Source organism: Diaminobutyricibacter sp. McL0608, from assembly GCF_039613825.1.
In the GTDB taxonomy this organism is placed as follows: domain Bacteria; phylum Actinomycetota; class Actinomycetes; order Actinomycetales; family Microbacteriaceae; genus Diaminobutyricibacter.
On the sequence record NZ_CP154826.1, the window covers coordinates 1,936,524 to 1,994,194 of the forward strand.

The window sequence follows — 57,671 nt, forward strand, 5'->3', positions numbered from 1 at the left end:
TACCTGTCCGTGGGTCAGATCTACCTGCTGGACAACCCGCTGCTGCGCGCACCGTTGACACGCGACCACGTCAAACCGCGCCTGCTCGGCCATTGGGGCACTACGCCGGGGCTCAATTTCGTCTACGCACATCTCAACCGGGTCATCCGCGATCGTGCGCTGAACACCATCTACATCGCCGGACCCGGCCACGGCGGTCCGGGGATGGTCGCCAACGCCTACCTGGACGGCACCTACAGCGAGATCTACAACCGGATCGACCACACCGAAGACGGACTTCGGCGGCTGTTCCGGCAGTTCTCCTTCCCGGGCGGCATCCCCAGCCACGTGGCACCGGAGACCCCCGGTTCCATCCACGAGGGCGGAGAACTCGGCTACTCGCTGTCGCACGCGTACGGCGCGGCATTCGACAACCCCGACCTGCTGGTGGCGGCCGTCGTGGGAGACGGCGAGGCCGAGACCGGCCCGCTCGCGACGGCCTGGCATTCGAACAAGTTCCTGGACCCCGCCCAGGACGGCGTCGTGCTGCCGATCCTCCACCTCAACGGCTACAAGATCGCCAATCCGACGGTGCTGGCGCGCATTCCCGAAGAGGAGCTGTTCGAGCTCATGCGCGGCTACGGCTACACCCCGTATCTCGTGTCCGGCGGATTCGACGGCGAGGATCCCCGCGCCGTGCATGAACGGATGGCCGCAACCCTCGACGACATCCTGGACCGCATCGCAGACATCAAGGCCGCGGCCGCCGACGGCACGCTGGACGGACGGCCGGCATGGCCCATGCTCATCCTGCGCACCCCGAAGGGCTGGACCTGTCCGAAGGAGATCGACGGTCACCCGGCCGAGAACAACTGGCGCGCGCACCAGGTTCCGCTCGCCGATGCCCGCGACACCGAAGCGCACACCCGTCTCCTGCACGATTGGATGGAGTCGTACCGGCCGGGCGAACTCTTCGACGAGGCGGGCGCACCGCTGCCGGTCGTCATGGCCCTCGCGCCGGACGGCGAAATGCGGATGAGCGCCAACCCGGTCGCGAACGGCGGCCTCCTGCGGAAGGACCTGCGCCTGCCCGACTTCCGCGACTACGCGGTCGACGTCCCGTCGCCGGGTGGTTCCGTGAGCGAGGCGACGAAGGTCCTCGGCGAGTGGCTGCGCGACGTGATCCGGGACAACCCAGACAATTTTCGGATCTTCGGCCCGGACGAGACCGCATCCAATCGTCTCAGTGCCGTCTTCGAACGCACCGACAAGCAATGGAACGCGGAACTCTGGCCGATCGATGCGGACAACCATCTCGCGCGGGCCGGACGGGTGCTCGAGGTCCTCAGCGAGCATCAGTGCCAGGGCTGGCTGGAGGGGTACCTGCTCACCGGGCGGCACGGCATCATCAACTCGTACGAAGCGTTCGTGCACATCGTCGATTCGATGTTCAACCAGCACGCCAAATGGCTGAAGACATCGCGGCGGATCCCGTGGCGACGCCCGATCTCGTCACTGAACTACCTGCTCAGCTCTCACGTCTGGCGGCAGGACCACAACGGCGCCTCGCACCAGGACCCCGGCTTCATCGACCATGTGGTCAACAAGAAGGCGGACGTGGTGCGGGTGTACCTGCCGTTCGACGCCAACACGCTCCTGTCGACGTACGACCACTGCCTGCGATCGGTCGACTACGTGAACGTCGTGGTCGCGGGCAAGCAGCCTGCACCGAACTGGCTGACGATGGATGAGGCCGTCGAGCACTGCACACGCGGGATCGGCCTGTTCGACTGGGCGGGTACGGAGGTCGAAGGCGAAGAGCCGGATGTCGTCCTCGCCGCTGCGGGGGACATCCCGACTCTCGAGGTGCTCGCCGCAGCATCGATCCTCCGCGAACGTGTGCCGTCGTTGCGCGTCCGGGTCGTCAACGTCGTCGACCTGATGCGCCTGCAGACCGAGGGCGAGCATCCGCACGGCCTCAGCGACCGCGAGTACGACGCCATCTTCACCACCGACAAACCGGTCATCTTCGCGTATCACGGCTACCCCTGGCTGATCCATCGCCTGGCCTACCGTCGTGCCGGCCACGACAACCTGCACGTCCGCGGCTACATCGAGGAGGGCACCACCACCACGCCGTTCGACATGGTCATGCTCAACAACCTGGACCGGTATCACCTGGTCATCGACGTGCTCGACCGGGTTCCCGGCCTCGGAGCACGCGAGGGCGGGTTCCGGCAGGAGATGCAGGATGCGCGACTTCGGGCTCGCGCCTACACCCGCGAGTTCGGGGAGGACATCCCCGAGGTGGCCGAGTGGTCCTGGGATGGCGCGACCGATGGGACCCGGCTGGACGACACCGGCGGCGACAACGCGTAGGCCGGCATGAGCAAGGGTGCCTGTTGACCCGAACAACAGGCACCCTTACTTTCATTATTCTTGCGGAAGCTTTCGCGATTCCGTGCGCGGCGCGGCGCGCGTCGTATTCTGTATTCGCCCGGAATCCGTGCTCATCAGAGCGGGGGAGTCGTCGCCGGGTCGACCGGCGTCAGCGTGGGGATCTTCGCGGTCCGTCCGTCGCCGGAGGATCGCCCGGTGAGGCGGCGGCCGATCCAGGGGAGCACATACTCGCGGTAGTAGGCGACAGTGTTGCGCGAGCGCGGGCCTCCCGGAGCGTTCGCGACCTCCTCGACGCCCCATTCGGCCGGAACGGGGACGCGGAGCGCAGTGAGCACGTTGCTTGCGACGCGGGCGTGACCGAGGGCATTCAGGTGGAGCTTGTCGGACGACCAGTATCGAATGTCGCCGAGGCCCTCATCCGCCCAGTTGTCGACGAACGTCATGTTCGCACGCGGAAAGAGCGCACGGACCGCCGAGTCGAGTTCATCGCCGCGCTTGCGCATCACCGCTCCGAGTGGCAGATGCCTGCTGGGGTTCGCGCCGCTCAGCATGAGCATGTGGATGCCCGCCTCAGTGACCGAGTTCGCTGCTGACTCCAGCATGGTCACCACCGACTGCATCGAGACCTTCGGCCGCATGATGTCGTTCCCGCCGCCGTTCAGGCTGATCACCTGGGGGAGCTGGGCGATCGCGGGCGACAACTGCTCCGACAGGAGCGGCGCCAGCTTGCGGCCGCGGATCGCGAGGTTCGCGTACAGCACCGGTTCTGGCGAGGCGGCGGCGAGACCGACCGCCACGAAATCCGCCCATCCGCGGGTCCGGCCATCGGGAAGCTCGTCTCCGACCCCCTCGGTGAAGCTGTCGCCGATCGCGATGTAACTACTGAACATAATGTTTACGCTACCGCCCGCGGATGAGACGGATGCTCACCCGAGCAGCGCGATCCAGCTGCGCACGTGCTCGACCGTCACACCGTGGTAGCCGGCGGTCCTCGCGAATGCGTCGCGCACCGCATCGGTCTCGATCACGAGCGTCGCTTCGCCGTCGTCGGCGAATGTGAACTGGGGGCCACCCGCGACCTCAGGCGTGTCGGTCTCGACCCCGATCGTGAACGGCTTGCCGGCAGCGGATACGGCGGTGGCGGCAGGCGTCGCGAGCGCGACGATACCGTCTGGCCCAGCCGCATGATCGGCGAACGCGACAATCGCCACGCTGTCGAGGGAGGGAAGGAGCGCATTGAACACCGTGGCGTCACCGGACGGGACGGTCGTGAGCCACCAGGGCAGGTCGGCGCCGAGCGGTAGTGGGCCGGCAGCGGTCTTCGCGGCGTGCAGCAGCGCGACGTACTCGGGAGTTATGGTCGCGAAATCGGCCTGTGCCTGACCTGCCCACGGTTCGACATCCAGTTGCACCGCGTCGAAGTCCGCTGCGCCACGGGCATCGGTGATCCATTGGGCCACCAGCGCGGGATTCGACAGCCAGGAGGCGTCGCCACCGAGTGCGGAGACGCGCACGCCGACCGCATGGAGCGCATCCACCGAATCGGCCAGCCAGGTGCCGATCGCGCCCTGGTCCGCAGCCCACGGCACCGACAGGTAGACCGACGTCAGGCTGTGCGCCTGTGCGAAAGAGGCGAGTGCTGCGGGAGCCAACTCGGCCTGCCCGAGTCCACGGTTGTCGGCGGCCGGGTCGACCGAGTTTCCCCACGCCCACATGCTCGTGATGGCGGGCGTGTCAGCCGTGGCGGTCGGCTTCTCATCGGCGTGCGCCGGTGTCGCGGTCATGAACAGTGCTCCTGTTCCGGCGAGTCCCACCATCAGGGCGACGACCGCAACGCGATGGAGCCGTCGGACGGGGATCGAGGCCGTGGCCCTGGTTCGCGCCATGATTCCCTCATCACTCGGTCCGCGGACCCTCGTGAGGGTGCACGGATGCGGGTGCTGCGTTTCGGGACGTCAGCGAAAAGCGGTGCTGCAGGGCAAGACGTGTCCATCATGCCCTACTTCAGAGTCACACGACGAAAGGGTCGGAGGTGGCGGCCGTCAGCGCAGGACGGCGGCGATGGCGCTGACCTCCACGAGTGCGCCCGGCACCCCGAGTCCGGCGACTCGCGCACCCAACACCAGCGGGGGCCCGTCGGAGGCGAGTTCGCCTGCGATCGCTCCGTACGCAGCACGGAGGTCGACCCCGTCGACGAACAATACTGTCCACTGCACGACGTCATCAACCGTCGCGTCGACCGCTCGAAGCGCGGTCACGGCATTGCTGAGTGCACGTGTCGCCTGCGCTGCCACGTCGTCTTCACCGACGAGCGCGCCCGTCTCGTCGACGGCATTCTGTCCACCCACGTAGATCGTCGTCGCGCCGGGTGGAACAACGGCGACGTGGCTGAAGGCCGGGCTCACAACGAGTCCGGCAGGGCGGATGCGTTCGATAGTTGCCATGCGGCGAGTGTCGCACGATCCACCGACACGGGGGACGCGCTCAGCGTCGTCAGCCGAGCGACGGCTTGATGTCGCGGTTGATCGACTCGAGAATGCGGGCGTTGAAGTCGACGCCGAGCTGGTTGGGCACGGTGACGAGCACCGTGTCGGCCAGCTGCACGGCTTCGTCGGCGGCGAGCTCTGCGGCGATCGCGTCGGGTTCGCCGACGAAGCTGCGGCCGAAGCGCGCCAGACCGCCGTCGAGGTGGCCGACCTGGTCCTGCGACTCGACGACAGAGCGTGCGCCGAAATAGCGGCGGGTCTCGTCGTCGATGATCGGGATCACGCTCCGGCTGACCGAGACGCGGGGCTCGCGGTCGTGGCCGGCTTCGCGCCACGCATCCCGGAACATCCGGATCTGCTCCGCCTGCAGCTGGTCGAACGGCACACCGGTGTCCTCGGTGAGCAGCGTCGAACTCATCAGGTTCATGCCTTGCTCGGCCGTCCACACGGCTGTCGCCCTGGTGCCCGCGCCCCACCAGATGCGTTCCGCGAGGCCGGGGGAGCGCGGTTCGATCGCAAGCGGCTGCTCGATACCCGTCATCTGCGGGTTGGACATCACCAGTCCCGCACCCTCGATCGCCGCCCGGAACAGCTCCGTGTGGCGGCGCGCCATGTCCGCGTCCGACTCGTCATCGGCGGGCACGAACCCGAACGACTCGTAGCCGTGCATCGCCGTCTCGGGTGACCCGCGGCTCACGCCGAGCTGAAGCCGGCCGTCGCTGATCAGGTCTGCTGCAGCCGCATCCTCAGCCATGTAGAGCGGATTCTCGTAACGCATGTCGATCACCGCGGTGCCCAGCTCGATCCTGCTGGTGCGCGCGCCCATCGCGGCCAGCAGCGGGAACGGCGAGGCGAGCTGGCGCGCGAAATGGTGCACGCGCACGTAGGCGCCATCCAGTCCCAGTTCTTCAGCGGCGACGGCGAGCTCGATCGTCTGCACGAGTGCGTCGCGCGCTGTCCTCGCGACGGAGCCGGGGATGGGCTGCCAATGGCCGAAGGAGAGGAATCCGATGCGTTTCACGATGGGGGCAGCGTATTCGCTCCGCGGTGTATTCCGCACCTGGCCTGAGCGATTCGACGCCCGCACGGAGTTCACAACGACTTCGCAGCCAGGAACGGTGCTCTGCGAGCACGCGAGGCGTACCCTCGAATGAGGATCACCCGACTGGAGGACCCATGTTGACTCGTGCGTGGCTGCGCTGGCTTCCCGCCGTCGCTGTGCCTGCGGTGATCGCTGCGGGCGCAGTGATCATCCCGATGCAGGCCGGTGCCGCGGTGAACCTGCCCGCGAGGACGCCGAGCGAACTGCTCGCCCTCGTGGCGAACAGCAAAGTCGAGGCGTTCTCCGGCACCGTCGAGCAGACCTCGAACCTCGGCCTGCCGCAGTTGCCGACCACCGGGCCCGGCTCCGATTCGAGCGACGCGTCGATCCTGGATCTCGTGACCGCCTCTCACACGGCTCGCGTCTATGCCGACGGTCCGACGAAACAGCGCGTCCAGGTGATGGACTCGCTGGCCGAGCGCGACGCGATCCGCAACGGCACCGACGCCTGGCTGTACCAGTCGAAGGACAACTCCGCGACGCACATCACCGTGCCTGCCAAGAGCGCGAACGAGCCCTCCACCCAGGACGGTGTTGTGACCCCGGCGGAGATCGCCGACAAGCTGCTCGCGAAGATCGACCCGTCCACAACGGTCACCCTCGGGGACAACCAGTCGGTCGCCGGCCGTAACGCGTACGAACTCGTCCTCACACCGAAGACGTCGGCGACGCTGGTCGGGTCGGTCGCCATCGCGGTCGACGCCGAGACCGGGCTGCCGCTGCAGGTCGTCGTCGACGCCCGTGGCCAGCATGATCCCGCGTTCACCGTCGGCTTCACGTCCATCGACCTGGCGACTCCGTCCGCGAGCATGTTCACCTTCACGCCGCCCGCAGGCGCGACGGTGAAGCAGCAGGCGCTGCCGAAAGCCCCGACAGCCCCGAAGCAGGAGTCGGGCCACCCGAAGCCGACTGTCACCGGTACCGGCTGGGATGCGGTGGTCGAGCTCACCGTCGGGTCGGTGCCCGCCTCGGTCACGAGTAACCCGCTCTACGGCGAACTGACGACGCCGGTGGCCGGAGGACGTGCGCTCTCGACATCCCTCGTGTCCGTCCTGCTGACCGACGACGGCCGGGTGTTCGCTGGAGCCGTACCCGTTTCGCGCCTCGAGGCTGTGGCCGCGCAGTGACGGGCGACCGCCGGTGACAGACGACGTTTCGTTCGCCCCGGCGGCGATCGAGACGGTCGGACTGACCAAGCGCTTCGGCTCGCATACAGCGGTCGACGGGATCGGGCTGAACGTTCCGCGCGGCTCCGTGTTCGGATTCCTCGGCCCGAACGGGTCGGGCAAGACAACCACCATCCGCATGCTCCTCGGGCTGGCATCGGCGTCGGCAGGGGAGATCCGGGTTCTCGGCGAGGAGATGCCGCGTAAGGGGCTGGATGTGCTTCCGCGCGTCGGCGCTCTGGTCGAAGGTCCGGCGTTCTACCCGTTCCTCTCGGGAGCGGCCAACCTGGCGCGGCTCGATTCAGCCAACCGAAACGCACCGGCGCGCACAAGGCACGACCGCGTCGCCCAATCCCTCGAACGCGTGGGGCTGTCGCACGCCGCGCGCAAACGAGTGAAGGCCTATTCACTCGGAATGAAGCAGCGCCTCGGCATCGCCAACGCCCTCCTCACCCCGCGTGAACTGCTGGTGCTCGACGAGCCGACCAACGGCCTCGACCCGCAGGGAACGCGCGAGGTGCGAAACCTCATCCGCTCGCTCGCCGAAGGCGGTACGACCGTCTTCGTATCCAGCCATCTGCTCGCTGAGATCGACCAGATCTGCACGCACGCCGCCATCATGAGCAACGGCGCACTGGTGGCGCAGGGCACGCTCGCCGACCTGCGCAAGGCCGGAAGCCCGCGCGTCGAAGTCCGCACGCCGGACACGGCCGCTGCACGCCGCGTTCTCGCGTCCCTCGGACTCGAGGTCGACGACGGGGCGGCGGATGCTCCACCGGCCGACCCGGCCGCCTCACCCGACAATATCGTCGCCGCGACCACGGATTCGACGATCGCGCCGGAGGAGATCGCCGCGGCCCTTGTGGGTGCCGGGGTGCGCATCCGGGGTTTCAGCGTCAGCAGCGCGAGTCTCGAGGAGCGGTTCGTCGCCCTCACCGGCGAAGGGTTCGACGTTGCCGAGTGACGCCGTTGTCGCGGCCGCGCCGGACACCGCCGAGCGTACGGGCTCGGGGTGGAGCCTGCTCTGGTCGGAGATCAGCGTGCTGTTCCGGCGCTGGCGTACCTGGGCGCTCCTGGCCGCACTGGCCGGGGTGCCGATCCTCATCGCTGTCGCAGTCCGGATCAGGGACACCGGAGCGAACTCGGGGCGCGGACCCCAATTCCTCAACGAGATCACGCACAACGGGCTGTTCGTCGCCTTCACGGCCCTCGTCGTGTGCGTTCCGTTGTTCCTCCCGCTGACGATCGGCGTGGTCGCCGGCGACACCATCGCAGGTGAAGCGTCGCACGGCACGCTGCGGTACCTGCTCGTCGGGCCTGCCGGGCGCGTTCGCCTGCTCGTCGTGAAATACATCGGGGCGGCCGCGTTCTGCGTCGTGGGCACACTCGTCGTCATCGCTGCGGGCGTGCTGATCGGAGCGGCGCTGTTCCCCATCGGTCCCGTTCCACTCCTCTCGGGCGACACGGTCAGCCTGGGCGAAGCGCTGTTCCGCCTCCTGCTCGTCGCCCTTTATGTGACCGTCTCGCTGCTCGGCCTCTCGGCGATCGGACTATTCATCTCGACCCTCACCGACGTTCCTGTCGGCGCAATGGCGGCGACGATCGTGCTCTCCATCGCCTCCGAAGTCCTCGACTCACTTCCACAGGTGGACTGGCTGCACCCGTGGCTGTTCAGCCACTACTGGCTGGGGTTCGCGGACATGCTGAGGCAGCCGCTCTCGTGGGAGTCCTTCGGTCAGAATGCCCTGCTCCAGCTCGGCTACATCCTCGTGTTCGGGGCGCTCGCGTTCGGCCGGTTCACCACGAAGGACATCCTGTCCTAGTGCGGGTTCCGGTTCGCCCCTCCGCGACTACTCGTTCGCGTTCTGCTGGCGAAGCCAGACAAGGACCTCTGTCGCCACGTCGCGCCACCCGTGGTCGATGACGAGCGAGTGGCCGCGGCCGTGGAACTTCGTCAGGTCGGTGACCGCGTTCGAGTCCCGGTACTGCTTGAGTGTGGCTTCGGTCGTCACATCGGGAACCGTGTGGTCCTTCGTGCCCGACACGAGCAGCAGCGGTCCGCGGTCTTCGTTCCCGGTGTCGACCTTCGCCTGCGAGTGGACACGGAAGTTCGCGGATGCTGCCTCGAACAGCGGGCGGGCGGGCGACGGTATGGCCACCGCGTCGAACAGGTCCTTCGACTCCTCGTCGGTCAGTTCATTGCCAAAGCCGAACTTGAACTCCTTCTCGGTGAGCGACACGGCATGCTTGAGGTTGGCCGGGTTCCCGAGACCGGGAAGAGCCGACTTGAGCTGCGCGAGAGGGAGCGGAAGCACACCCTTGATCTGCGCGGGGTCGATGGCGACTCCCGCATTTCCGTAGCCCTGCCCGATCAGCTTCTCGGTGATCAGTCCGCCGAACGAGTGCCCGATGATGACAGGCGGCTCCTCGAACGCTTCGATGATCGCCGCGTAGTGCGCGGTGATGTCGTCGATGCTCTTGTCGGCCACCGCATCCGGATTCGCACGCGCCTCCTCGACGGTGTCCGGCTCGCCGGGCCAGCCCGGAGCGACCGGATCGTAGCCTTCGTTGCGGAAGAACTCGATCCAGGGGTTCCAGCTGGTGGCGTGAAGCCACAGACCGTGGATGAAGACGACGGGCTGACCTGCCATGTGCGTTGACCTTTCACCGGGCGCCGACGTGCGACGCGTATGACCAAGCAGAATGCAACAGCGTGAAAGCCGGCGATCACATGCAGCACCGACCCCGCACGGCTCAGGCTATGCCCGCATGTAGGCATGGAACAACGGTCTGTTACGTTGGGCGCATGTTTGACTGGCTCTGCGCCGCGTGCGCTGTCGAATATCCGCCCGGCGACCAGCCTCCCGCCGAATGCCCGATCTGCCTGGACGAGCGCCAGTACGTCCCATTGTCCGGCCAGGCCTGGACCTCCCTGCAGCTGCTCGCGGAGCGGGGGAGCAGGGTCGAGATCGCCGAGGCCGAGCCTGACCTCTACATTCTGAACACCACTCCGGAGACGGGAATCGGCCAGTACGCGAAGCTCGTGCGCACCAGCCAGGGCAACCTCCTGTGGGATCCGACCGGGTTCGTCGACGAGGCCGCCGCGGCACAGGTCACAGCGCTGGGCGGTGCCCGGTACATCGTGGCCAGTCACCCGCACATGTACGGCGCCCAGAGTACGTGGGCGCGGTACCTCGATGCGGAGATCCTCGTGGCCGAGGCGGATCGCGAGTGGGTGCAGCGCGACGATCCGCACATCCGGACGTTCTCCGGTGATGTCGAGCTCCTCCCCGGGGTGACGCTCCGGACGATCGGCGGCCACTTTCCCGGCAGCGCCATCGTGCACTGGGCTCCGGGGGCAGAAGGCCGCGGCGTCGTCCTCGCCGGTGACACGTTCTTCCCGGGACCCTCGGGCCGCTGGGTCACGTTCATGCGCAGCTTCCCGAACGCGATCCCGATGTCGGCCGCGGTCGTCGGCCGGGTCGCCGGCGCCGTGACCGCACACGCCTTCGATCGCGCCTACGGCAATTTCGGCAACCGCATCATGTCGGATGCTCGCGGGGCCGTCCAGCGCTCGGCGGACCGGTACATCGCGTGGGTCAGCGGGGCGAACGACCACCTCACGTGAGAAGTCCGTCGGCGACCGCGACGGTGCACCGACCCGCCGCGTCGGCCGGACCCCATACGATGTGCGGGTGGTCTTCGAACATGACGTCCGACTCTCCGATGGTCGCACTGTGCGCGTCTACGACACGGGAGCGGCGGAATCCGACGCGCTGACCGTCGTCTGGTTCCACGGCTCACCCCAGACCGGGGCACTCCTCGACCCGCTCCTCGAGGCTGCGTCGGCCAGGCGCATCCGCCTGCTCTCGTACGCGCGACCGGGCTACCGCGGCTCGACGCGAGTGCCCGGAAGGGACGTCGCCTCGGCGGCGATCGACGTCGAAGGGTTCGCCGACGCACTCGGGCTGGGCGGTTTCGCCGTGATGGGCGCATCCGGAGGGGGACCGCATGCCCTCGCGTGCGCAGCGCTCCTGCCGGGCCGGGTGCCGGCCGCAGCGACGTTCGCCACGCTCGCTCCGTTCGACGCCGGCATCGACTGGTTCGGGGGCATGGCCTCGGACGGGGCAGCGCTGCGCGCCGCGGTCGAGGGTCCGGATGCGCGGACGGCATTCGAGGAGACCGCGGAGTTCGACCCGCTGAGTTTCAACGACCGCGACTACGCCACCCTCGCCGGGTCCTGGACGTCCCTCGGGGCGGATGTCGGGATCGCGTCAGGCGACGGGCCCGAGGGCCTGATCACCGACGACCTCGCCTTCGTCCAGCCCTGGGGATTCGAGATCGCGGACATCGCAGCACCCGTCCTCCTCGCTCAGGGCGGGGATGACCGGGTGGTGCCCGCGACGCACGCAGAGTGGCTGGTCGGCACCATGGCGGATGCTGAGCTGTGGCTGCGCCCGCGTGACGGTCATATCTCGATTCTGGAGGCGGCGCCCGTCGCGTTCGACTGGCTGCTCGCGCACGCCCGCTGAGCTGACCTCATCCCGTCTGGGCCGGCGCGAGCTCGACGGTGGCGAGCACTTCGCGGCCACCCGGCGAGGAACGCGGAGCCATATCGACGAGGGCGACCTGCCGGAGCCTCAGAACCTCACCCTCGGCGGCCCGCCGCTCGCCCTTGACCGTGACGTGCGGCCGGTACGGTCCCGGCTGGAACGAGCGTTCGCTCGACGGCAATGCGAGGGGATGGAGGGCCGCGGTCAGGGCCGCGTGGAGTCCGGTGAGTCGAGCATCCTCGTCGACGAGCGTCACAGGGATATCGTGGCGCCGACCGAACAGCGCGCCGCGACCCGCCGTGACCGGGAACGCCGAGACACCGGCCGTGGTCTCTGCGATGGCGCGAGCGAGGTCGTCGATGGTGGCGTGGGTGCTGAACGGTGGGACGACTGTCACATGGAGCGGCCATTCACGGACCGCGAACCGCGTGCCGGCGTGGAGCGGCTCCAGAGGGATGACGACGACGACCCGCGACATGTGCCGATTTTAAGCTGCGAAGGTCCGAAGGCTCCTGCACTCCGTTCCCAGTTCGACCGGCCAGAGTGATGGTCTGACCGCGTGCGTGAAGAACGGGGAGCCACGAGACGATGACAGCGCCGACGGTCCACACCGGCCGGTTCGTGCCCGGCCGGATGCAGGAGTTCCGCGATTTCCTCGCGGCGCACGCCTCTGCATCCGTCGCCGTGCTCGCCGCCGTCTGCGCCATCGCGGCGTGGTGGCGCATCCCTGCGGTGGCGCGCAACACGCTCTGGGCGGAAGACGGAAGGAATTTCCTCCAGGATGCGGTCAACCACGGCCCCCTGACCTCGCTCACGATTCCGTACGCAGGCTATCTCCACACCATCCCGCGGCTGATCGCGGCCTTCACCGTCACCTTCGTTCCGGTTCCTCAATGGGCGGACGCGATGACGGCCGGCTCCTGCATCGTCGCCGGAATCCTGGCGGCAGTGGTCTTCGTCTGCACCCGGGATGTCGTCCCCTGGCTGCCGGGCCGAATGATGATCGCCGGTCTCACGGTTCTCGCGCCGCTCGCACCCCGCGAGGTGCTCGGCGACGCTGCGAATGTGCACTCGCTGGTGCTCTGGACGGTGTTGTGGATGCTCCTCTACACACCGCGGACGCGCGCGGGCTCGATCGTTCTCGGAGTCGTCGCGTTTCCGGGAGCCGCGACCGAGATCCAGTGCCTGCTGCTCCTCCCGCTCGCCCTCATCCGCTGGCGAGACCGGAGTCGGTGGCCGATGTTCGCGGGACTCGCGATCGGACTGGCGATGGAGTTGTTCGTCACTCTGTTCTGGCCGCGCCCGCCGTCCGGGCATCCACCGATCGAAACACTGTCCATCGCCTACGGCTACCTGATCAACGCCGTCACGCCGCTGGTGACTCCGCAGAACTCCATCGGACCGGTCCTGGTGAGCAGCGGACCGCTCGTCGGCATCGCCGTATTCGCCGCGGTCGCATGTGCGCTCGTCTACGTCATACTGCGGGGAACGTTCACGCAGCGCATCGCCGGCAGCGGGCTCGTCGCCGGCTCGATCGCGTTCTACACGATCGCGGTCGTCACCAATCCCAACTCGTTCTACGATTACGCGCGGTTCGACACCGACGAGCTCGCACAGGTGTGGCTCGCCCGGTACGGTGTCGTGCCGTCCATGATGCTGGCGGCGGTCGTCGTTCTCGCGATCTCGCTGGCAGTGTCGCGTGGTGTCACGGGGGCTGCGCGGGTGTCTGTCGGCGACCGCGCGACGTCGGCGACCCGTCGATGGCTCGGCGAACGTCGAAGGCTCGCGGGCGGGATCGCGCTCGGTGTCGTGGCGGCGCTGCTCCTCGTGCAGTTCATCCCCCAGGACACCCGACGCTCCTCAGGGCCGCAGTGGTCCGCTCAGGTGACCGCGGCTGCGCGAGCCTGCGAACGGCTCCCGGCCAGCTACGTCTTCCACCTGAGCGAAACCATCGACTGGCACGTCCGGTTGACCTGCCGCACTCTCGACGACTAGCCCGCGCGTACCCGCCTTAGCCGAGCGCCTTCAGATCCGCCTGCAGGGCGGCCTGATCGAAGCCCTCGAGGGACTTGCCTGCGGTGAGCATCTCCTTCGACAGGTACGCGATGCCCTCGTCCATGTAGGTCGCCAGGAAATCCGGATCCATCGGATGGAGCTTTCCCCAGGTGACGATCTGGAAGTGCGTCCCGTCGAAACCGACCAGCGGCACGTAATGACCGCCCTCGATCTTCGCGCCCGGCACAACCGACCACGGCTCCCCCTTGTTGAACTGGTCCATCGCCGAGTCCGGGAACTTGATGCCAAGGCCGACCGCGCCGAACAGGTAGCAGGCCTGCTTCACGTCATCCAGGTTTCCCACCCGGAGGGCGAGGTAGGCCGCGACCTTGTGCCGCTTGCCGTTCGCATCGATGACGCCGGTCTTGCGGCGATAGGACGCCGCAACCGACATGTCGGTTCCCTGGTCGCTGTTCGGGTCGTCGGGGTTGAATCCGGTGACCTTCGCATAATCCGAGAGGACGGACTGGTCGGTGAACGAATACGTGTGTTTCGCCTCATCGCCCCAGAGCATCGTCTCGTGAGCGGCGCCGGCCCACACGCAGTCGCCGAACTTGTCGTTGCCGAGCATCCCGATCGGTGTCGCCGCATAGAGTTCCTGGTGACCGAAGACCGGCGGGACCGGCGGGAGCTTCGTCTCGTCGAGGAATGCCGAGAAGGTGAACGAGACAGCACCTTCACGTGCGGGCAGTTTGCCCAGCTTCAAATCAGCCATTTGTCATGCTCCTTCGATTCGCGTCAGGCGGGCGCTCCGTCGCGCACACACGCGTCACGATCCCGATCGGGATTCAGCGAACACCGGTTGTTGCGGGCCTGCGTCGGCTGGGGCACCGCACCTGTTGCTCACGTCTTCGGCATCAGATGACGTCCCCATCCTGCCACTGCCAGACCGTATTCAGTGAGGAAATCTCGAAGAATGATGTTCGTGTCTACACAAGGGATCCGGGACAGTAGGATCCGAGCATGAGCGGTAAACGCGCCATCGTCGCGATCAGCGCCGACACCCGGCTCGCGTGGACCATCGGTGGGGCGCTCCTGATCGTCTCGCCGATCCTGTCCCTCGGCAGTCCGTCCATCGGCTCGCAGATACCCGGCGGGATCTTCATCGGACCGGTGTGCTTCGCTGCCGCCACAGTCCTCTTCGCCTTCGGCATCCGCGGCTCCGGAAGCGTGACCGCCCGGCGGCCGCTCGGGACGACCGCCGTGGTGTTCCTGGGACTCTGGACCCTGCTCACTGCAGTACTGCTCGGCCCGATCGTCTCGACGATCTATGCGGCCGGCCGGGGCGGGGTCGAATGGACGTTTGCGGTCGGCTACGCCAACGACCTCATCCAGTTCGTCGCCGCGCTCATCGCGGCGATCCAGATCGCGCGTGCAGGAGTGGTTCCGCGTCCATGGAACTGGGCGCCGACGTGGGCACTGGTCGCGATCACGGTCCCGTGGCTGGTTCTCCAGATCGTCGGATACTTCGGCGCGCCTGCCGTTGCTAATCTGGCTTTCGCGTTCTCGACGATCGACGGGCTCATCAACCTCGCAGCGACCCTCTTCCTCGGTGTAGTCGCGATCGTTCTCGCGCAGGTCGCGGCCGGGCCCGGCGCCCCCGGCTCCCGGGTCGGTACGACCGACGATGAGGGCCACGGGGACACGAACGCTCCAGGCAGTTCCGTCGGTCAGCGGAACCTCTCTGTCGTTCTCCTGCTGGCGTTCGGTGCGCTGACGGCGATCGGAGGTGTCATCGGTGCGCTGGCAGCGAAGGCGGCTGCCGATCACGCACTCTTCGCAGCATCCGGCCTGCGCACCCTGCCGGTCTACACGTACACGCAATTCACCCAGGCCGTGCCCTCCATCGCGCCCGAGCTTGCCGGCATGTGGGTCGGTAGCGTCGTCGCCGTGCTCGGGGTCGCCGTTCTCCTGGCAGGGGTCATCGTCGCAACCAGGAACCCGCCCCTGGCGTCGTAGCCGGACGAGTGGCGTTCCCAGCTCCTGTAGAATTCGTGTTCTACTCTTTTCTGGTCCGGTAGTCCGTCAGCACGCGAGAGCTTCATTCCTTCCATGACGTCCACGTCGAACCTCGAACTCGCGGCCCCCGCCGAGTCCCTTCCTGAGACGATGGAAGGACCGCACGGGCCGTCGCGCGGCGCTGCCCGGTTTCGCCGGGTCGCCGTCATCTGGGGCATCCCGCTTGTCCTCCTTGTCGCGTGCATGGCGTTCTACGTATCGCTCGAGGACCAGATCTACTTCTACGACCCGCGCGGGTTCCAGGAGATGGCGATGGGTGTCTCGCAGGCGCTCCGCGGGGGACCGCTGGCGTTCATCCATGAGTTGCTCGCAGCAAGCAGATCCGAGTATCCGCCGTACTGGTCTGTTCCCCTGACCGGGTTATCGCCCGCTCGCCTGAACGTTCGCATCGTCTACATCCTCGCGATGACGATCGTCGGGCTGGTGCCGGTCGTCATCCTCATCACGAAGATCGTCAGTCGCCTCTTCAGTGTGCGGGTCTCGATCCCGATCGTTCTGATCGTCGCCTTCAACCCCACCACCTTCCTCATCGCAGAGATCGGCGTTCCCGATCTCATCGGGTTCGCCTTCATCCTCGGCGCGATCTGGATACTCATCTCACGACCGATGAACAGGAGCACGCTCTTCTGGGCGCTCCTCACCGGATCGCTCTCGCTCCTCACCAAGAAGAACTTCCTCTTCGACCTCGTCATCGTGTTCGGGGTCTACCTGCTCGCCTATGTGGTCACTGCATTCATCGATCGCCAGGCGGCGACCCGGATGAAGGCGTTGTCACGCGAGCTCTTCAGCCTGCGCGTCATCCTCGCGGCGGTCGGTGTGGTGGTGGGCATCGCGGTCCTGACCCCGGGAACCCTCTCAGCGATCTTCTCGCGGGACAATTCCCTCTTCTACGCCAGCTACCAGAGCACGCTCAGCGATGTGCTCGCCACCGACCTCAAATATGCCGGCGGCGTCATCGCTCTGGCTGCTGCGATCGTCGGCCTGATAGCGCTCGTCATGCTCATCCGCTCGCCGAGGCCGGGTGTCCGCAGCCGGGCGATATTCGTCCTCGGGTTCGTCGCTGTCTCGGAATTCGTGTGGGCGTTCACTCAGCGTCAGGCCGGCCTGATCCACGAAGTGCACGTCTGGCCTCTCCTGACGTCCACCGGGTTCGTCGGGGTCTGCGTCTTCTTCACGAGAGGGCGCACCCGCCCCGTCCACATCGCTTCCGCCGCTGTGGTGCTTCTGACCTTCATCTACATGTTCGCCCCGGTCACCCCGCTCCTTGCTCCCGCTCGCGCTGCAGGCGCAGCTCTCCCTCCTGCCCTTCGCCCGACCGTGAGCTTCCCGTGGGTCCAGTCGAACATCCAGCAGCTCGAAGTTCTGGCGAAGACGGTCGACAGCGCGGCGAAGACCGGGGGCCCGATACTCGTGCCGGTCGGATCGAACGTGCTGAACAGCAGCATCCTGAGCGAGGTCTTCGCGCAACGACTGGCGACGGCCGCGCCCGACATCTTCCTGATGCCGCAGGTGGACCTGCAGGACGCACTGCCCTGGTCGACACTGATCGGCGATCAGGGCCGGACGGTGCTCGTATCGACCCGATGGACACCGGACCTCGCCAAAGGGCGCAACAACCTCATGAATGTCGACCGATTCCTCCAGTCGCCCGACGCGGCACGATGGATCACCTCGAGAACACCCGTCGACGCCGGGCAATCCTGGACCTTGACGGACCTGCAGCTCGTGCGGCTGCGCATTCCGCAATCGGATGCGATCGACTTCGCCCGGGCCATCCGCCCGTACCTGCCAGCCACGACAGGCCACGGGATCGAGGACCAGCTCGCACTGCTGACCGATGACGACCGGCGGTCACAGGGGCCGAACTCCTCGACGCCCACCTCGTGGTCGACGCTCGTCGGAGGCGGGACCGCACCCACACGCGTTCTGGTCAATCCTGCGACCACAACGAAAGTCGACCTCGGCACCCAGCCGGGGTGCGGACGACTCCAGTACAGCTGGACGGATATCTCGGCGCCGGCTGCAGCTCGTGCAGCGGGGGACGGGTCCATCGGCAGCGCATTGAAGCGCGGCGGCACTGTCACGGTTCCGAGCGGCGCGGAACCCTGGTCGTTCGTGCTCTCACTGAGCTACAGCGACCCGGGCCTGAGCGGCTGCGTCGTACAGCTCACGCCGTAGGACGAGTGCTGCGAGGCGAACCGTGTTCGCCGCAGGCATGCCGCTGATGAAGTGCCGGTGGTGGGACTCGAACCCAATTTGGCCCCTGTCGTGGCGGGCAACTTCCGCGTAATTCCGGGGATTTTGACCCTCTACGTACCCCTGTTTACGGTTGCGTACTCGCACGAATGTGGGTGATGTCCGATGTGGTGAGGGGGTCCATACGCTTATCTTGCAGGTTCCGATGCATCGCGCGCGCATAGGGGTGCCTGAATTTCTCCGGGGGTACCGGCTGACTACCGTGAAGAGTGTGCAGCGGTCGGTCATGCCGCGATCTTGACTCCCCCAGATCTGGGTTGGTCACCTGCTACATTCGGCACGTGAGTATGGGTGTGATGTGAACGATGTCAGGAGCCTCCGTTCTCCACTGACCGCCGATATGTTGCGTCCGCCAGGCGCCTCCACTTCGGTTCAGTTCGACGCCGCGCTCTCCGCGGATGACTATGGTCGGCTGAACAGTTGGTTTGCCCAGTACCCCGAAGTGAGACTAAGGGTTTACGGCTTCTGGACGACCGATCTTGGCTTCCTCGAGCACTTGACGAGTGTGCGCAACCTAGGTCTTGGCCTGTGGCTCCTCGAGTCCTACGACGGGATTCAAGCGTTGCCTCCCGAGATGGTTTCGCTTGGTCTGGGGGATACGAAAAAACGGCTTTCGGTTGCCGGACTGGAACGCTTTCGGAACCTTCGTGAACTCTGGGTGTCGAAGAACACCAAAGACATCGACGTGGTTTCCACTCTCACGTCGCTCGAAGACCTCACCCTGATGTCGATGAAACTGCCGGACCTGTCGATCGTGTCGAACCTCGTCAACCTCCGAGAATTCGAACTCGCACTTGGCGGAACTCAGAACCTGACCGGCCTCGAAACCCTCCCGAAGTTGTCGAAGCTTTACATCTGGAGAGTTCGCGGCCTAACCGATCTGTCGATCGTGAGCGAGCTCAAACACCTCGAACGGCTCACCATCTCTAACCTCCCGCACGTGGCCGCGATTCCGGACCTCTCGCGCTTAGATCAGCTGGAAGACGTCGCATTTGCTGCTCTTCCATTGGTGACAGCCATTCCGGACCTCTCGCGGCCGCCACACCTAAAAAGCTTCCACCTCGGAGACATGAGGGGCATAAAAGACCTTCGCCCGCTGCTGAGCGCCCCTGAGCTCGAGACGGTGAGCCTTATCGAGATGCAGCATCTGAAACCCGAAGACGTAGGCATATTGGCCGCGAATCCGACTCTCCGTTATGTTCGCGCTGGCCTTGGCTCGACTCGCAAGAACGAAGAAGCACGCCGACGTGTGGGGCTGCCCGAACCTCCCAGACCAACCACCTAGGGCTAGGTGTCGGCGGTGAGGATGCGCAGCCTGAGGGCGAGGGTCTGGGTTGCTGCCCGGTTCGTCGGTGCGCTCTTGATCGCCAGGATCTCGGTCGTCTGGTTCGCGCCGACCGGGACCAGGCTCACCTCGTACAGGCGTACCTGGCGGAGTTCGTTCGCCTTCTCCCCTCCCGCCACCTCCACGGGCCCCTGGTCGATGGTGTCGTAGGCGAACGACAGCTGGGACAGGCGGCGGGACTTCACCAGGCTGTAGACCTGCTCGGCGGCGGGCGCGTCATCGAACTTGCCGTGCACCAAAAGCCCGTGGTCGTCTTCGCTGAGGTCTACTGCTGCGGCCACGTTCATGTACGGGTCGGCGGCGTTGTGGCCGTAGAGGATCGGCACGGTGTTGCCGGATGATGCCCAGTCCTGGATGGTCTGGGCGAACGCGCCCTTTGCCACCACGTCCCCCGAAGAGCCATGAGGCCAGGTCCGTGCCGTACCCCGAGTTCCTTGCAGCTGCGATGGCTGCGCAGTGCGCCGGGAAGGGACCGAACGAACTGGTGTTCCCGAACCAGGAGGGCGGGTACATGCTCGCTCCCAACACCACCGTCGGATCACAGTCCTGGTACCTCACCGCCATCCGTGAAGCAGGCCTTCCCAAGCTGACGCTGCACGACCTGCGGCACACCGCCGCGAGCCTCGCGATCAGCGCTGGGGCGAACGTGAAGGCGGTGCAGCGCATGCTCGGCCACGCCTCCGCAGCATGACGTTGGACATCTACGCCGACCTGTTCGAAGACGACCTCGACGCCGTGGCCGAGCGCCTAAGCGAGGGTGCGACCGCAGCAAATGTGGGGTTTTTGTGGGGTTTTTCGCACCTGGCCAGTTGAGGCCCTGCCCGCATCCCGCGCGGTTACTGGGAAGTGGGCTGCCGCCCCGTTGTGCCGGTGGTGGGACTCGAACCCACACGCCCTCTCGGACAAAGCATTTTGAGTGCTCCGCGTCTGCCATTCCGCCACACCGGCGCACAACAACGCCACTCAGAATACCGTAGGCTTTTGCTCGTGACCGACCAAGAATCTGCCCCCATCGTCCCTCGCCGTGTGGTCGTAGCCGAGGACGAGTCGCTGATCCGCCTCGACATCGTCGAGATCCTCCGAGACAACGGCTTCGAGGTCGTGGGGGAGGCCGGTGACGGCGAGACGGCCGTCGCGCTGGCGACGGAGCTGCGTCCCGACCTGGTGATCATGGACGTCAAGATGCCTCAGCTCGACGGCATCTCGGCGGCCGAGCGCCTGTCCAAGGGTCACATCGCTCCGGTCGTGCTGCTCACGGCGTTCAGCCAGAAGGAACTTGTCGAGCGTGCGACGGAGGCCGGCGCGCTCGCGTACGTGGTCAAGCCGTTCACGCCGAACGACCTGCTGCCCGCCATCGAGATCGCGCTCGCGCGCTACGCCCAGATCATCGCGCTCGAGGCCGAGGTGTCCGACATGGTCGAGCGCTTCGAGACACGCAAGCTCGTCGATCGCGCCAAGGGCCTGCTCAACGAGAAGATGGGGCTCACGGAGCCCGAGGCGTTCCGCTGGATCCAGAAAGCATCCATGGACCGTCGCCTCACCATGCACGATGTCGCCCAGGCGATCATCGAGCAGCTCGCCGCCAAGAAGTAAGGGCTGCATCGAGCTCGCCGCGAACGCGTGCGGTGACGCAGAAACGGATGCGGGACGCTCAGAGGTCCTTGATCAGGTTCGTGATGCGAATGGTCGAGCAGCGTCGACCCTGATCGTCGGTGACCGCGATCTCGTGGGTGGTCAGCGTGCGCCCGAGGTGGATCGGCGTGCACACGCCCGTCACCCATCCGCTGGTCGCCGAACGGGTGTGTGTCGCATTGATCTCGATACCGACGGCGAGGCGATCCCTGCCCGCCCAGAGGTTCGCCGCAGTGGAGCCGAGGGACTCGCCGAGCACGACGTAGGCGCCTCCGTGCAGCAGGTCGGCGGGCTGGGTGTTGCCTTCGACGGGCATGCGTGCAACGGCGCGCTCCACGGTGAATTCGAGGATTTCGATGCCCATTTTCTCGGCTAGGGCACCGAGCCCGCGCTCCTTCACGTATGCGAGCGGATCCAGTGTCATGTCGCCCTTTCGTCGGCCGTCAGCAGTGTCGCAGGCGCCTTGTAGGCTGGCCTGGTGTCAGACTCCGAAAAGCCTACCCTCCTCATCATCGACGGCCATTCGCTGGCATTCCGGGCCTTCTACGCCCTCCCCGTCGACAGCTTCGTGAACCGCGAGGGCCAGCACACGAACGCCATCCACGGCTTCATCGCCATGCTGATCATGCTGCTCACGCGCGAGAACCCGAGCCACATCGCCGTCGCATTCGACATCTCGCGTTACTCGTTCCGCACGCGGGACTATCCGGAGTACAAGGGCACTCGCGGTGAGACGCCGCCCGAGTTCGGCGGCCAGATCCCGCTGCTCGAAGAGGCCCTCCACGCGATGAACATCACGACCATCTCGAAAGAGGACTTCGAGGCAGACGACATCCTTGCGACCCTCGCGAAGCAGGGGGCGACCGAGGGCTACCGCGTGCTCGTCGTCTCGGGCGACCGCGACACGATCCAGCTCGTCAACGACGACGTGACGCTGCTCTACCCGCAGGTGCGTGGCGTCTCAGAGCTGAAGGTCTACGACCGTGACGCCGTGATCGAGCGATACGGCATCGAACCGCACCAGTATCCCGAGATCGCTGCTCTCGTCGGCGAGACGAGCGACAACCTGACCGGAATCGACAAGGTCGGCGAGAAGACCGCCGTCAAATGGGTTCAGCAGTACGGAACCGTCGACGAGATCGTCGCGCACGCCGACGAGATCAAGGGCGTGGTCGGTGAGAAGCTCCGCGAGCAGAAAGAGAACGCGCTTCGCAACCGCCGCCTCAACAAGCTGATCGACGATGTCGAGCTGCCCGTCGGTCCCGGCGACCTCGAGCGGCGCCCGATCAACGAGCAGGCCGTCCGCGACATCTTCGGCCGGCTCCAGTTCAAAACGCTCCTCGAACGCCTCCTCAAGACGGCGGAGGCCGAAGGCCAGCTCGAAGGGTCCGTCGCCGACGGGGCGAGTTCGGCGGCGACCGCGATCCCGCCGGTCCGGACGATGATCGACGAAGAGCTGGCGTTGTGGCTTTCCCGCGCATCCGCCGACGCAAAGCCGGTCGGCGTGCAGGTCGAACGCGGCCACCTCGGCATCACCGGGTTCGGCCTGGCGACCCCTGACGACTCCGTGTATGTTCCGTGGGCGCCCGGTCGGCCCGACTACACCGCGCTCGAGGAGTGGCTCGCGAGCAGCGCGCCGAAGTACTTCTTCCACGCGAAGCCGCAGTTCAAGGCGCTGAGCCGCGCAGGGCTGATCGTCGATGGCCTCGCGTTCGACACCCGGCTGGCCGGCTGGCTGCTCAGGCCGGGTGGAGGGCCGCAGACACTCGCAGACCAGGTCTACGACGTGCTCGGCGAGTCGCTTCCGGAGTCCGACCCGAACCAGCTGGTGCCGCTCACTGAACCGGTCAGCGCCGCGACAGAGGCGTGGTACGTGCTGCGAATCGCCTCGGCACAGACCATCGCCATCGACGAAGGCTCGCGCCGCGTACTCGACGAGATCGAACTGCCGCTGGTCGCTGTCCTCGCCGAGATGGAGCTCACCGGTGTCACCGTGAACGCAGAGGTGCTCGCGCGACTCCGCGGAGAACTGACCGACAAGGCCAACGACTACGCCGCCCGCGCCTACGCCGAGATCGGCCACGAAGTGAACCTCGGTTCGCCGAAGCAGCTGCAGCAGGTTCTCTTCGACGAACTACAGATGCCCAAGACTCGCTCTACGAAGACCGGATACTCGACGGACGCCGCGTCGCTGGCCGACCTGCAGGAGCAGAACCCGCATCCCTTCCTCGGGCTGCTGCTGCAGCACCGTGACGCTTCGAAGCTGCGCCAGATCATCGAGACCCTCGAACGCGGTGTCGAGTCCGACGGGCGCATCCACACCACCTACGACCAGACCGGCACCACGACCGGTCGCATCTCGTCGAACGACCCGAACCTCCAGAACATCCCGGTCCGCACCGAAGAAGGCCGCGAGATCCGTTCCGCCTTCGAACACGGCGAAGGCTTCGAGACGCTGCTCACTGCCGACTATTCGCAGATCGAGATGCGCATCATGGCGCACCTCTCCGAAGATGCCGGCCTGATCGAGGCGTTCCAGTCGGGCGAAGACCTCCACCGCTTCGTCGGCGCCCGCATCTTCGGTGTCACGCCCGCCGAGGTGACGCCCGCCATGCGAACAAAGGTCAAGGCGATGTCCTACGGCCTCGCCTACGGGCTGAGCGCATTCGGCCTCTCGAAGCAACTGCGCATCGAGACGGCAGAGGCCCGGCAGCTCATGACGGACTACTTCACGCGGTTCGGCGCCGTGCGCGACTACCTGCGCAACGTCGTCGAGCAGGCGCGCGTCGACGGCTACACCGAGACGATCTTCGGCCGTCGCCGCCCCTTCGCCGACCTCACGAGCACCAATCGCGTGCTGCGCGACAACGCCGAGCGAGCAGCACTGAACGCACCGATCCAGGGGTCGGCCGCCGACATCCTCAAAATCGCGATGCTCAACATCTCGGCCGACCTCATCGACCAGAAACTCAACTCGCGCATGCTGCTGCAGGTGCACGACGAACTGATCTTCGAAGTCGCGCAGGGGGAGTGGGACGCACTGGAGGCGATCGTCCGCAACCGCATGGCCACGGCCGCCGAGCTGCGCGTCCCGCTCGACGTCCAGGTCGGTCGCGGCGCGAACTGGGACGACGCGGCGCACTGATCGCGGCGCCTCCTGTCGAGCACAGGAGAAGACATCCGAAAAGTCGCCTGAGGGATGCTTTTTCCTGTGCTCGACACACCGGGCCGCCTTATAGGGTCGGAGTATGACGAACGCAGAGAAGCGAACTCCCACTCCCATCGACACGATCGCTGAAGAGTGGGTCGACACCCAACTGGAATTGTTCCCCGAGTACCACGTCTACCTCGGCCGACCCGGCCGTGAAGGCGAGTACGCCGACTACTCGCCCGCCGGAGCCGAGCGCGCGAGCGAAGCTGCGAAACGCACGCTCGCCGCCATCCGGGCAGCCGACCCGGTCGACGACATCGACCGGGTCACCAAGATGGACCTGGCCCGCGAACTGGAACTCGACATCGAGAAGCACGACGCCGGTTTCGACCAGCGCGACCTCAACGTCATCGCATCGCCCGCGCAGGGACTCCGCGAGATCTTCGACCTGGTTCCGACCGACAGCGAACAGGACTGGGTGAACATCTCCAAGCGCCTGAACAACCTCCCCGCAGCGATGGACGGCTACATCGAGACGCTGCGCTCCGGAATCGCCAACGGCAACGTCGCCGCCATCCGCCAGGTCCGTGAAGTCGCCGCCCAGGTCGGCAAGCAGACTGCGGCCAACGGCTTCTTCTTCGAGTTCACCGACGGTGCGAAGCCCGCCGAAGGCGCGCTTCCCGCATCTCTCGCCGCCGACCTGGCCGAGGGCGCGCGCGCATCCGCTGAGGCATACGGCAAACTGCAGTCGTTCCTCACCGACGAGGTCGCGCAGCACGCCCCCGAGAAAGACGCCGTCGGCCGCGAGCACTACGCCCTTGCTTCGCGCTACTTCCTCGGAGCGACCGTCGACCTCGACGAGACGTACGAGTGGGGGATCGAAGAGCTCGCGCGGATGGTCGCCGAGCAGGAGTCGATCGCCCGCGAGATCAAGCCGGGGGCATCCGTGCGAGAGGCGATCGAGTTCCTCGACCAGGACGCCAGCCGAAAGCTGCACGGAACGGATGCACTCCAGAAATGGATGCAGGCGACCAGCGACCGCGCGATCGAAGAACTCGGGAAGTCGCACTTCGACATCCCCACCGAGATCCGCCGCCTCGAATGCATGATCGCGCCGACCCAGGAAGGCGGCATCTACTACACCTCGCCGACCGACGACTTCTCGCGGGCGGGCCGGATGTGGTGGAGTGTTCCCGAAGGGGTGACCGAGTTCGACACCTGGCGTGAACTCACGACGGTCTACCATGAGGGCGTCCCGGGCCACCACCTGCAGATCGCCCAGGCCGTGTACAACAAGGCGCAGTTGAACACCTGGCGTCGCAACGCCGGGACCTCCGGTCATGCCGAAGGCTGGGCTCTCTACGCTGAACGGCTCATGGAACAGCTCGGCTACCTCGACGACCCGGCCGACCGGCTCGGGATGCTCGACGGCCAGCGGATGCGCGCAGCCCGCGTCGTACTCGACATCGGTGTGCACCTGGAGAAGCGGCTGCCCGACGGCTCGGGTCCGTGGACCGGCGACTACGCCTTCGGCTTCCTGGGCGACAACGTCAACATGAACGAAGGCTTCGTCCGCTTCGAAGTGAACCGGTATCTCGGCTGGCCCGGCCAGGCTCCGTCCTACAAGATCGGACAGCGGATCTGGGAGCAGCTGCGGGACGAGTACGCCCGCCGTGAAGGGGCGGCGTTCGACATCAAGGCGTTCCACAAGAAGGCGCTCGACATCGGCGGTGTCGGCCTCGACACCCTCAAGTCCGCGCTGCTCGACTGAGGTGACGGCCGGGCCACAGGCGCAGCGGTCGCCATACCAGGCGATCCTCGGTGACGATCTTGCCGGCCTGCATCCTCGGCTGCAGGCTTACTTCCGTGCCATCCCGGCCGGCCACCACGGCTTCGGGCGGGGCGTGTTCGACAGTGTCGGAACGCCCCGCCGCTGGCTGTGGCCCGCTCTCGCGCTCCTGTCGCCTGCAGGCGTCGTCTTCCCGGTCTGGCAGCATGATGTGCCATTCACGGTTGTCAACCGCCCGGCCGGCGACGGTGTGCGCCACGCTGTCGCGGCCGACCGATCCTTCGCCTTGCACACGGGCCGTCGCCACATGCGCGACCAGATCTCGGCCGATGATTCCGGCCTGCGCGATCGCCTCGGGTCCCCGCCGCGGCTCGACACCGCCTTCCAGGCTTCGGTCGTCGGGGGCGCGCTCCGTCTCCGGTCGACGGGCGTAGCGCTCGTCTTCGGGACCCTGAGGATCCCGTTTCCGAGGTTCGTCGCGCCGGTCGTCGAGCTCACCGAGAGCTTCGACGACACGGTCGGCAGCCAGCGCGTCTCACTCACGGTCCGGGCGCCGCTCATCGGTACGATCTACCAGTACGCCGGCAGCTTCGAATACGAGGTCCGGCCGGGGGAGCCTGCGGGCGGGGGGAGTGAGGCGTGACCGAACGCATCGTCATCGCGGGAGCGTCCGGCTTCATCGGCCGGTATCTGGCGAATGCGTTCCGCGCCGACGGCGCACAGGTCACCCTGATCGGTCGCTCCGGCCCCGACGCCTCCTGGGGCGACACGCCGGCCATCACCGACCTCCTCGACGGCGTCGACCTGCTGGTGAATCTCGCGGGCAAGAGTGTGAACTGTCGCTACGGCCCCGCGAACCGGGCGGAGATCCTCCGTTCGCGGGTGGATACGACACGCGAGTTGGCGGATGCTGTGGCCGGGTGCGATCATCCACCGGCCCTGTGGGTCAACGCGTCGACGGCGACCATCTACCGGCATGCCGAGGACCGCCCGATGACCGAGTCGACCGGCGAGCTCGGCTCCGGGTTCTCGGTGGGCGTGGCAACGGCGTGGGAACACGAGTTCTTCGCGGCGGATGCGCCCGCCACGCGCCGGGTCGCCCTCCGCATGGCGATCGTGCTGGGCGATGGTAGCGCGCTGCACCCGCTGATCCGGCTCGCACGGTTCGGCCTCGGCGGACCGCAGCTGGACGGGCGGTGGTTCTCAACGCGGGCGCGCCGGGCTGCCGGGACGTTCCACGAATTCCGTGCCCGCGGAGGACGCCAGAAGTTCAGCTGGATCCACGTCCGCGACGTCTACGGCATCCTCCGGTTCCTGCAGGCCACGCCCGATCTCGACGGCGTCGTCAACGCCGCGTCGCCGCATCCGACCGACAACCGCACCTTCATGGCGACGCTTCGCCGCGTACTCGGAATACGCGCGGGCCTTCCGGCGTTCCGGTGGATGCTGGAGGTCGGCTCGGCGATCATCCGAACCGAGACTGAACTGGTGCTGAAGAGTCGCTGGGTGGTCCCCGAGCGGCTGACCGAAGCCGGTTACGGGTTCACCTACCCCGATCTTGAGCCCGCGCTGCGGGAGATCGTCGGATCGCGCAGGTTGCCGGAGACCGTCGCAGCCAGCTAAGCTGGACTGTCACCTTCGTGACGTCCTATCCGCCTGCCTTTCGCGGAATCAAATACAGCACTACCCCGCGAACGGCCTGAACTATGTCCATACTGGAGCACTTACTACATGACAATCGCAACGACCGACAAGGCGCCGAAGCAGGTCGCCGTCAATGACATCGGATCTGCTGAAGACTTTCTCGCCGCGGTCGAAAAGACGCTGAAGTTCTTCAACGACGGAGACCTCATCGAGGGTACCGTCGTCAAGATCGACCGCGACGAGGTCCTCCTCGACGTCGGCTACAAGACCGAGGGTGTCATCCCCTCCCGCGAACTTTCCATCAAGCACGATGTGGACCCCAGCGAGGTCGTCCAGGTCGGCGACACCGTCGAGGCACTCGTTCTCCAGAAGGAGGACAAGGAAGGCCGCCTCATCCTGTCCAAGAAGCGTGCTCAGTACGAGCGCGCGTGGGGCGACGTCGAGAAGATCAAGGATGCCGACGGAGTCGTCACCGGCACGGTCATCGAGGTCGTCAAGGGCGGTCTCATCGTCGACATCGGCCTCCGCGGCTTCCTCCCGGCTTCGCTCATCGAGCTGCGTCGCGTCCGCGACCTCACGCCGTACCTCGGCCAGGAGATCGAGGCGAAGATCCTCGAGCTCGACAAGAACCGCAACAACGTCGTCCTGTCGCGCCGCGCTCTGCTCGAGCAGACGCAGTCCGAGAGCCGCACCACCTTCCTGAACAACCTCCAGAAGGGCCAGGTCCGCAAGGGCGTCGTCTCGTCGATCGTCAACTTCGGTGCGTTCGTCGACCTCGGCGGCGTCGACGGCCTCGTCCACGTCTCCGAGCTCTCGTGGAAGCACATCGAGCACGCCTCGGAGGTCGTCGAGGTCGGCCAGGAAGTCACCGTCGAGATCCTCGAGGTCGACCTGGACCGCGAGCGTGTCTCGCTGTCGCTCAAGGCGACTCAGGAAGACCCGTGGCAGGTCTTCGCCCGCACCCACGCCATCGGCCAGGTCGCACCGGGCAAGGTCACCAAGCTCGTTCCCTTCGGTGCGTTCGTGCGCGTCGCAGATGGCATCGAGGGCCTCGTGCACATCTCGGAGCTGTCGGGCAAGCACGTCGAGCTCGCCGAGCAGGTCGTGTCGGTCGGCGACGAGGTCTTCGTCAAGGTCATCGACATCGACCTGGAGCGTCGCCGCATCTCGCTTTCGCTGAAGCAGGCGAACGAGGGCGTGGACCCCGAGGGCACCGAGTTCGACCCGGCGCTGTACGGCATGCTCACGGAGTACGACGAGCAGGGCAACTACAAGTACCCGGAGGGCTTCGACCCGGAGACGAACGAATGGCGCGAAGGCTTCGAGGCCCAGCGCGAGAAGTGGGAGCAGGAATACGCTGCAGCCCAGGCTCGCTGGGAGGCCCACAAGAAGCAGGTCGCCAAGGGTCTCGAAGAGGCCGCTGTCGAAGGCGCTGCCGCTGCCGGCGGTTCGACGTTCTCCACCGAGTCCTCCTCGGTCGGCACGCTTGCCGACGACGAGTCGCTTGCGGCTCTGCGCGAGAAGCTCTCGAGCAACTCCTAAGCAGTACATCACCGGAACGGCCGGGTCCTTCGGGGCCTGGCCGTTCCGGCGTTCAGGCGCGGGGGCTCATCGGCCCTAGCATGGAGTCGTGCAGCTGATTGGCCTCACCGGCGGGATCGCGTCCGGAAAATCGACCGTAGCCCGGCGCCTGGCGGAACACGGCGCCGTTGCGGTGGATGCGGACCAGATCGCCCGCGAAGTCGTCGAGCCGGGCACGCCCGCTCTCGCGCAGATCGCGGAGACGTTCGGCGATGGCGTGCTCAATGCCGACGGCAGCCTCAACCGTGCTGCTCTCGGTGCGATCGTCTTCAGCGACGAGGCCTCGAGGCTTCAGCTGAACGCCATCACGCATCCCGCCGTCCTTCGCACGTCGACGGAGCGTTTCGAGGCTGCGCGACGGGCCGATCCGGATGCCGTGATCGTCTACGACGTCCCGCTGCTGGTGGAGTCCGCGAACGCCTACCCGTTCGATCTCGTCGTCGTCGCTCACGCGGACGCCGAGACGCGAATCCGCCGTCTCGTCGAACTGCGGGGGATGGATGCTGGTGACGCGACCCGGCGCATCCGCTCCCAGGCGTCCGACGAGGAGCGTCTCGCCGTCGCCGACGTCGTCATCGACACCGACGGCACCCTCGCGCACACGCTGGAGCAGGCGGATGCGTTGTGGGACCGGCTCACTGCGACCTGAGCCCGGCAGGATGCGCGAAGCGCTTTCGCCGTGAGCGCACACCGGTCGCGATGTCGGCGGCCCTCCCTAGACTTGAGGGATGGAAACAACTCGCGCTGTCCGCCCGTTCGAGGTCATCAGCGAGTACACGCCGAGCGGTGACCAGCCGCAGGCGATCGCCGAACTCACCGCGCGCATCAACGCCGGCGAGACCGACGTCGTGCTGCTCGGTGCGACCGGTACGGGCAAGTCCGCCACGACGGCCTGGCTGATCGAGGCCGTGCAGCGCCCGACCCTCGTGCTCGCGCACAACAAGACCCTCGCCGCCCAGCTCGCCAACGAGTTCCGCGAACTGCTCCCGAACAACGCGGTCGAATACTTCGTCTCGTACTACGACTACTACCAGCCCGAGGCCTACGTCCCCCAGACGGACACCTTCATCGAGAAGGACTCGTCGATCAACGCCGAGGTGGAGCGACTGCGCCACTCGACCACGAACTCCCTCCTCAGCCGGCGTGACGTCATCGTCGTCTCGACCGTGTCCTGCATCTACGGGTTGGGCGCGGCGGAGGAGTATCTGGGCGCCATGGCGGCGCTCCAGGTCGGCGACAATGTCGGGCGCGACGCCCTGATCCGAAAGTTCGTCGGAATGCAGTACGAGCGCAATGACGTCGACTTCTCCCGCGGCAAGTTCCGGGTTCGCGGCGACACCATCGAGATCATCCCGGTGTATGAAGAGCATGCCGTGCGCATCGAGCTCTTCGGTGACGAGATCGAGGCACTGTATGCGCTGCATCCGCTGACCGGCGAGATCATCAACCGCATGGATGCCGTGTCGGTGTTTCCGGCGACCCACTACGCTGCCAGCCCGGCGACCATGCAGCGCGCCATCGGCACGATCCAGACCGAACTCCATGACCGCCTGGTCGAACTCGAGCGTGAAGGCAAGCTGCTCGAGGCCCAGCGGCTGCGCATGCGTACCAGTTTCGACATCGAGATGATGGAGCAGATCGGCTTCTGCTCCGGCATCGAGAACTATTCACGTCACATCGACGGCCGCCAGCCCGGAGAGGCCCCCAACTGCCTCCTCGACTATTTCCCTGACGATTTCCTCGTCGTCATCGACGAGTCGCACGTCACGGTCCCGCAGATCGGCGCGATGTACGAGGGCGACTCGTCCCGCAAGCGGACACTCGTGGAGCACGGGTTCCGGCTTCCGAGCGCGCTCGACAACCGCCCGCTCAAATGGAATGAGTTCAAGGAACGCGTCGGCCAGACGGTCTACCTCTCGGCGACGCCGGGCCGATACGAGATGGGGATCGCCGACGGCATCGTCGAGCAGATCATCCGTCCCACCGGGCTCATCGATCCGGAGATCGTGGTGAAGCCGACCAAGGGGCAGATCGACGACCTCCTCGAGGAGATCCGGCTTCGCGCCGAACGCAACGAGCGTGTGCTCGTGACGACGCTGACCAAGAAGATGGCAGAGGAGCTCACCGACTTCCTCGCCGAGGCCGGCGTGCGCGTCCGCTACCTGCACTCCGACGTCGACACCCTGCGCCGGGTCGAACTCCTGACCGAGCTGCGCGCCGGCGTCTACGACGTCCTCGTGGGCATCAACCTCCTGCGCGAGGGTCTCGACCTTCCCGAGGTATCCCTCGTGGCGATTCTCGATGCCGACAAAGAGGGCTTCCTGCGCTCATCCACGTCTCTCATCCAGACGATCGGTCGCGCGGCCCGAAACGTGTCCGGCCAGGTGCATATGTACGCCGACGTTCTCACCGACTCGATGAAGCAGGCGATCGAAGAGACGACCCGCCGGCGCGAGAGGCAGGTCGAATACAACACGGCGAACGGCATCGACCCGACACCGCTGCGTAAGCGGATCGCCGACATCACCGACGTGCTGGCTCGCGAGGAGGCGGACACAGCCGCCATGCTCGCCGGGCGCGAGCAGCGGAGGAAGAGCCCCGTGCCGAACCTGCGTCGCGAGGGTATCGCGGCAGCCGGCGCGAATGAACTCGAGTCGCTGATCGCCGACCTCAACGAGCAGATGCTGCAAGCGGCCGGTGAGCTCAAGTTCGAATTGGCGGCGCGGCTGCGCGACGAACTCTCCGACCTCAAACACGACCTGCGTCAGATGGAGAAAGCGGGACATCTGGGTTGATCCACGCGGCGGCTGTACGGTGAACGAATGAGCATCGTGGCCGGGTCGGCAGGGACGACCGGCGATCCAGGCAAGTGAGGCGACACGGATGAAGCAGCGGACCGTGCTCGCCCTGTGCGTCGTGCTCGGCATCACACTCGTGGGCGGAATCCTTCTTCAGGGACCGGCGACGTTCACCGGAATCCGCTGGGTCCCCGAATTCACACAGCCCACCGTTTCGCCGCAACCGGGCCCGGAACACACAGCCGGCACCGACACCCAGCACAGTTCGCTTCCGAAGCCGTTCGTCATCGACGGGACCCCGCTCTTGTGGCTCGCGATCGCGGCGCTGCTCGTCCTGGCCGGACTGCTGCTCGGGCGGATGCTCCGCAGGCGCCAGGCACTCGGACAGCCCCTCGACAGCGCCCGGCTGCTCGACGCAGGAGCCGTGTCGGAGCAGGAGCCGCCGTCCGCACCCGACGCGCCGGCGCTCCAGCGCGGCTTCGACCGCGCACTGTCGACACTCGACGAGAACCGGATACCCCGCGATGCCATCGAGCGCGCCTGGCTCGGTCTCCAGGAGGCTGCGGAGGAGTCCGGTGTCCAGCGACGCGCTGCCGAGACGCCCGCGGAGTTCACGCAGCGGGTACTGGCACGTGTGCACGCAGACGACGACGCGGCACGTACCCTGCTCACCCTCTACCTCCGCGTCCGGTTCGGCGACACTCCTGTCACCGACCTCGACATAGCGGTCGCCCGCAGATCGCTCGAGCGGCTGGCCGCATCGTGGGGAGACGCACCCGGCGCCGACCATCCACTCGGGGCGGAAGGTGGCGCCTCGTGACCGACGAGAGGCCCCGCCGCCTGCTCCTCCGGTCACCCCTCCGCGGCCGTCTGATCATCTGTGTCACGCTCGGAGCCGGGGTCGGACTGATCGCCTGGTACTTCGGCATGGACGTCGCACATGCGATCGCCCTCGGGCTCGTGGTCGCCGCCGTCGCCGCTGTTCTCGGTGCCGTTCCCGACCATCGTCCCGCTGACTGGACGCGCGAGCGCGAGCCGGCCGAAAGCGGAATCCGCCGCGACGTCAGCCATCTCTCGTGGTCCCTCCACTCGAGGTCGGGCGTCATCGCTGCCTCCGCCCACCGACGGCTCCGCGACCTCGCGAGGACCACGCTCGCCCGACACGATCTCGACCTCGACGAGAACGCCGACGCCGCAGCGATCGAGCGCGCACTCGGACCCGAAGCCTGGGAGGCGGTCCGGCCGGGCGAGCGCGGGCTTCCCCGTCTCACCGGCGTCGAGGCGACGCTCGATGCGCTGGCCCGGCTCGACCTGAAGACGCCCGTACCGGAATCGTCACCGAGGAGCACAGATGATCGCTGACCCCGCAACGACCGAGCTGCCGCAGCCGCTGACCGTACGGGAGGTGGCGACGCTGGCCGAAGCGATCCTCGATCGGGTGTCCACGGTCGTGGTCGGAATGCGCGAGCCACTCGAGCTCGCCCTGGCGACCATCCTCGCCGGCGGCCACGTGCTGTTCGAAGATGTGCCCGGCCTGGGCAAGACGCTGGCGGCCCGGAGCCTCGCCACGGCGATCGGGCTCCAATTCCGGCGGCTCCAGTGCACCCCAGATCTCCTCCCGGCCGACATCACGGGATCGTTCGTCTACGCGCCGGCGGAGGCCGATTTCGTCTTCCGTCCCGGCCCTGTCTTCACGGGTCTGTTCCTGGCCGACGAGATCAACCGCACCTCTCCGAAGACGCAGTCCGCGCTGCTCGAGGCCATGGCGGAAGGGCAGGTGACCGTCGAGGGCCACAGCTTCCCGCTGCCCGTTCCCTTCCATGTGATCGCCACCTCGAATCCGATCGAATACGAGGGAACGTACGCACTCCCGGAAGCGCAACTCGACCGTTTCATGGTGCGTCTCGCGGTCGGCTATCCCGATGCGCACGGCGAGAGCCGGGTCCTCCTCGCGCGGATCGCGCGGCACCAGGAGCGCGCGACAATCGACCCGGTCGTGAGTGCCGACACGCTGCGTGCGATGCAGGCAGGCGTCGAGCATGTGGATGTCGACCCGGACATCGCCGCGTACTGTGTCGCCCTTGCGGCCGCGACACGGCGCCACCGCTCCGTCCAGGTCGGCGCGTCGCCTCGCGGATCGCAGAGCCTGCTGCTGGTGGCACGGGCGAAAGCGGTGATGGACGGCCGCGATTTCGTCATCCCGGACGACGTCAAGGCTGTCGCCGTTCCCGTTCTCGCCCACCGGCTCTCGTTGACCGTCCAGGCCTGGACCGGGGGAGTGCAGGCGACGCAGATCGTGACGGAACTCGTCAACACCGTTGCGGGGCCGCCGGTCGTCGGCACCCGTTCCCCGGGAACGCTGCCGGACTGACGATGACCGACAACGCTCGCGAAGCGGCTCCCGAGCCTCCGCCGACAGCATCCAGTCACGGATGGTCGATGAGCGCATCCGTGACCGCCGCCGTCGTCGTCGCCCTGCTCTGCCTCGGGATGGCGCTGGCCGTGTCGAACATCGAACTCGCCCTGGTGGGTCTACCACTCGCTCTCGGCGCCGCGGTCGCCTGGGACCGGCGACCGGTGACCCGCACACTCTCGGCCTTCTCCTCGACCACGAAGCGCGGAAGCGATCGGACGACCCTCGACTACACCGTGCACATCACCGCTGAAGAACGCGTCGACGCGGTGCACGTGCGACTGCGAACCCTCGGATCCCGACAGCGCGACTACCTCGTCGCGCCCGGCACGGCGACGGCGCTCTCCGGAACGATCGCCGTCCTCCATTCAGGACCGCAACGGTTCGTCGAGACCCGCTACAGGCTGGTCGGGGCGGATGCGTCGTTCCTGTCCGATCCGACCCTCCCGCTGTTCTCGGAACGCGTCGTGGAACCGGCGTACACCGCTCCGCGCAGCCTGCCGTTGCCGGAACGGCTCACGGGACTCACGGGACCGCACAGCTCGTCGCGGCCGGGCGACGGGGGCGAATTCCGGGACATCGACCGCTTCACGAGCGGGGACCGACTGCGACGCATCGACTGGCGCGCGACGGCACGACGCGCCCAGGCGCCCGGAGAACTGTACGTGCGGCGGACGACCGCGACCTCGGATGCGGCCATCCTGATCGTCCTCGACAGCCGGGACGACGTGACAGACGGGGTGGCCGAGTGGAGCAGCGGTGCTCCCCGGAACCGCGGCATCAGCTCGCTCGACCTCGCCCGCGAGGGTGCGAGTTCACTCACCGCCGGCTACATCCGAGCCGGTGATCGCGTCGGCTTCCACGACCTCGCCACGCAGACCCGCGCCCTCCGGCCGGGCGGAGGCGACCGCCAGCTCTATCGTCTGCTGGACGCGATCGCCCGCACCCGGCCATCCGGCTTCGCATCCGACCGCGTGCGTGCTCCGCAGGTCGTCCCCGGTGCGGAGATCATCGTCTTCTCGACCTTCCTCGACGATGAGGCCGCACACCTCGCCCTGCTCTGGAGGGCATCCGGGCACCGCGTCATCGGTGTCGACTCCCTTCCCGACCCGGTGACGACGGGGCTGGTCCGGCGCGAAGTCGTCGCCTTCCGCATCGTGATGATGGAGCGCGAGGAACGACTGCACCGACTGGGCGCGGCCGGGATCGACATCGTGCGCTGGCAGCGCTCCGGCGGCCGGCCCGATCGAGAGGCCGTGCTCCGGAACCTGAGCCGGCCGAGGAGCGTCCGGTGAGTTCGGAACCGACGAAGCTCGAACACGACGCCTCTCGTCACGCCGATGGGGCGCCGATGATCGGCCCTCATGTGACCGCCTGGGTGCTCCGCGGCGCCTTCTTCATCGTCGGGGTGGGTCTCGGACTGGTGGAGGGGACCTCGGCGTTCTGGAGCGGTGTCGTCGTCCTTCTCGCTGCAGCCGCCGTCGTGGTACCTCGATGGATGACGGCGTGGGTGATGCTGGTCGTTCTCGCGGGAACTGTGCTGACGCGCCATCCGGATCCGCTCGACTGGCACCCGTACCTGCTGGTGGCCGGCGTGCATGCCGCGCACGTGCTCGCATCCTGGATGCTCGTAATGTCACCGCGCGCACGCGTCCAGTTGCGCGCGCTGGCACCGTCGGCCCTCCGGTTCGCTGCGATCCAGGTTCCGTCGCAGCTGCTCATCGCTGTCACTCTGTGGCTCGCCTCGGCTACGGCTTCGCACGCGGCTCTTCCCGCGATCGCGGTCGTCGCCGCGGTGGCCCTCGTTTCTCTCTCGCTCGTCCTCCTCGGTCCACTCCTGCGTGAACGGCGACCCTGACCGTTCGGATGTCGGAGGGGTGGCTTAGACTCGCCGCGTACAGGACGCGCAGCACCACGGGGGAGCGCTACAATCGAAGATATGTTCGAACACGGGGTTTCGGACGATGGGGCATGGGGACGTGCCGCGCGAACGCGGCGACTGTCGCCGAGAGCGAACGTGGGCCGTCCCGCTTCACGAATAGCGGAGAATTGATCGAGTGAGTATCAACCAGGTGACCGGATCCCACCTCAGTGTGCGGGGCGCGCGAGTGCACAATCTGCACAACGTCGACCTCGAGATCCCCAGGGACTCACTCGTCGTCTTCACGGGCCTGTCCGGCTCGGGCAAGTCATCTCTGGCCTTCGACACGATCTTCGCGGAGGGCCAGCGTCGCTACGTCGAGTCGCTCTCCGCGTATGCCCGGCAGTTCCTCGGCCAGGTCGATCGACCTGACGTCGACTTCATCGAAGGGCTCAGCCCGGCCGTCTCGATCGACCAGAAGTCGACCAACCGCAACCCGCGTTCGACGGTTGGGACGATCACCGAGATCTACGACTACATGAGGCTCCTGTGGGCGCGCATCGGCGTTCCGCACTGTCCGGTGTGCGGTGAACCGATCCAGCGCCAGACGGTGCAGCAGATCGCCGACCAGCTCATGGAGCTCGAACCCGGCACCCGGTACCAGATCCTCAGCCCCGTCGTCTCCCAGAAGAAGGGCGAGTTCGTCGACCTGTTCAAGGAGCTCGCGGCCGGTGGATATTCACGTGCGCTCGTCGACGGCAAGCAGATCCAGCTGAGTGACCCGCCCACGCTCAAGAAGCAGTACAAGCACGACATCTCCGTGGTCGTCGACCGGCTCGTCGCCGGCCCCGACATCCTCAGCCGCCTGACCGACTCACTGGAGACCGCGCTCCGACTCACCGACGGACTCGTCCAGGTGAACTTCGTCGACCTCGAAGGGCCGGCGGCCTGGCGGTCCTTCAGCGAGAAGCTGTCCTGCCCCAACGGCCACCCGATCCAGCTCACCGAGATCGAGCCGCGAACGTTCTCGTTCAACGCACCATTCGGCGCCTGTCCAGAATGCTCCGGGCTCGGGACTCGCATGTCGGTCGACGAGGCGCTCCTGCTCGCCGACGACGATCTCAGCATCGCCGAGGGCGTCATCGTCCCCTGGACGACGCAGGGCAAGGGACTCTTCAACTACTACGAGAAGCTCCTGGACGGGCTCGCGCGCGATCTGGGATTCTCCCTGAACACGCCGTGGCGAGATCTGAGCGAAGAAGTCCGCAACGCAGTGATGCGCGGAGACAACTTCGAGGTGAAGGTGCGGTGGAAGAACCGCTACGGCCGCGAGATGAGCTACACCTCGGGATTCGAGGGCGTCGTCCCGTACATCGAGCGGCAATACATCCAGGCCGACACGGACACGCAGCGGGCGCGCTGGGCGGAATACCTGCGCGAAGTGCCGTGCCCCGTCTGCAACGGCAAACGGCTGAAGCCCGAGGTCCTCGCCGTCCTCATCCACGGCGCAAGCATCGCCGACGCGTCCGAGCTGAGTCTCACGGATGCCCGAGGGTTCATGGACAAGCTCCACCTCACCGACCGCGAGACGGCGATCGCCGCCCAGGTCCTGCGTGAGATCAAGGTCCGGCTCGACTTCCTCATCCAGGTCGGTCTCAACTACCTGAACCTGTCGCGCGCGGCAGCGACCCTGTCCGGTGGGGAGGCGCAGCGCATCCGGCTGGCCACTCAGATCGGGTCGGGCCTCACCGGCGTGCTCTATGTGCTCGACGAGCCCAGCATCGGACTGCACCAGCGCGACAACCGCCGCCTCATCGAGACACTCGTCGCTCTCCGCGACCTCGGCAATACGCTGATCGTGGTCGAACACGACGAAGACACCATCCGCACGGCCGACTGGATCGTCGACATCGGTCCGGGCGCCGGCGTCAACGGCGGCCACGTAGTCCACTCCGGGTCCTATGAGGAACTCCTGGCGAACACCCGATCGCTGACCGGCGACTATCTGGCCGGCCGCAGAGAGATCGAGACGCCGACGACCCGCCGCCCAATCGACCGCGATCGGATGATCACGGTCGTCGGTGCCGAAGCGAACAACCTGAAGAAGGTCACGGTGGACTTCCCGCTGGGCACCTTCATCGCCGTCACCGGGGTCAGCGGGTCGGGCAAGTCGTCCCTGGTGAACGACATCCTGTACCGCGTTCTCGCCAACCGGCTCAACGGTGCACGCAAGCTCCCGGGCAGGCACGGCAAGGTCACCGGACTCGACAACCTCGACAAGGTCATCCACGTCGACCAGGCGCCGATCGGACGCACGCCCCGATCGAACCCGGCGACCTACACCGGAGTGTTCGACCGCATCCGCACCCTCTTCTCCGAGACGCTCGAGGCCAAGACCCGTGGCTATCAGCCCGGCCGCTTCTCGTTCAACGTCAAGGGCGGCCGCTGCGAGGCGTGCTCCGGCGACGGCACGATCAAGATCGAGATGAACTTCCTGCCCGACGTGTACGTCGCGTGCGAGGTCTGCGGGGGAGCGCGGTACAACCGCGACACGTTGTCGGTGCATTACAAGGGCAAGAACATCGCCGAAGTGCTCGACATGCCGATCACCGAAGCGGCCGAATTCTTCCGGCCCATCTCGGCGATCCACCGCTACCTCCAGACACTTGTCGACGTCGGACTCGGTTACGTCCGGCTCGGGCAGAGCGCGACGACCCTTTCGGGCGGCGAGGCACAGCGGGTCAAACTGGCGACGGAGCTGCAGAGGCGCTCGAACGGCCGCAGTGTGTACGTGCTCGATGAGCCGACGACCGGCCTTCACTTCGAAGACGTGCGCAAGCTTCTGCTCGTGCTCAACGGGCTGCTCGACAAGGGGAACACCGTGATCGTGATCGAGCACAACCTCGACGTGATCAAGTCAGCCGACTGGGTGATCGATCTCGGCCCCGAGGGCGGTGCGGGCGGCGGGCAGGTCATCGCCACAGGCACACCGGAGCAGGTCGCCGAGACCCCGGGAAGCCACACCGGTGTCTACCTGAAAGAGATCCTTCCGGCGATCGAGCGCGCCAAGGGCGCTGCGTAGGACACGGGCGTGGCCGATACCGTCAGCTACCGGCCCAAGGCCGGCGAGATCCCGACGCAGCCGGGTGTCTACCGCTTCCGTGACGCGAATCGGCGGGTGCTCTACGTCGGCAAGGCGAAGAACCTGCGCGCGCGACTGAGCAACTACTTCGCGCCGCTGCGCAACCTCCATGACCGCACCCGCAAGATGGTCACGACCGCCGCATCCGTCGAATGGACCGTCGTGGCGACCGAGTTCGAGGCGCTGCAGCTCGAATACACGTGGATCAAAGAATTCAACCCGCCGTTCAACGTTCAGTTCCGCGACGACAAGACCTACCCATATCTCGCCGTCACCCTCGGCGAGGAGGTGCCTCGCGTCACGGTCACGCGCAATCGCAACATCAAGGACGCGCGGTACTTCGGTCCATACACGAAGGTCTGGGCGATCCGCGACACCGTCGACCTCATGCTCAAGGCATTCCCGATGCGGAGCTGTTCCGACGGCGTGTACCGGCGGGCCGAACTCACCGGGCGTCCCTGCCTGCTCGGTGACATCGGCAAGTGCGCCGCACCCTGCGTCGGCCGGGTGACCAAAGACGAGCACCGTGCGATCGCGGAAGACTTCGCGTCGTTCATGGCGGGCAACGACACGCGATACATCCGCGGCCTCACCGAGCAGATGAAGGCGGCGGCGAGCACCCAGGACTACGAATCGGCTGCGCGGCACCGGGACGCCATCCAGGCACTCGAGGCGGCGATGTCGAAGACCGCCGTCGTTCTGCCCGAGGGCGTCGACGCAGACTTCTTCGGAATCGCGCACGACGAACTCGCCGCTGCCGTACAACAGTTCATCGTTCGCGGCGGCCGCATCCGCGGTGTGCGCAGCTGGGTGGTCGACAAAGAACTCGACGTCGAACTCGGCGAACTCGTCGAGATCGTGTTGCAGAACGCGTACGAAGGCGTTTCTGCGCCGCCGCGGGAGATCCTCGTACCCGAACTGCCGGAAGACGCGGCCGAGCTCGAGCTCTGGCTGACCGCGCGACGACAGGAGAACGGTGACCCCGCCGCGTCGCGCGGAGCGCTCACGGGCAGAGTCGGTCTCCGCGTCGCGCAGCGCGGCGACAAGGCGGCGCTCGCCCAGACCGTCGAGATGAACGCGAAGAACGCGCTGATCCTCTACAAGACGCGACGGAGCTCGGACTTCGTCGCCCGCTCCAAAGCCCTCGGCGACATCCGGGACGCCCTCGGCATGGATGACGCCCCGCTTCGCATGGAATGCTACGACGTGTCCCACCTCAGCGGCACGAACATCGTCGCTTCCATGGTGGTGTTCGAAGACGGGCTGCCCCGCAAAGACCAGTACCGTCGCTTCAGCATCCCTGAGTCGACCGACGACACCGAGTCGATCTACCAGGTCATCACACGGCGGCTCGCATACCTCCGCCCGGACGCGGCGGAAGCCGTGGATGCGGCGGATGCGGCAGAAAGTCCGGACTCCGGGTTCGACGGCGCGCTCGAAGACGACGGCCTCGACGCCAACGCGCTCGGCGACACGGTGTCCGGCAGCGACGCCGCGGAACCGAGTACCCTCGACGACGAGCTCGCGGCGGCCGCAGAGAAGCGACGCGCGCGGTTCTCCTACCCACCGAACCTGCTCATCGTCGACGGCGGCCAGCCGCAGGTCGCGGCCGCCGCGCGTGCCCTCGAAGAATCGGGCGTCCAGGGCATCCAGCTCGCCGGAATCGCCAAGCGCCTCGAAGAGATCTGGCTGCCCGACTCCGACTACCCGGTCATCCTCCCGCGCAACAGCGATGCGCTCTTCCTCATCCAGCGCATCCGCGACGAGGCCCACCGGTTCGCGATCACCTACCAGCGTTCCCGACGCAAGCGCGACATCAGCTCCGTACTCGGGGAGATCCCCGGTCTCGGTCCCTCGCGGGTGAAGGAACTGCTCAAACATTTCGGCTCCGTCGCCCAGCTCAGGAAGGCGACACAGGAGGAAATCGCGGGGGTGAAAGGGATAGGACCCTCCCTAGCTGGGGCCATCCATGATCGCCTCGGCAGTCGATAGGCTGGAGGCACACCGACCGATCGGAGGCGCGACGCCCATGACCACCGAAAACGAGCAGCAGGAAGTGCTGATCGTCACCGGAATGTCGGGCGCCGGGCGGTCCACGGTGGCCAATGCCCTGGAAGACCTCGACTGGTATGTCGTCGACAATCTGCCGCCCCAGATGCTCCGGCCGCTCATCGAACTGGCCAGCAGGGCGGGTTCCACCCTTCCGCGCATCGCCGCGGTGGTCGACGTCCGCGGGCGCAATTTCTTCGCCGACCTCCAGGACATGGTGCAAAGCCTGCGAGACGGCACCAAGGTGCGGGTCCTTTTCCTCGAGGCCACGGATGCAGCACTCGTCCGGCGATTCGAAGCGGTCCGGCGCCCTCACCCCCTGCAGGGCGGGGGGACCATCCTCGACGGCATCACCGCCGAACGGACCCGGTTGCGAGAGATCCGTGAATCGGCCGACATGATCGTCGACACGTCCGACCTGAACATCCACCAGCTCGCGACGAGCATCACCGAGACCTTCGCCGCTGAAGACACAGCAGGTGTTCAGGTGACCGTCATGAGCTTCGGTTTCAAATACGGCCTCCCGTCCGACGCCGACCTCGTCTCCGATGCGCGATTCCTTCCCAATCCCTTCTGGATACCGGAGCTGAGGAACCTGACGGGGCAGGACGAAGAGGTGCGCGACTACGTTCTCGGCCAGCCGGGGGCACGCGAATTCATCGATGCCTATGTGGATGCGCTCACCCCGGTTCTGGCCGGCTACCAGCGTGAGAACAAACGGCATGCCACGATCGCGGTAGGCTGCACGGGGGGAAAGCACCGTTCCGTGGCGATAGCCGAAGAGCTCGTCACGCGCCTGCAGAGCCTTCCGGGGGTCGCCGTGACTGCGAAGCATCGCGACCTCGGCCGTGAGTGAACCCGGCACGACAAGCCAGGCCTGACCGCCGGCACACAGACACACTCGTTCGCGACAGCGATCGACGCGACAGATAGGACAGCGATTGGCTCTCACCGCCGACGTCAAAGACGAACTCTCGAAGGTCGAGGTCAGCAAGACCACGGTCCGCGCGGCAGAACTCGCGACCATCCTCCGGTTCTCCGGCGGTCTTCACCTGATCTCCGGGCGTATCGCCGTCGAGAGCGAGCTCGACACCCCTGAGCTCGCCCGTCGCGTGCGCAAAGACCTCGCAGAGCTCTACGGCGTCCGAAGTGAAGTGTCGGTCATCTCCGCGTCCGGCCTGCGCCGGACCAGCCAGTACCTCGTCCGCGTTCTCGACGGTGGCGAGACCCTCGCTCGCCAGACAGGGCTGCTCGACGCACGCCGCAGGCCCATCCGTGGACTTCCGAATCGACTGACCACCGGCTCACGCGAAGAACTCGCCGCCGTCTGGCGCGGGGCATTCCTCGCTCACGGCTCGCTCACCGACCCGGGCCGGTCCGCAGCGCTCGAGGTGACCTGCCCGGGCAACGAATCCGCCATGGCGCTCGTCGGCGCGGCCGGGCGGCTCGGGATCGCCGCGAAGGCGCGCGAGGTGCGCGGCGTGCACCGCGTCGTCATCCGCGACGGAGACGCCATCAGCGCGATGCTCGTGCACATGGGCGCAACCGGAACCGTGCAGAGCTGGGAGCAGCTCCGGCAGCGCCGCGAGGTGCGTGCCACGGCGAACCGTCTCGTGAACTTCGACGACGCGAACCTGCGCAGATCCGCCCAGGCCGCCGTGGCAGCGTGCGCCCGCGTCGAGCGCGCTCTCGAGATCCTCGCGGACGACGTGCCGGAGCACCTGCGTTACGCCGGCGAACTGCGCCTCAACTTCCGTGATTCGAGTCTCGACGAGCTCGGCCACCACGCCGACCCGCCCATGACGAAGGATGCCGTGGCCGGCCGCATCCGCCGGCTCCTCGCGATGGCGGACAAGCGTGCCGTCGACCTCGGAATCCCCGGCACGGACGCCAACCTCCCCGCCGACCTCGACGAGGTCTGACCGAAGCACCATCGCCGGGCGTTTTCAAGGGTGCAAGGTTCATCTTCTGCCGCCGCTCCGCCTCACTAGACTGGAAAAGTCGCTCGAAAGCCGTCGCGAATGGATCGCGTGCGGCAACGATATGAGGAGATGAGTAATGGCTGACTACACGCTCGCAGACCTTCCGTACGACTACTCGGCACTTGAGCCGAACATCAGCGGTCGGATCATGGAGCTGCACCACGACAAGCATCACAAGGCCTACGTCGACGGTGCGAACACCGCCCTCGCCAAGCTCGCCGAAGCACGCGACGCCGAGGACCTCACCTATGTGAACAAGCTCCAGAAAGACCTCGCGTTCAACCTCGCCGGCCACGTGAACCACACCGTGTTCTGGAACAACCTCTCGCCCGACGGCGGCGACAAGCCGGCTGGCGAGCTGGGTGCGGCGATCGACGAGTACTTCGGGTCCTTCGACAAGTTCCGCGCGCACTTCACCGCGTCCGCGCTGGGCATCCAGGGTTCCGGATGGTCGATCCTCGCCTGGGACTCGCTGGGGCAGAAGCTGATCATCGAGCAGCTGTACGACCACCAGGGAAACCTGGCCGCCGCAACGATTCCGCTGCTGCTGCTCGACATGTGGGAGCACGCGTTCTACCTCGACTACGTGAACGTGAAGGCCGACTACGTCAAGGCATTCTGGAACATCACGAACTGGGTGGATGTGGACAAGCGCTTCCAGGCGGCGCGCGAAAAGACCTCGGGGCTCCTGCTACTGTCGTAGCGGGAATGGTGTCCCGGGTGGATCACCGCCCGGGACGCCGCCGTCCGCATTTCATCCCCAAATATGCGCCGCTCGGCGCCTCTGAAGTAACAGGAGACATTTGTGTCCGTAAAGATCGGAATCAACGGGTTCGGTCGCATTGGTCGTAACTTCTTCCGCGCCGCGCTGGCCAAGGGCAGCGACCTCGAGATCGTCGCGGTCAACGACCTCACCGACAACAAGGCACTTGCGCACCTTCTGAAGTACGACTCGATCACCGGTCGTCTCGACGCGACCGTCGAACTCGACGGCGACAAGATCGTCGTCAACGGCAAGCCGATCATCGTCCTCGAGGAGCGCGACCCGGCCAACCTTCCATGGGGCGAGTTGGGTGTCGACATCGTCATCGAGTCCACCGGTCGTTTCACGAAGTCCGAGGATGCGCGCAAGCACATCGCCGGCGGTGCCAAGAAGGTCATCGTCTCGGCACCTGCGACCGGTGACGACGTCGCCACGATCGTTCTCGGCGTCAACGAGGAGACCTACGACAGCGCCGTGAGCGACATCCTCTCGAACGCGTCGTGCACCACGAACTGCCTTGCGCCGCTCGCCAAGGTCCTGCTCGACAACTTCGGCATCGAGCGTGGTCTTATGACCACGGTCCACGCCTACACCGCCGACCAGAACCTGCAGGACGGCCCGCACAGCGACCTCCGCCGTGCGCGCGCCGCAGCCGCGAACATCATCCCCACCTCGACGGGCGCCGCGAAGGCTCTCGGCCTGGTCATCCCGGCCCTTGTCGGCAAGCTCGACGGCTACGCGCTCCGCGTTCCTGTCATCACCGGTTCGATCACCGACCTCACGGTCGAGGTCTCGCAGCCCGTCACCGTCGCCGAGGTCAACGCTGCGTACAAGGCTGCCGCGGAGGGCCCGCTCAAGGGGATCCTGAAGTACACGGAAGACCCGATCGTGTCCACCGACATCGTCAGCGACCCGCACTCGTCGATCTTCGACGCCGGTCTCACCAAGGTGATCGGCACCCAGGTCAAGGTCGCGTCGTGGTACGACAACGAGTGGGGATACTCGAACCGCCTGGTCGACCTCACCGAGTACGTCGCAGACCGCCTCTAGCAGCAGGGAACCGACGTGACGCTTCGCACATTGGATTCACTCGGTTCGCTCGCCGGAAAGCGCGTCATCGTCCGCTGTGATCTGAACGTCCCCCTCAAGGACGGCCAGATCACGGACGATGGCCGTGTGCGAGCGTCGATTCCCACGCTGAACGCCCTGATCAACCAGGGCGCCAGGGTCGTCGTGGTCTCCCACCTCGGCCGGCCCGAAGGCGCCCCGGATGCCCGGTACAGCCTCGCTCCGGTCGCACAGCGCCTGTGCGAGCTCCTCGGCAAGCCGGTGACCTTCGCACGCGACACGGTCGGCGGCGGCGCCCGTGAGGCCGTCGAAGGCCTCGAAGACGGCGATGTCGCCCTGCTCGAGAACCTCCGCTTCAACCCGGGGGAGACGAGCAAGGACCAGACCGAGCGCGAAGCCTTCGCCTCCCGCCTGGCCGAGTTCGGCGACGCATTCGTGAGCGACGGCTTCGGCGTCGTCCACCGCGAGCAGGCAAGCGTGTACGAGCTCGCGAAGCTCCTCCCGAGTGCAGCAGGACAGCTCATCGCAACCGAGCTCGACGTGCTCGATCGACTCACCGAGAACCCCGAGCGGCCGTACGTGGTCGTTCTCGGCGGTTCGAAGGTCTCCGACAAGCTCGGCGTGATCGGCCACCTGCTTCCGCGGGTGAACTCCCTGCTCATCGGCGGCGGCATGCTGTTCACCTTCCTTGCGGCTCAGGGTCACAAGGTCGGGTCGAGCCTTCTCGAGGCCGACCAGATCGACACGGTCAAGGGCTATCTCGAGCAGGCACAGAAGCTCGGTGTCGAGATCGTGCTTCCGCGTGATGTCGTCGTCGCCTCGAAGTTCGGTGCGGATGCGGAGCACGTGGTTCGCCCGATCGACGGGATCGAGGACACCCCGTGGGGCGCTTCCGGTCTCGGTCTCGACATCGGTCCCGCGACGTCCGAGTTGTTCGCCGAATACGTCCGTTCCGGTCGCACCGTGTTCTGGAACGGGCCGATGGGTGTGTTCGAACTCGCACCCTTCGCCGCGGGCACGAAGGCGATCGCCCAGGCGCTCACTGAGATCGACGGCCTCGGTGTCGTCGGCGGCGGTGACTCGGCGGCGGCCGTTCGCGCACTCGGATTCAGCGATGACCAGTTCGGTCACATTTCTACCGGTGGTGGGGCGAGCCTCGAATTCCTCGAAGGCAAGCACCTGCCCGGCCTGGAGGTCCTCGGATGGCAGCAGTGAGCTCGTCGGTGCGGCGCACGCCGCTGATCGCCGGCAACTGGAAGATGAACCTCGATCACCTGCAGGCGATCGCGTTCGTCCAGAAACTCGCGTGGACGCTGAAAGACGCCAATCACGACTTCAACACCGTCGAGGTCGCTGTCTTCCCACCCTTCACGGACCTTCGCAGTGTGCAGACGCTGATCTCTGCCGACAAGCTGCCTTTGGCTTTCGGTGGGCAGGACGTGTCCGAGCACGAATCGGGGGCGTACACCGGAGAGATCTCCGCGCACTTCCTGTCGAAGCTCGAATGCCGCTATGTCATCATCGGCCACTCCGAGCGACGCACGCTGCACGCAGAGACGGACGAGCAGGTCGCCGGCAAGGTGGCAGCGGCGATCTCGCAGAACCTCGCGCCGATCATCTGCGTCGGCGAGACTGCTGAAGATCTCGAGGAGCACGGGCCGAGCGCCATCCCAGTCTCGCAATTGCGGGCGGCGCTCGCGCACGTCACCACCGCGGCCGACATCGTCGTTGCATACGAGCCGGTCTGGGCCATCGGCTCCGGCCAGGCTGCGACGCCCGAGCAGGCGGAGCAGGTCGCAGCGGCTCTGCGCGCAGTGCTCGTCGAGGTCCTCGGTGAAGACGTCGCAGCGAAGACGCGCATCCTCTACGGCGGCTCCGTGAAGTCGGGAAACATCGCCAGTTTCATGCGAGAGCCGAACGTCGACGGGGCTCTCGTCGGCGGCGCAAGCCTCGACGTCGACGGGTTCGCCGCCATCGTGCGATACCAGAAGCACGTCGGTCTGTGACGCCTGCGGTTATACTGGTCTGTGGTCTTCCCGGGCGCTGAGCCCGGACGTTCCCCGAAAGGTTTCTCGTGCAAATTCTCCAGGTCGTCCTGCAGGTGCTGCTTGGCATCACCAGCCTCCTGCTGACCCTGCTCATCCTTCTGCACAAGGGTCGTGGTGGCGGTCTTTCAGACATGTTCGGCGGTGGCGTCACCTCCAACCTCGGAGCATCCGGAGTTGCTGAACGCAACCTTAATCGCATCACCGTGATCCTCGGCCTGATCTGGATCACGTGCATCGTCGTACTCGGACTCATCACCAAGTTCGATACTGGCGCCTGACCACAGCACATCGGCCTGCGGGCCAAAGGAGGAACAATGGCATCCGGTGGAAGCGCAATTCGGGGTTCGCGTGTAGGCGCAGGCCCTATGGGGGAGCAGGACCGCGGCTACCACGCTGAGCGTATCTCCGTCTCGTACTGGGACGCCCTGGGCAATGAGACGGTGCGGCATTTCGCAGCGAACCTTCCCGACGACGAGATTCCCGACATCATCGATTCGCCGTCGTCGGGGCTTCCCGCCGGGCGTGACAAGGACAACCCGCCGTCGGTGGCCAAGCTCGAGCCGTACAAGACGCATCTCGCCTACGTGAAGGAACGGCGCACGGAAGATGAGGCCGAGCAGCTCCTCGAAGACGCCCTGACGCAGCTTCGCGCGCGTCGCGGAAAGCTCAGCGCAACAAACTAGCGCTCACGTGGAAAGGCCCCGACGGATGTTCCGATCGGGGCCTTTCCACGTCTACTCACTACGAAACCGTACTGGGCAGCATGCGGAGGGCGCTCGCGTGCGGCCGCAGCATGCCACGGCGCGCCGGGCGGGGATCGGCGCGCCAAGTAACCGGCGCGTCAGTAAGACGGTGCGATCAGGTTCGCCGGCACTTCGGCCGCCGCGTCCTGGTCGACGAAGAAAACCGTGCGCTTACGACCCTTCGCGCCCGCGACAGGCACTTCGGTGTAGCTTGCGCCCGCGAGTGCGAGACCCAGCGCAGACGCCTTGTCTTCCCCGGCAAGGACGAGCCAGATGCGGTCCGAGGAGTTCAGCACTGGGCGGGTGAGGCTGAGCCGTTCCGGCGGCGGCTTGGGGGAGTCGTGCACGGCCACGACGGTGGCCTCGGTCTCGCGGATGCCCGCGCGGTCCGGGAAGAGCGATGCGATGTGGCCGTCGGGCCCGACACCGAGGAAAGTGATGTCGAAGCGCGGATGCCGTCCTCCGTCGGGCGCATATGCAGCCAGTTCGTCCGCGTAGGCCGCAGCGGCCGCGTCGAGGTCGTCGAGCTCATCCGACGCCGCGAAGGGGTGGATGTTCGCGGCTGGGACCGCGATGTGGTCGAGGAGCGCTTGACGGGCTGCCAGTTCGTTCCGCTCGGCGTCCGCCTTCGGAACCCAGCGCTCGTCGCCCCACCAGAAGTGGACTTTCGACCAGTCGACGCTGTCCCGAGCCGGGGAGTCGTTGACGGCCTGAAGTACGGCGGTTCCCACCGTTCCGCCGGTGAGAACGATGTTCGCGCCCCCGAGGTCGTCGATGATGTCGACGGTCTTCGTGAGGAAGCGTGCTGCAACGGAACCCGTGAGTGCCTGCTTGTCCGGGTGGACGAGCACCCGTCGTTCGTTGGTCATCGCGTCGCGCCCACTCCTTCGTCGGCGGCCTCAAGCTCTTCGAGGCCCTTGGTGATCACCTCGCCGTACAGGTCGTCGGGGTCCAGCCTACGCAGTTCTTCAGCGAGGCAGTCGCGCAGATTGCGGCGTGGCAGCGAAAGGTCGTGGGTGGGCTGTCCCGGTTCGGAGAGCCGCGCGATGTCGGGGATCTCCCGTTCGAGCTCGATGATTCCGGATGCGCGCCCCAGGCGCACGCCGTGAATGCCGCTCGAACCGGTCGCACGCGACGTGAGATCGTGCTGCACGGGTACCTGGAGCTGAAGGCGCAGCCAGGCAGCAAGGAGCACGGTCGACGGGGAGTCGGCCGCACCGGCGACCTCGACGGTCTCGACGGCCTCGTAGGGCGGCTGGTCGAGCACAGCGGCGAGCTGCGCCCGCCAGAGCGTCAGCCTCGTCCAGGCGAAGTCGGTGTCTCCCGGCTTGTACGTGCGCGACAAGTGGCGAAGCGCCTCGTGCGGGTCGGGCTGGGCGGACGCATCCGTGATCCGCCGGGTCGCGATGCGGCCGAGCGGCGACGCGGACACGACCTCGGGCGCGGCGCCTGGCCACCACGCCACGACGGGCGCATCCGGAAGGAGCAGACCCGTCACGAGACCTTCCTCGTCGCTGGCGGTCTCGCCGTACGCGCGCAGCACGATGACTTCGCTCGCTCCGGCATCGCCTCCGACGCGGATCTGCGCGTCGAGCCGGCCTTCCGTTTCGGTGGGCGTGACGTGGTTGGGGTCCTGTGTCGAAACCACGATCACACGCATCGGGTGCTCACGCGATGCGTCGTTGGCGGCTTCGATCGCCTCCTCCTCCTGGCCGAGGTGAGTAGCGATGACGAGGGTGAGTACGCGACCGAGCGCGACCGCGCCGCCCTCCTCGCGGATCTTGACGAGCGCCTTCGATACTTTGCTCGTCGTGGTGGCGGGAAGATCGACGATCATGGGCGTCTCCAGGTTCGGCCGTCGCGAGCCAGAAGCTCGTCGGCGGAGCTCGGGCCCCAGGTTCCGGGGCGGTACTGTTCCGGCTGACCCAGCGTCGCCCAGTACTCTTCGATCGGGTCGAGGATCTTCCAGGAGAGTTCGACCTCTTCGTGACGCGGGAAGAGCGGCGGGTCTCCGAGGAGTACGTCGAGGATGAGCCGTTCGTAGGCCTCGGGGCTGGCCTCGGTGAAGGCGTGGCCGTAACCGAAGTCCATGCTCACGTCGCGCACCTGCATGCCGGCGCCAGGAACCTTCGACCCGAAACGGATGGTCACGCCCTCGTCGGGCTGGACGCGGATCACGAGCGCGTTCTGGCCGAGAGCGGAGGTCTGGCTTTCGGCGAACAACTGCTGCGGCGCCCGTTTGAAGACGACGGCGATCTCCGTCACCCGACGTCCGAGGCGTTTGCCCGCACGGAGGTAGAACGGCACGCCGGCCCAGCGACGGGTTCCGATGCCGAGCTTCATGGCGGCGTAGGTCTCCGTGGTGGAGTCCGGGTTCATCCCGTCTTCCTCGAGGAAGCCGACGACCTTCTCGCCACCCTGCCAGCCGCCGGAGTACTGTCCTCGTGCCGTCGCCGTGCTGAGGTCAGCCGGGAGCCGGACGGCCGCGAGCACCTTCTCTTTCTCGGCGCGCAGGTCAGCGGCGTCGAACGAGATCGGCTCCTCCATCGCCGTGAGGGCGAGGAGCTGGAGAAGGTGGTTCTGGATGACGTCGCGGGCCGCGCCGATTCCGTCGTAGTACCCGGCACGACCGCCGACACCGATGTCTTCGGCCATCGTGATCTGAACGTGGTCGACGTAGTTCGCGTTCCAGATCGGCTCGTACAGCTCGTTCGCGAAGCGCAGGGCCAGGATGTTCTGGACCGTCTCCTTGCCGAGGTAGTGGTCGATGCGGAACACCGAATCGGGCGGGAAGACCGACTCCACGACAGCGTTCAGCTCACGGGCGGTCTTGAGGTCGCTCCCGAACGGCTTCTCGATGACCACGCGCCGCCAGTGTCCCGGCTCCTGCGTTGCCAGGCCGGAGCGGCTGAGCTGCTTGGTCACGAGAGGGAAGGCCTTCGGCGGGATCGACAGGTAGAAGGCGTGGTTTCCCATCGTGCCGCGTTCGACGTCGAGCTTGTCGACCGTCTCCTTCAGCCGCTCGAAGGCCGCTTCGTCGTCGAACTCACCGGAGACGAAACGGATGCCCTGAGCAAGCTGCTGCCAGACCTCGTCCTGGAACGGGGTGCGCGAATACTGCTTGACCGCGTCGTAGACGACCTTCTCGAAGTCCTGGTCCTCCCAGTCCCGCCGGGCGAACCCGACGAGCGAGAAGCCAGGCGGGAGCAGTCCACGGTTGGCGAGGTCGTAGACCGCCGGCATCAGCTTCTTGCGCGACAGGTCACCCGTCACACCGAAGATGATGAGGCTGCTCGGGCCGGCGATGCGATTGAGTCGCTTGTCGTACGGCACCCGTAGCGGGTTGAACTCCGGGGTGATTTCCACCGGGGACATTGAGCTCCTTGGTTCGCGTTGATGCGCCTAGTTGACCGCGTCGAAGAGAGGCACGAGGTTCGCCTCCGGGTCGGTGAGGTTGAGAGTGAGAACGGGGCGGCCGTGGTCGGCGAGCACGCTCGCGTCGCCGTTCGCCTGGGCCTGGATCAGCTGTCCGAACGTGAAGGGACGGTCAGGGATCTCCAGGTCTTCGGGGGCGTTCTCGGTGATCTGCAGGAACACGCCGACCGCGGGGCCGCCCTTGTGGAACTGACCCGTCGAGTGGAGGAACCGCGGTCCCCAGCCGAACGTGACCGGGCGGTTGGCCTTGGCCGCGAGCAGGTCGCGCAGACCTTCTAGCTGCGGGAGCGCGATGCGGTCGACGTAGGCCTGGACCGAGACGTAGCCGTCGGGTCCGAGCTGGGCGAGCAGCGCATCCACCGCGCCGGAGAGCGTGTCCGCACCCGAGACGACCGCCTCGGATCCGCGGACCTCGATGCCGTCGGCCACGAAGGCCGGCGTCGTCGGTTCGGGCCTGTTGTCGAGGAGTCCCCGGGCAGCGATCTTCGCCGACTCCACATCGGGCTGGTCGAACGGGTTGATTCCGAGAAGGCGACCGGCGACGGCCGTCGCATACTCCCACACCAGGAACTGCGCCCCGAGGCTGCCGGAGACGAGGATCTCTCCGTGGTGCCGGTCGGACGGGAACAGGTGGCGTGCGTCCGCGTTGTCGACGATGCGGACGAGCTGGAGGTCCGGCAGGTTCGCGGCGACCTCGGGAGCGAGCTTGTCAAGGACGACCGGGAGGATTCCCGTGCCCTGCTTGCCGGTGGACTCGGCGATCAACTGCTCGGCCCAGTCGGGGAGACCGATGATGTGCGTGCCGTCGGAGATGAGCCCCAGCTTGTCCTTGAGCGGATTGCTTCCGGCGATCGCAGCGCCCAGGATGAGCCCGGGGTTGGTGGGATCGTCGATGGCGAGCTCGAGCGAGATGGTCTCGGCCTCTTCGAGCAGCTCTTCGATGTCGACACCGGCCAGTCCGGAGGGGACCAGGCCGAAAGCGGTCAGGGCCGAGTAACGGCCGCCGACGTTCGGGTCCGCATTGAAGACGCGGTACCCCGCCTCACGCGCCGCGCCGTCGAGCGGCGAGCCCGGGTCGGTCACGACGATGATCCGCTCGCGCGGGTCGATGCCCGCGTCGCGGAAGGCCTTCTCGAAGACGCGACGCTGGCTGTCCGTCTCCAGCGTCGACCCCGACTTGCTCGAGACGACGAGCGCCGTCGCTTCGAGACGATCGCGGAGCGCGGCGAGAACCTGTCCGGGAGCGGTCGAGTCGAGGATGGTCAGTTCGACCGCGGCCGTCTGGGTGATGACCTCGGGTGCGAGAGACGAGCCGCCCATCCCGGCGAGCACGATCCGGTCGACGCCCTTGGACCTGAGTTCGTCGCGCAGAGCGAGGATCTCGGGCACGAGCGGGCGGGAGATGGCGACTGACTCAGTCCAGCCGAGGCGCTTGGAGGACTCGTCTTCCGCATCCGGACCCCACAGCGCCGCGTCCTGCGCCGTGATACCGGACGCGACGAGGTCGGCCACGAGCTGGGGGAGAGCGGCCTTGACGGCCTTCTCAGCAGCCCCGGAGACGTGGACCTTGAAGCTCATTTCGCTGCCTCGAGCGCGGCGGTCACAGTGTCGAGAAGTTCATTCCAGGAGACGACGAACTTGTCGACGCCTTCTCGCTCGAGAAGGGCGGTGACCTCGTCATACGAGATGCCGAGCGCCTCGATCGACTGCAGGACCGCGGCAGCCTCGGCGTACGAACCGGTCACGATGTCGCCCGTGATTACGCCGTGGTCGTACGTGGCGTCGAGGGTCTTCTCGGGCATCGTGTTGACGACTCCAGGGGCGACCAGCTGCGTCACGTAGAGCGTGTCGGGGAGGCTGGGGTCCTTGACCCCGGTGGATGCCCACAGCGGCCGCTGCAGGTTCGCGCCGGCGTCGAGGAGCGCCTTGGCACGGTTGGTCGCGAAGGCCTCTTCGAACGCCTGGTAGGCGAGCTGGGCGTTCGCGACGCCTGCCTTGCTCTTGAGCGCAAGTGCCTCATCCGTGCCGATGGCGACGAGGCGCTTGTCGATCTCCGTGTCGACACGGGAGACGAAGAACGACGCGACCGACTGGATGCCCGACAGGTCGATCCCGGCGGCTTTCGCCTTCTCCAGGCCGGTGAGGTACGCATCGATGACCTGGCGGTAGCGGTCGAGGCTGAAGATCAGGGTGACGTTGACGCTGATGCCTGCCGCGATCGTCTCGGCGATGGCCTCCAGACCCTCGACCGTGGCCGGGATCTTGATGAGCACGTTGGGCTTGTCGACCTTGGCGGCGAGCTTCTTCGCCTCGGCGATCGTTCCGGCCGCGTCGTGGGCGAGTCCCGGCTCGACCTCGATCGACACCCGGCCGTCGACGCCGTGCGTCGCCTCGAAGATCGTGTGGAAGATGTCGCTCGCGTCGGCGACGTCGTCGGTCGTGATCTCGAAGACCGCGTCGACGACGCCCGTTCCGGCCTTGGCCAGTTCACGCACCTGCTCGTCGTACGCCTCGCCCTTGGAGAGGGCGGTCGCGAAGATCGTCGGGTTCGTGGTGACACCGACGACGTTCTTGTCGTCGATCAGCTTCTGCAACCCACCCGACTTGATGCGCTCACGCGAGAGGTCATCGAGCCAGATGCTGACTCCGGCTTCGGAGAGCTGGGCGGTGGGTGTTGCGTCTGTCATTTCTTCTCTTCTCTTCAGGTGACGTCTCGTGGCCCGGTCTCAGAGAGATCCGAGCGATTCCTTGGCAGCCGCGACGGCATGCTCGGTGGTCATGCCGAACTCGCGGAACAGGGTCTTGTAGTCGGCGGATGCACCGAAGTGCTCGATCGACACGCTGCGCCCGTGGTCGCCGACGTACTTGCGCCACGTGAGGTCGATGCCGGCCTCGATGGAGACGCGCGCTTTGATCGACGCCGGAAGGACGGATTCGCGGTACTCGTCGCTCTGCTCTTCGAACCATTCCAGGCTGGGAGCAGAGACCACGCGGGCATTGATGCCTTCGGCGCGCAGAGTCTCACGCGCATCCACCGCGATCTGCACCTCGGAGCCGGTCGCGATGAAGATCACGTCGGGAGTTCCGCCGGGGGCTTCGGCCAGGACGTAGGCGCCCTTGGCAACGTTCTTCGCCGCAGCGAAGGTGTCACCGCTCGCATCACCGTCGCCGCGTGCGAAGACCGGGATGTTCTGGCGCGTGAGTGCGATGCCCGCCGGCCCCTTGCGGCGTTCGAGGATCGTCTTCCACGCCCACGCGACCTCGTTCGCGTCGCCCGGGCGGACGACGTCGAGGTGCGGGATGGCGCGCAGCGTCGCGAGCTGCTCGATCGGCTGGTGGGTCGGTCCGTCTTCGCCGAGCGCCACCGAGTCGTGCGTCCAGACGAAGATCGACGGCACCCGCATGAGCGCGGACAGGCGGACCGCCGGGCGCATGTAATCGCTGAAGATGAGGAAGGTGCCGCCGAATGCGCGGGTCGGACCGTGCAGCACGATGCCGTTGGTGATCGCCGCCATCGCGTGCTCGCGGATGCCGAAGTGCAGCACCCGGCCGTAGGGGTTTCCGGTCCATTCGTGCGTGGAGCGCTCGGCGGGAACGAACGACGCCGCGCCCTCGATGGTGGTGTTGTTCGACTCGGCGAGGTCGGCGGAACCGCCCCACAGCTCCGGCATGATCGACGCGATCGCGTTGATGACCTTGCCGCTCGCCGCACGGGTCGAAATGTCCTTGCCGGCTTCGAACTCGGGAAGAACCGCCTCGACGCCCTCAGGCAGTTCGCCCGTCAGCAGTCGCTCGAGCAGTGCCTTGCGGTCCGGATTGGCATCTGCCCAGGCCTCGAACGCCACATCCCACTCGGCGTGCGCCGCGATGCCGCGGTCGATCGCGTGGCGGGTGTGCTCGATGACCTCGGGGTCAACGTCGAAGGTCTTCTCGGGGTCGAACCCGAGGACCTTCTTGACGGCGGCCAGTTCGTCGGCGCCGAGCGCGGACCCGTGGATCTTGCCGGTGTTCTGCTTCTTCGGGCTGGGCCAGCCGATGATCGTCTTCAGGATGATCAGGGAGGGCTTGTCGGTGACCGCCTGCGCGGCGAGGATCGCCTCGTGGAGCGCGACGACGTCTTCGCTGTAGACGCCCGACTTCTTCCAGTCGACGACCTGGACGTGCCAGTGGTACGCCTCGTAACGCGCCTTCACATCTTCGGTGAACGCGATGTTGGTGTCGTCCTCGATCGAGATCTGGTTGCTGTCGTAGATCGCGATGAGGTTGCCGAGCTCCTGGTGGCCGGCGAGCGAGGAGGCCTCGGAGCTCACACCCTCCTGGAGGTCGCCGTCTCCGGCGATCACGTACACGAAGTGGTCGAACGGGCTCGTGCCCGGCTCGGCCTCGGGGTCGAAGAGCCCGCGCTCGAAGCGGCTGGCGTAGGCGAAGCCGACGGCCGACGAGATGCCCTGGCCGAGTGGGCCGGTGGTGATCTCGACACCGTCGGTGTGCCCGTACTCCGGGTGACCCGGGGTCAGCGAGCCCCAGGTGCGGAGTGCCTCGAGGTCGGACAGCTTCAGGCCGTCTCCGGCGAAGTAGAGCTGGATGTACTGGGTCAGCGAGCTGTGACCCGCCGACAGGATGAATCGGTCACGCCCGAGCCAGTGGTGGTCCTGCGGGTCGCGCTTCATCACTTTCTGGAAGAGCAGGTAGGCAGCCGGTGCGAGGCTCATGGCAGTGCCGGGATGCCCGTTGCCAACTTTCTCGACCGAATCCGCTGCGAGGACGCGAGCGGTGTCTACTGCTTTGTTGTCAATGGGATCCCATTGCAGAGCTGCCACGTGAAAACTGACCCTTCGTAGAGAGGGTGACGGGCCGTCATGTCCCGCACCGATTGAGGTAGTGCGCGCCGCGGACGTCTTCGGCGCCTGACGCGTGCACCCGTGCGGGACCTGCAAAGAGGGCCGGGGGTGAAGGCGCTTCGGCTGGCGAGCATCTCCAAGTATAGGTAACACGCAGGAAACGTGGCGTGTTCCCGTAACGTGCGCGCAATGCGGGAGCGTGCCGCGCTCCGGCGATGCCCTAGAATCGTGTGGGGGATTCGAGCGTTAGAGGAGCAATGGACGTCGCTGTAGAGAGCCGAGTAGACCCGGGTCGAATCGGCGCACGGCGCAAGTTCAAGGCCTACCTGGCCCTCACGAAGCCCCGAGTCGTCGAACTCCTGCTCGTGGTCACGGTTCCGACCATGATCCTCGCGCAGAACGGCATCCCGAACCTCCTCCTGGTGCTCGCCACCGTCGTCGGCGGCGCGATGAGCGCCGGTTCCGCGGGAGCGTTCAACTGCTATTTCGACCGCGACATCGACCGCGTGATGAACCGCACCAAGAACCGGCCCCTGGTCACCGGCGAGCTCTCCGACCGTGAGGCGCTCGTCTTCGCGTGGGGGCTCGGCGCGGCCTCCATCCTCGTCCTCGGCTTCCTCGCCAACTGGCTGGCCGCGGCGCTGTCGCTCGTCGCCATCCTTCTCTACGTCGTCTTCTACACCCTGATCCTGAAGCGCCGCACCCCGCAGAACATCGTCTGGGGCGGCGTCGCCGGCTGCATGCCTGTGCTCATCGGCTGGGCAGCGGTGACCGACTCGCTCGCCTGGGCACCGTTCATCCTGTTCTTCATCATCTTCCTGTGGACGCCTCCGCACTACTGGCCGTTGTCGATGAAGTACCGCGACGACTACAAGTCGGCGGGCGTGCCGATGCTGGCTGTCGTCCGCGGGCGCGCCGTGGTCGGGCTCCAGGTCATCCTGTATGCGTGGGCGACCGTGGCATGCTCGCTCCTCCTCATTCCTGTGGCGCACATGGGCGTCCTCTACACGGCGGTCGCCCTCGGCACGGGCGGCTGGTTCATCTACGAATCGCACCGCCTCTACAACCTCGCTATCCGGCATGAAGTCGTCTCGCCGATGCGCGTGTTCCACGGCTCCATCGCCTACCTCACATTGCTCTTCCTTGCGATCGCGATCGACCCGCTGCTGCCCTTCTGACACTGACCCCGTCATACACTGGCCGATCGCGTCGCCGGACCGTAAGGTGGGCGCATGACGGCCACGCTTCTCACGGAGCGACTCATCCTCGACGCGCCGGCTCCCTCCGACGTCGACACGATCCTCGAACTGTGCCAGGACCCGGAGATCCATCGCTGGGTTCCGCTGCCGTGGCCGTACGAGCGCCCCAAC

Annotated in this window: 52 protein-coding genes and 1 tRNA gene (2 of these 53 cut by a window edge); 37 read left to right on the forward strand and 16 right to left on the reverse strand. The window is 66.6% G+C overall.

Annotated features, from left to right (window positions below; genetic code table 11):
- Positions 1-2,358: the 3' portion of a phosphoketolase family protein gene (locus AAYO93_RS09140; protein ID WP_434056678.1), read on the forward strand. 105 nt of this gene lie to the left of the window's left edge; only the last 2,358 of its 2,463 coding nucleotides appear in the window; the start codon falls outside the window, past its left edge; its stop codon occupies positions 2,356-2,358.
- 134 nt (positions 2,359-2,492) lie between these two features.
- Here the strand turns inward: AAYO93_RS09140 and AAYO93_RS09145 are convergent, their stop codons facing one another.
- The 4 genes from AAYO93_RS09145 to AAYO93_RS09160 all read right to left on the reverse strand — a co-directional run bounded on the left by AAYO93_RS09145 (position 2,493) and on the right by AAYO93_RS09160 (position 5,886).
- On the reverse strand, positions 2,493-3,269 hold the full coding sequence (locus AAYO93_RS09145) for an SGNH/GDSL hydrolase family protein (protein ID WP_345764666.1): 777 nt from the start codon (positions 3,267-3,269) through the stop codon (positions 2,493-2,495).
- A gap of 36 nt (positions 3,270-3,305) precedes the next feature.
- A complete protein-coding gene (locus tag AAYO93_RS09150) occupies positions 3,306-4,265 on the reverse strand; it encodes a hypothetical protein (RefSeq protein ID WP_345764667.1) in 960 nt (319 codons plus the stop codon).
- Between the two features lie 156 nt (positions 4,266-4,421).
- Positions 4,422-4,823, reverse strand: coding sequence for a RidA family protein (locus tag AAYO93_RS09155; RefSeq protein ID WP_345764668.1), 402 nt, complete (start codon positions 4,821-4,823; stop codon positions 4,422-4,424).
- A gap of 49 nt (positions 4,824-4,872) precedes the next feature.
- Positions 4,873-5,886 carry an LLM class flavin-dependent oxidoreductase gene (locus tag AAYO93_RS09160; protein ID WP_345764669.1) on the reverse strand — a complete coding sequence of 338 codons (1,014 nt, stop codon included), beginning with the start codon at positions 5,884-5,886 and terminating at the stop codon, positions 4,873-4,875.
- Positions 5,887-6,041: 155 nt separating this feature from the next.
- Between AAYO93_RS09160 and AAYO93_RS09165 the strand changes: the two genes are divergently transcribed.
- The 3 genes from AAYO93_RS09165 to AAYO93_RS09175 are packed head-to-tail and all read left to right on the forward strand — an operon-like array spanning position 6,042 to position 8,956.
- On the forward strand, positions 6,042-7,094 hold the full coding sequence (locus tag AAYO93_RS09165; RefSeq protein ID WP_345764670.1) for a LolA family protein: 1,053 nt from the start codon (positions 6,042-6,044) through the stop codon (positions 7,092-7,094).
- A gap of 13 nt (positions 7,095-7,107) precedes the next feature.
- Positions 7,108-8,097, forward strand: coding sequence for an ABC transporter ATP-binding protein (locus tag AAYO93_RS09170; RefSeq protein WP_345764671.1), 990 nt, complete (start codon positions 7,108-7,110; stop codon positions 8,095-8,097).
- Entirely contained in the window at positions 8,087-8,956 is an 870-nt protein-coding gene (locus tag AAYO93_RS09175; RefSeq protein ID WP_345764672.1) for an ABC transporter permease, read from the forward strand. The genes AAYO93_RS09170 and AAYO93_RS09175 overlap by 11 nt, the downstream gene beginning before the upstream one ends.
- A gap of 27 nt (positions 8,957-8,983) precedes the next feature.
- On the opposite strand, the gene AAYO93_RS09180 is transcribed toward AAYO93_RS09175, so the two are convergent.
- The gene (locus tag AAYO93_RS09180) at positions 8,984-9,784 is read right to left on the reverse strand and encodes an alpha/beta hydrolase (RefSeq protein WP_345764673.1); all 801 of its coding nucleotides are present in this window, start codon (positions 9,782-9,784) and stop codon (positions 8,984-8,986) included.
- Between the two features lie 155 nt (positions 9,785-9,939).
- Between AAYO93_RS09180 and AAYO93_RS09185 the strand changes: the two genes are divergently transcribed.
- Both AAYO93_RS09185 and AAYO93_RS09190 read left to right on the forward strand, forming a co-directional pair.
- A complete protein-coding gene (locus AAYO93_RS09185) occupies positions 9,940-10,761 on the forward strand; it encodes an MBL fold metallo-hydrolase (protein WP_345764674.1) in 822 nt (273 codons plus the stop codon).
- Between the two features lie 67 nt (positions 10,762-10,828).
- Positions 10,829-11,665: an alpha/beta fold hydrolase gene (locus tag AAYO93_RS09190; RefSeq protein WP_345764675.1), complete on the forward strand. Its 837-nt coding sequence runs from the start codon at positions 10,829-10,831 to the stop codon at positions 11,663-11,665.
- A gap of 7 nt (positions 11,666-11,672) precedes the next feature.
- On the opposite strand, the gene AAYO93_RS09195 is transcribed toward AAYO93_RS09190, so the two are convergent.
- Entirely contained in the window at positions 11,673-12,164 is a 492-nt protein-coding gene (locus AAYO93_RS09195; protein ID WP_345764676.1) for a 2'-5' RNA ligase family protein, read from the reverse strand.
- Between the two features lie 110 nt (positions 12,165-12,274).
- On the opposite strand from AAYO93_RS09195, the gene AAYO93_RS09200 reads away from it, so the two are divergent.
- Positions 12,275-13,681: a hypothetical protein gene (locus AAYO93_RS09200; RefSeq protein WP_345764677.1), complete on the forward strand. Its 1,407-nt coding sequence runs from the start codon at positions 12,275-12,277 to the stop codon at positions 13,679-13,681.
- Between the two features lie 16 nt (positions 13,682-13,697).
- On the opposite strand, the gene AAYO93_RS09205 is transcribed toward AAYO93_RS09200, so the two are convergent.
- A complete protein-coding gene (locus tag AAYO93_RS09205) occupies positions 13,698-14,456 on the reverse strand; it encodes a hypothetical protein (protein ID WP_345764678.1) in 759 nt (252 codons plus the stop codon).
- A gap of 248 nt (positions 14,457-14,704) precedes the next feature.
- Between AAYO93_RS09205 and AAYO93_RS09210 the strand changes: the two genes are divergently transcribed.
- The 3 genes from AAYO93_RS09210 to AAYO93_RS09220 all read left to right on the forward strand — a co-directional run bounded on the left by AAYO93_RS09210 (position 14,705) and on the right by AAYO93_RS09220 (position 19,301).
- Entirely contained in the window at positions 14,705-15,700 is a 996-nt protein-coding gene (locus AAYO93_RS09210) for a hypothetical protein (RefSeq protein WP_345764679.1), read from the forward strand.
- Positions 15,701-15,793: 93 nt separating this feature from the next.
- Positions 15,794-17,938: a hypothetical protein gene (locus tag AAYO93_RS09215; protein WP_345764680.1), complete on the forward strand. Its 2,145-nt coding sequence runs from the start codon at positions 15,794-15,796 to the stop codon at positions 17,936-17,938.
- A 376-nt stretch (positions 17,939-18,314) separates the two neighbouring features.
- On the forward strand, positions 18,315-19,301 hold the full coding sequence (locus tag AAYO93_RS09220; protein ID WP_345764681.1) for a hypothetical protein: 987 nt from the start codon (positions 18,315-18,317) through the stop codon (positions 19,299-19,301).
- A gap of 2 nt (positions 19,302-19,303) precedes the next feature.
- On the opposite strand, the gene AAYO93_RS09225 is transcribed toward AAYO93_RS09220, so the two are convergent.
- Entirely contained in the window at positions 19,304-19,744 is a 441-nt protein-coding gene (locus tag AAYO93_RS09225; protein ID WP_345764682.1) for an HK97 family phage prohead protease, read from the reverse strand.
- Positions 19,745-19,776: 32 nt separating this feature from the next.
- Between AAYO93_RS09225 and AAYO93_RS09230 the strand changes: the two genes are divergently transcribed.
- Together AAYO93_RS09230 and AAYO93_RS09235 are read left to right on the forward strand one after the other, a co-directional pair.
- Positions 19,777-20,052 carry a site-specific integrase gene (locus tag AAYO93_RS09230; protein ID WP_345764683.1) on the forward strand — a complete coding sequence of 92 codons (276 nt, stop codon included), beginning with the start codon at positions 19,777-19,779 and terminating at the stop codon, positions 20,050-20,052.
- Positions 20,049-20,174 (forward strand): hypothetical protein, encoded by a 126-nt coding sequence (locus AAYO93_RS09235; RefSeq protein WP_345764684.1) that lies wholly within the window; start codon positions 20,049-20,051, stop codon positions 20,172-20,174. The genes AAYO93_RS09230 and AAYO93_RS09235 overlap by 4 nt, the downstream gene beginning before the upstream one ends.
- Positions 20,175-20,226: 52 nt before the next feature.
- Here the strand turns inward: AAYO93_RS09235 and AAYO93_RS09240 are convergent.
- Positions 20,227-20,309, reverse strand: a tRNA-Leu gene (locus AAYO93_RS09240).
- A gap of 39 nt (positions 20,310-20,348) precedes the next feature.
- Here AAYO93_RS09240 and AAYO93_RS09245 point away from each other — a divergent pair.
- On the forward strand, positions 20,349-20,954 hold the full coding sequence (locus AAYO93_RS09245) for an ANTAR domain-containing response regulator (protein WP_345764685.1): 606 nt from the start codon (positions 20,349-20,351) through the stop codon (positions 20,952-20,954).
- Positions 20,955-21,012: 58 nt separating this feature from the next.
- Here the strand turns inward: AAYO93_RS09245 and AAYO93_RS09250 are convergent, their stop codons facing one another.
- Positions 21,013-21,417: a hotdog fold thioesterase gene (locus tag AAYO93_RS09250; RefSeq protein WP_345764686.1), complete on the reverse strand. Its 405-nt coding sequence runs from the start codon at positions 21,415-21,417 to the stop codon at positions 21,013-21,015.
- Positions 21,418-21,471: 54 nt separating this feature from the next.
- Here AAYO93_RS09250 and polA point away from each other — a divergent pair, with 54 nt between their 5' ends.
- The 22 genes from polA (at position 21,472) to AAYO93_RS09360 (ending at position 47,965) form a co-directional block, all read left to right on the forward strand.
- Positions 21,472-24,138, forward strand: coding sequence for a DNA polymerase I (gene polA, locus AAYO93_RS09255; RefSeq protein WP_345764687.1), 2,667 nt, complete (start codon positions 21,472-21,474; stop codon positions 24,136-24,138).
- A 103-nt stretch (positions 24,139-24,241) separates the two neighbouring features.
- Positions 24,242-25,915 (forward strand): DUF885 domain-containing protein, encoded by a 1,674-nt coding sequence (locus AAYO93_RS09260; protein WP_345764688.1) that lies wholly within the window; start codon positions 24,242-24,244, stop codon positions 25,913-25,915.
- Position 25,916: 1 nt separating this feature from the next.
- A complete protein-coding gene (locus tag AAYO93_RS09265; protein WP_345764689.1) occupies positions 25,917-26,576 on the forward strand; it encodes a DUF4166 domain-containing protein in 660 nt (219 codons plus the stop codon).
- A complete protein-coding gene (locus AAYO93_RS09270) occupies positions 26,573-27,556 on the forward strand; it encodes an epimerase (RefSeq protein WP_345764690.1) in 984 nt (327 codons plus the stop codon). The genes AAYO93_RS09265 and AAYO93_RS09270 overlap by 4 nt, the downstream gene beginning before the upstream one ends.
- A 108-nt stretch (positions 27,557-27,664) precedes the next feature.
- Positions 27,665-29,119, forward strand: a complete 1,455-nt coding sequence (gene rpsA / locus AAYO93_RS09275; RefSeq protein ID WP_345764691.1) for a 30S ribosomal protein S1 — start codon at positions 27,665-27,667, stop codon at positions 29,117-29,119.
- A gap of 88 nt (positions 29,120-29,207) precedes the next feature.
- Positions 29,208-29,807 carry a dephospho-CoA kinase gene (gene coaE / locus AAYO93_RS09280; protein ID WP_345764692.1) on the forward strand — a complete coding sequence of 200 codons (600 nt, stop codon included), beginning with the start codon at positions 29,208-29,210 and terminating at the stop codon, positions 29,805-29,807.
- Positions 29,808-29,886: 79 nt separating this feature from the next.
- A complete protein-coding gene (gene uvrB / locus AAYO93_RS09285; protein ID WP_345764693.1) occupies positions 29,887-31,953 on the forward strand; it encodes an excinuclease ABC subunit UvrB in 2,067 nt (688 codons plus the stop codon).
- Positions 31,954-32,041: 88 nt separating this feature from the next.
- Entirely contained in the window at positions 32,042-32,776 is a 735-nt protein-coding gene (locus AAYO93_RS09290) for a DUF4129 domain-containing protein (RefSeq protein ID WP_345764694.1), read from the forward strand.
- A complete protein-coding gene (locus AAYO93_RS09295) occupies positions 32,773-33,318 on the forward strand; it encodes a hypothetical protein (protein WP_345764695.1) in 546 nt (181 codons plus the stop codon). Before AAYO93_RS09290 ends, AAYO93_RS09295 begins: the two co-directional genes overlap by 4 nt.
- A complete protein-coding gene (locus AAYO93_RS09300) occupies positions 33,308-34,327 on the forward strand; it encodes an AAA family ATPase (protein ID WP_345764696.1) in 1,020 nt (339 codons plus the stop codon). Before AAYO93_RS09295 ends, AAYO93_RS09300 begins: the two co-directional genes overlap by 11 nt.
- A 2-nt stretch (positions 34,328-34,329) precedes the next feature.
- Positions 34,330-35,664: a DUF58 domain-containing protein gene (locus AAYO93_RS09305; RefSeq protein ID WP_345764697.1), complete on the forward strand. Its 1,335-nt coding sequence runs from the start codon at positions 34,330-34,332 to the stop codon at positions 35,662-35,664.
- A complete protein-coding gene (locus tag AAYO93_RS09310; protein ID WP_345764698.1) occupies positions 35,661-36,227 on the forward strand; it encodes a hypothetical protein in 567 nt (188 codons plus the stop codon). Before AAYO93_RS09305 ends, AAYO93_RS09310 begins: the two co-directional genes overlap by 4 nt.
- Positions 36,228-36,426: 199 nt before the next feature.
- On the forward strand, positions 36,427-39,312 hold the full coding sequence (gene uvrA / locus AAYO93_RS09315; RefSeq protein ID WP_345764699.1) for an excinuclease ABC subunit UvrA: 2,886 nt from the start codon (positions 36,427-36,429) through the stop codon (positions 39,310-39,312).
- A 9-nt stretch (positions 39,313-39,321) separates the two neighbouring features.
- Positions 39,322-41,364, forward strand: coding sequence for an excinuclease ABC subunit UvrC (gene uvrC / locus AAYO93_RS09320; protein ID WP_345764700.1), 2,043 nt, complete (start codon positions 39,322-39,324; stop codon positions 41,362-41,364).
- Between the two features lie 37 nt (positions 41,365-41,401).
- Complete coding sequence (gene rapZ / locus AAYO93_RS09325; RefSeq protein ID WP_345764701.1) at positions 41,402-42,277, forward strand: RNase adapter RapZ; 876 nt, start codon at positions 41,402-41,404, stop codon at positions 42,275-42,277.
- An 85-nt stretch (positions 42,278-42,362) separates the two neighbouring features.
- Positions 42,363-43,343 (forward strand): DNA-binding protein WhiA, encoded by a 981-nt coding sequence (whiA, locus tag AAYO93_RS09330; RefSeq protein ID WP_345764702.1) that lies wholly within the window; start codon positions 42,363-42,365, stop codon positions 43,341-43,343.
- Between the two features lie 136 nt (positions 43,344-43,479).
- The gene (locus AAYO93_RS09335; RefSeq protein ID WP_345764703.1) at positions 43,480-44,106 is read left to right on the forward strand and encodes a superoxide dismutase; all 627 of its coding nucleotides are present in this window, start codon (positions 43,480-43,482) and stop codon (positions 44,104-44,106) included.
- Positions 44,107-44,208: 102 nt separating this feature from the next.
- Positions 44,209-45,216, forward strand: a complete 1,008-nt coding sequence (gene gap / locus AAYO93_RS09340) for a type I glyceraldehyde-3-phosphate dehydrogenase (protein WP_345764704.1) — start codon at positions 44,209-44,211, stop codon at positions 45,214-45,216.
- Between the two features lie 15 nt (positions 45,217-45,231).
- Complete coding sequence (locus AAYO93_RS09345; protein ID WP_345764705.1) at positions 45,232-46,449, forward strand: phosphoglycerate kinase; 1,218 nt, start codon at positions 45,232-45,234, stop codon at positions 46,447-46,449.
- Positions 46,437-47,240, forward strand: a complete 804-nt coding sequence (gene tpiA, locus AAYO93_RS09350) for a triose-phosphate isomerase (protein WP_345764706.1) — start codon at positions 46,437-46,439, stop codon at positions 47,238-47,240. The genes AAYO93_RS09345 and tpiA overlap by 13 nt, the downstream gene beginning before the upstream one ends.
- A gap of 68 nt (positions 47,241-47,308) precedes the next feature.
- Positions 47,309-47,560: a preprotein translocase subunit SecG gene (gene secG, locus AAYO93_RS09355; RefSeq protein WP_163289657.1), complete on the forward strand. Its 252-nt coding sequence runs from the start codon at positions 47,309-47,311 to the stop codon at positions 47,558-47,560.
- Between the two features lie 36 nt (positions 47,561-47,596).
- A complete protein-coding gene (locus AAYO93_RS09360) occupies positions 47,597-47,965 on the forward strand; it encodes an RNA polymerase-binding protein RbpA (RefSeq protein WP_345764707.1) in 369 nt (122 codons plus the stop codon).
- Positions 47,966-48,123: 158 nt separating this feature from the next.
- Here AAYO93_RS09360 and pgl read toward each other — a convergent pair whose 3' ends face one another.
- The 6 genes from pgl to tkt are packed head-to-tail and all read right to left on the reverse strand — an operon-like array spanning position 48,124 to position 56,280.
- Entirely contained in the window at positions 48,124-48,894 is a 771-nt protein-coding gene (gene pgl / locus AAYO93_RS09365; RefSeq protein ID WP_345764708.1) for a 6-phosphogluconolactonase, read from the reverse strand.
- Positions 48,891-49,862, reverse strand: a complete 972-nt coding sequence (locus AAYO93_RS09370) for a glucose-6-phosphate dehydrogenase assembly protein OpcA (RefSeq protein WP_345764709.1) — start codon at positions 49,860-49,862, stop codon at positions 48,891-48,893. Before AAYO93_RS09370 ends, pgl begins: the two co-directional genes overlap by 4 nt.
- Positions 49,859-51,400 carry a glucose-6-phosphate dehydrogenase gene (zwf, locus tag AAYO93_RS09375; protein WP_345764710.1) on the reverse strand — a complete coding sequence of 514 codons (1,542 nt, stop codon included), beginning with the start codon at positions 51,398-51,400 and terminating at the stop codon, positions 49,859-49,861. The genes AAYO93_RS09370 and zwf overlap by 4 nt, the downstream gene beginning before the upstream one ends.
- Before the next feature lie 27 nt (positions 51,401-51,427).
- Complete coding sequence (locus AAYO93_RS09380; RefSeq protein ID WP_345764711.1) at positions 51,428-53,038, reverse strand: glucose-6-phosphate isomerase; 1,611 nt, start codon at positions 53,036-53,038, stop codon at positions 51,428-51,430.
- The gene (tal, locus tag AAYO93_RS09385) at positions 53,035-54,147 is read right to left on the reverse strand and encodes a transaldolase (RefSeq protein WP_345764712.1); all 1,113 of its coding nucleotides are present in this window, start codon (positions 54,145-54,147) and stop codon (positions 53,035-53,037) included. The genes AAYO93_RS09380 and tal overlap by 4 nt, the downstream gene beginning before the upstream one ends.
- Positions 54,148-54,186: 39 nt before the next feature.
- Positions 54,187-56,280, reverse strand: coding sequence for a transketolase (gene tkt / locus AAYO93_RS09390; protein WP_345764713.1), 2,094 nt, complete (start codon positions 56,278-56,280; stop codon positions 54,187-54,189).
- Positions 56,281-56,558: 278 nt separating this feature from the next.
- Between tkt and AAYO93_RS09395 the strand changes: the two genes are divergently transcribed.
- Complete coding sequence (locus AAYO93_RS09395; RefSeq protein WP_345764714.1) at positions 56,559-57,479, forward strand: heme o synthase; 921 nt, start codon at positions 56,559-56,561, stop codon at positions 57,477-57,479.
- 54 nt (positions 57,480-57,533) lie between these two features.
- Positions 57,534-57,671, forward strand: the 5' portion of a protein-coding gene (locus AAYO93_RS09400; RefSeq protein WP_345764715.1) for a GNAT family N-acetyltransferase. The gene runs 414 nt beyond the window's last position; the window shows 138 of its 552 coding nt (coding positions 1-138); its start codon is at positions 57,534-57,536; the stop codon falls past the right edge of the window.

Coding starts and splice junctions, on each gene's coding strand:
- tal (WP_345764712.1), bottom strand. CDS start 54,147: ATGACAGACGCAACACCCACCGCCCAGCTCTCCGAAGCCGGAGTCAGC.
- AAYO93_RS09185 (WP_345764674.1), top strand. CDS start 9,940: ATGTTTGACTGGCTCTGCGCCGCGTGCGCTGTCGAATATCCGCCCGGC.
- tpiA (WP_345764706.1), top strand. CDS start 46,437: ATGGCAGCAGTGAGCTCGTCGGTGCGGCGCACGCCGCTGATCGCCGGC.
- pgl (WP_345764708.1), bottom strand. CDS start 48,894: ATGACCAACGAACGACGGGTGCTCGTCCACCCGGACAAGCAGGCACTC.
- AAYO93_RS09370 (WP_345764709.1), bottom strand. CDS start 49,862: ATGATCGTCGATCTTCCCGCCACCACGACGAGCAAAGTATCGAAGGCG.
- AAYO93_RS09180 (WP_345764673.1), bottom strand. CDS start 9,784: ATGGCAGGTCAGCCCGTCGTCTTCATCCACGGTCTGTGGCTTCACGCC.
- zwf (WP_345764710.1), bottom strand. CDS start 51,400: ATGTCCCCGGTGGAAATCACCCCGGAGTTCAACCCGCTACGGGTGCCG.
- AAYO93_RS09215 (WP_345764680.1), top strand. CDS start 15,794: ATGACGTCCACGTCGAACCTCGAACTCGCGGCCCCCGCCGAGTCCCTT.
- rpsA (WP_345764691.1), top strand. CDS start 27,665: ATGACAATCGCAACGACCGACAAGGCGCCGAAGCAGGTCGCCGTCAAT.
- AAYO93_RS09210 (WP_345764679.1), top strand. CDS start 14,705: ATGAGCGGTAAACGCGCCATCGTCGCGATCAGCGCCGACACCCGGCTC.
- AAYO93_RS09150 (WP_345764667.1), bottom strand. CDS start 4,265: ATGGCGCGAACCAGGGCCACGGCCTCGATCCCCGTCCGACGGCTCCAT.
- uvrB (WP_345764693.1), top strand. CDS start 29,887: ATGGAAACAACTCGCGCTGTCCGCCCGTTCGAGGTCATCAGCGAGTAC.
- AAYO93_RS09395 (WP_345764714.1), top strand. CDS start 56,559: ATGGACGTCGCTGTAGAGAGCCGAGTAGACCCGGGTCGAATCGGCGCA.
- rapZ (WP_345764701.1), top strand. CDS start 41,402: ATGACCACCGAAAACGAGCAGCAGGAAGTGCTGATCGTCACCGGAATG.
- AAYO93_RS09205 (WP_345764678.1), bottom strand. CDS start 14,456: ATGGCTGATTTGAAGCTGGGCAAACTGCCCGCACGTGAAGGTGCTGTC.
- AAYO93_RS09260 (WP_345764688.1), top strand. CDS start 24,242: ATGACGAACGCAGAGAAGCGAACTCCCACTCCCATCGACACGATCGCT.
- AAYO93_RS09200 (WP_345764677.1), top strand. CDS start 12,275: ATGACAGCGCCGACGGTCCACACCGGCCGGTTCGTGCCCGGCCGGATG.
- AAYO93_RS09290 (WP_345764694.1), top strand. CDS start 32,042: ATGAAGCAGCGGACCGTGCTCGCCCTGTGCGTCGTGCTCGGCATCACA.
- AAYO93_RS09360 (WP_345764707.1), top strand. CDS start 47,597: ATGGCATCCGGTGGAAGCGCAATTCGGGGTTCGCGTGTAGGCGCAGGC.
- AAYO93_RS09165 (WP_345764670.1), top strand. CDS start 6,042: ATGTTGACTCGTGCGTGGCTGCGCTGGCTTCCCGCCGTCGCTGTGCCT.
- AAYO93_RS09300 (WP_345764696.1), top strand. CDS start 33,308: ATGATCGCTGACCCCGCAACGACCGAGCTGCCGCAGCCGCTGACCGTA.
- AAYO93_RS09250 (WP_345764686.1), bottom strand. CDS start 21,417: ATGACACTGGATCCGCTCGCATACGTGAAGGAGCGCGGGCTCGGTGCC.
- AAYO93_RS09235 (WP_345764684.1), top strand. CDS start 20,049: ATGACGTTGGACATCTACGCCGACCTGTTCGAAGACGACCTCGACGCC.
- AAYO93_RS09305 (WP_345764697.1), top strand. CDS start 34,330: ATGACCGACAACGCTCGCGAAGCGGCTCCCGAGCCTCCGCCGACAGCA.
- AAYO93_RS09195 (WP_345764676.1), bottom strand. CDS start 12,164: ATGTCGCGGGTCGTCGTCGTCATCCCTCTGGAGCCGCTCCACGCCGGC.
- AAYO93_RS09335 (WP_345764703.1), top strand. CDS start 43,480: ATGGCTGACTACACGCTCGCAGACCTTCCGTACGACTACTCGGCACTT.
- AAYO93_RS09380 (WP_345764711.1), bottom strand. CDS start 53,038: ATGAGCTTCAAGGTCCACGTCTCCGGGGCTGCTGAGAAGGCCGTCAAG.
- AAYO93_RS09155 (WP_345764668.1), bottom strand. CDS start 4,823: ATGGCAACTATCGAACGCATCCGCCCTGCCGGACTCGTTGTGAGCCCG.
- AAYO93_RS09145 (WP_345764666.1), bottom strand. CDS start 3,269: ATGTTCAGTAGTTACATCGCGATCGGCGACAGCTTCACCGAGGGGGTC.